The organism is Acidiluteibacter sp., from assembly GCF_055129545.1.
The window spans coordinates 1-57,671 of the sequence record NZ_JBSRUB010000018.1; the positions used below are offsets into that span (position 1 = coordinate 1).

The following is a 57,671-nucleotide window of genomic DNA, read 5'->3' on the forward strand; positions in this document are numbered from 1 at the left end:
AGTTGTTTGGATCGCCAAATGCGCCTACTTTTTGCCAAGTAGCTCCTCCATCAATGGAAGATTGAACTACCGCTCCATCCCAACTAAACTCACTGTTCCAGAAAACATCCATTGATAATACTGGCAATGCCAATGAAGTGAAGTCAAAACATGGAGAAACAACATAACTTTCCTCATTTGCATTGTAATTACCACTTAAATTAGTAGCCCAAGCTTGAGTACCTCCTGCTGCTGTATTTATCACACTACCAGTAGGAGCTCCGAGAGCCCAAGTGGAGTTTGTTCCACCTGATGTCCAACCAGCAGGACCAGATTCAAAACCTTGTATATAAGGAAATGTTGAAAGAATCGGAATGTTAATTACTGTCTTAGATAAGGTATCATTATTATTTATTTGATCTGTTGCTAAACTTGTGTAGGCTTTTATATTATAATTACCTGGCGTAGACAAATTAATCGTTCCGTTGAATGTGTAGACTAATGTATCCAAAGGCAAGAGTGTAGCTGATATGGTATCCTTAAGCACATTCCCACCGTTAACATCAATCAAAACATAGAAGTTTGAAACGGGAGCAATTCCTGCATTTACAATTGTTACAATAGGTGTCTCATTTCCTAATCCACATGCGTTGTTTGGTGCATCTATTGAATATAATTCAAGGTCTTGGGATGGGGTTTCATAAATACTAATGTTGTCAAAAGCAAAACCTTCATCCATGACAGAGCCATCAGAACCAAATGCAATTCTTAAAATCACACCACTCACTGAACCTAAACCTGTAAGAGGAGCTTTCACTTGCACCCAGCTTCCGCTTCCATTAGAAGAGCTAATTCTACCCGTCCATCCTTCTTGAGAAGGAGCTAAAGTTTGAAGTCCATTAATAGTATTATCATTATACCAATTGTTCGGGTCGCCATTGGCTCCCACTTTTTGCCAAGTAGTACCGCCATCAACTGAAGATTGAAGGATTGCTCCATCCCAACTAAATTCAGAATTCCACCAAACATCGGCAGAAAAAATAGGTGCGGTTAGTGTTGAGAAGTCAAAACAAGGAGAGACAACAAAACTTGCTTCACTAGCATTGTAGTTTCCTGTCAGATTGGTAACCCAAGCGTTAGTACCATCAGATGCTGTATCAATTACAGTAGCAGTTGGTATTCCTAATGCCCAAGTTGAGTTTGTTCCTCCTGTAGTCCATCCTGCAGGACCACTTTCAAAACTTTCTGCATAAGGGAAACCTCCGATAATTGGAATGTTTGTTATATTTTTAACTAAAGTATCATTCAAAGGAGTCGGGTCATTTAGTAAATTGACATATGACTGAATTGCAAATTGACCATTCGCTGATAAATTAGCAGTACCCGTAAATGTATAGTTAAATAAGGCATTGGGTAAAATAGAAGCAGTGACTGTTTCAGTTACAGGAGTTCCCCCATTTACTGTAAAGCTAGCGTCAAAGGTTGTAATTGTGCTTGTACCTAGATTTTGCACTTCTATTGAAACTTGTTCTGTTGCAGTTAAACCACAGCCAGAAGTTGGCGAGGTAATTTTAGTTATGCCCATTTCATTCGGAACAGGTTGAAAAATTCGAACCTCATCGATGGATATATCGCCAGTATAACTGGTTCCTCTTTTACCTATAAATTTTAAGGTTATTGTTTTTCCAACATATCCGCTTAACACTGTAGATGATACTATGAAAGGGTCTGCTCCTGAAGTTTGTTGTTGACCAATAAGAGAAACGATTGTATCACTGACATTATTGGTATCAATGACAACATACAATTCACCCATACTAGCTCCGAACATATGGTAAGAAAAGTCTAGTTTTGTTCCGGATGCTCCAACAGGAATTGAAACTGGAGGTGCTGTAAGGATATTTTGATCGTTTAATACTCCACCTGAAGTTTCTAAATAGAAATATTTTCCACCTGTTGTGGCTGGGAATGTTGCATCAAAAAATGGACCAGTTGCAGTCGAGTTTTCATTAGCACCAGAAGCATCTTCTACTTCCCATTTAGGATCTGTTGTACCTGAATTAGTCCAACCATTTGCAAAGGTAGGCCCTACGGCTCCTGTAGTAAATCCTTCAAAGTCTTCATCTAAAAAAGTTTGCGAAAATCCAGCAAAACTTAATAAAACGAGACTTACTGATAGTAGTCTTTTTTTCATAAAGTGTTTATTATTAATTAATTGTGTATTTAAAATTTAATCTAAAGTTAAAATTAAGAAAAAAACATTCGTTTTCAATGTATTAGGTATTTATTGTTGAAAACTATTTTTTTACCCTAAAGCTATAATTCATTGATTTTAAATAAATGATTGTTTGGAAAGTGATTATTGATTCAGATCAATAAAGTCAATGGGAATTAGATTCAATATTTGAGCCGTATGGAATTATTATTTGAGAGTCAGCAGTTTATTTTTAAATAATCCCATCAATAATTGTCAATTTTCGATCAGTCATATTGGCCAACTCTTCATTATGAGTGACAATTACGAAGGTAGAATCAAGTTCTTTCCTTAAGGTAAAAAACAATTGATGCAACTCTTTAGAAGACTTTGAATCTAAGTTTCCACTAGGTTCATCTGCAAAAATGATGGAAGGTTCATTAACTAGCGCTCTAGCAACTGCAATGCGCTGCTGCTCTCCACCTGATAGCTGGGACGGTTTATGACTTGCCCTATTTTTTAAATTTAAAAGCTCTAATAATTCAATTGCTTTTTTTTCGGCCGCCTTTTTTGATTGGCCCTTTATAAAAGCAGGTAAACAAATGTTTTCAATGGCGGAGAATTCTGGCAAAAGTTGATGAAATTGAAATACAAAACCTATGTTTTCGTTTCTAAATTTGGATAAATTTTTGTCGTTTAATAATGTGGTGTCCGAATCCTTGATGATTAAATGACCAGAGTCTGGAGATTCTAAAGTGCCCAATATTTGAAGCAAAGTCGTTTTTCCTGCACCGGAAGCGCCTACAATTGAAACAATCTCGCCTTTTTGGATTGAAAGATTAACTCCTTTAAGGACTTCTAAATCGCCATAAGATTTTCGAATATTTTGTGCTTCTAAGATACAATTATTCATAGCCGACCAAAATACTAATTAATATTTTCAACCTCTTTACAAATCAACCATTTTTTTATTTTCTAAAAACTAAATAAGTGCTACTTTTGGGATTCCAATATTTTAGTTGATAATAAAAATATACTTAATGAATATTCACGAATATCAAGCGAAAGAAACTTTAAAAAGCTTCGGAGTAGCAATTCAAGAAGGAATTGTAGCAGACACACCTGAAAAGGCGGTAGAGGCAGCAAAAAAATTAACAGAAACAACAGGAACTAGCTGGTGGGTGATTAAAGCTCAAATTCATGCTGGTGGTCGTGGAAAAGGTGGCGGAGTTAAGTTGGCAAAGTCGCTTGACGAGGTTAAAGAAATTGCATCTCAGATTTTGGGTATGCAGTTGATTACACCACAAACCTCTAAAGAAGGTAAAAAAGTACATCAAATATTAGTTGCACAAGATGTTTATTATCCTGGCGAAAGTAAAACGGAAGAGTTTTATGTGTCTGTTTTATTGAACAGAGCTACTGGTAGAAATATGATCATGTATTCTACTGAAGGTGGAATGGACATTGAAGAGGTTGCTGAGAAAACTCCTCACTTAATATTTCATGAAGAAATTGACCCTTCAGTTGGATTGCAAGGTTTTCAAGCACGAAAAATTGCATTTAACTTAGGTTTGTCTGGAAAGTCATTTAAGGAAATGGTAAAATTCGTTTATGCGCTTTATGCAGCTTATGATGGAATTGATGCTTCTTTGTTTGAAATTAATCCTGTGTTGAAAACATCTGACGATAAAATTATCGCTGTAGATTCTAAAGTATCTATTGATGCAAATGCATTATATAGACAAAAGGATTTAGCTGCAATGAGAGATGTTAGAGAAGAGGATGCTACTGAAGTAGAAGCTGGTGAAGCAGGTTTGAACTTTGTTAACTTGGACGGTAATGTTGGTTGTATGGTAAACGGAGCTGGTTTAGCTATGGCAACTATGGACATTATTAAATTAAGTGGTGGAAACCCTGCAAACTTCTTAGATGTTGGTGGTACTGCCAATGCAGAAAGAGTAGAGAAAGCATTTAGAATTATCTTAAAAGATAAAAACGTTGAAGCAATTCTGGTAAATATTTTTGGTGGTATTGTAAGATGCGATCGTGTTGCACAAGGTATTGTTGATGCCTACAAAAATATTGGTGATATTCCAGTTCCAATTATTGTAAGATTGCAAGGAACAAATGCTGAAGAGGCCAAAAAGATTATTGATGAATCTGGATTGAAAGTGCATTCTGCAATTCAATTGCAAGAAGCGGCTGATAGAATTAAAGAAGTATTGGCATAGTCCAATCAAAATAAATAATTTTAAAGTCTCGTAGGAATTCTCTTACGAGACTTTTTTGTTTTTAATATGGCTTATTTCATTCCTGATTTTATTGACTTTTTTAAAGAGCTAGCTCCAAACAATCATAAAGATTGGTTTGATGAAAATCGAACTCGTTATGAAAAAGTAGTGAAAGATCCATTTAAGAAATTTGTTGGAGATCTTGCATTTCATTTATCCAAGCACAAGCCTGGCTTAGAATTGGAACCAAAAAATTTAATCTTCAGAATTAATCGAGATATTCGATTCGCAAAAGATAAACGACCATATAAAACCTTTGTGTCTGCCATTATCTCAACAGGAGGCAAGAAGGATAAAATGATACCCGGAATGTATTTTGAGCTGGGGCCGGAAGGTTTGATTGTTTATGGAGGAGCTTTTAGTCCCAATAAAGAACAGTTGGAAGATATTCGGTTTTACATCGCTAACAATATGGAGGCTTTCAATTTATTAATTGCAGATAAAAAGTTCACTTCTACATTCGGAACGATTCAAGGAGCGAAAAATGTTCGACTTCCAAAGGAGCTACAAGAAGTCGGTGAAAAACAACCTTTGATCTATAATAAACAGTTTTATTTTCAGTATTCACTCCCGCCATCTGTCATAGTTTCAGATTCAATTACTGAGGAATTAGAGAAGTACTTCTTAATAATGAAACCTTTAAATGACTTTCTGGAAGTAGCCATGGGCTATTAATATTAAAAAAGTATTGTCAGATTCAATTTTTATTGTACTTTTGGTTTACAATATAAACTAATTTACTAATTGAATAAATTTACATTTATGGAAAGTGAAAAGCAATTGCAATTAATAGAAGAAATGATTTCTACAGCGAAAGGGAATCTGAAGGAGGGAAGTATCTTTTATTTAATTTGGGGATGGTTGGTTTTAGCGGCAGCGCTATTGAACTACTTTCTATTAAATTTTACTGATTACCCCAATCATTGGGTAGGATGGCCAGTTTTAATGGGTTTGGGAGCAATTATAAGTGGTGTCGTTGGATTTAAAATGGAACGAAAAAGAACCGTTAAAACCTATGTCGATAGAGCTATAGCATATCTATGGACAGGTTTTGGCGCAACACTTTTAGTTTTAATATTCTCAATGATGTATTTAGGGGTTCTTAAAACATACCCTATTTTAATTTTACTTTACGGATTAGGAACATTTGTAAGTGGAGGGATATTAAAATTTAAGCCCCTTATAATCGGAGGAATTTTGTGTTGGATAATTGGAGCGATTGCAGTTCATGCTAACTTCTCACAACAATTACTTTTGATAGCACTTGCAGTGATAGTTTCATACATTATTCCTGGACATTTACTAGCTGCTAAAACAAAAAAATATGTTTAAAGACTTAGATCCTTTATTGCATTCTCAGTTAAGGTTATCTATCATTTCTCTTCTGATTGGATTAGAAGAGGCCGATTTTACCTTTTTGAAAGACAAAACAGGAGCTACTGCAGGGAATATTAGCGTTCAGATTGACAAACTAGAAAAGGCCAATTATATAAAAGTAAAAAAGAGCTTTAAAGGTAAACGTCCACTGACTACCTGTAAAATTACTCAAGTAGGAGTGACTGCTTTTGAAAAGTACGTAGCTAATTTAAAAACTTATATAACTAAATAACAATGGAAAAAGTGAAACAAAGAAAAAAAGGAACCCCAGGTAATGTGATTTTTGTTGGGTGCATGTTTATTGGAATCGGAATAGGAATGTATTTTCGATCTACAGGAATGGGTACCCTTATAGGTATGGGTGTGGGCTACATACTTAAGGCCATCATAGATTCTAAAACGATAACTAATTGATATGAAAAAGCAAATTTGTCTAATACTATTGAGTGCATTATTTTCTTTTAGCCAACTAAGTGCGCAGGAGGGAAATTCGAAAGAATGGAATGTCGGTTTTCAACTCAACCAATTTCAATCTGACTTTGGATTGGGAATAAATGTGGCATTCCCATCGATAATTAAGGATGCTGTAATAATTCGTCTCCGTGCTAATATGATGTATTTCGAGCATGTGAATGCAGGAAAAACTGAATGGACACCATATTCAAATGTGATGCTTGGAATTTTAACAAAAAAATACAAAGTGGCTGATTTTATGGCATTGTATGGCGAAGGTGGAGTTATAGGCATTTTGCCTTCATCTAAATTTAGTTCTTCAAATTTAGATATCGGTGGATATGGGATCTTTGGCTTTGAATTCTTTTTCGTGCCTGAATTTAATTACTTTATAGAGCTAGGAGGATTAGGCACAGGTGCTGTTGCCGATAAAATTCCTTTTGAACCCATATATTCTAACGGTTTTCTGGTAAGTGTCGGTTGGAGAATGAATTTTTAAATAGAAAAGAGGAACTCAATTGAGTTCCTCTTTTTTTATGAGGTAATACATACAAGTCGTTACAAAATTTCTAGCCCACGGTAATGCAGAAATCGGACTAAGCTGTTTAAGCGCTTTCATTTTGAATTTATACGTATAAATAGGGTTCACTAAATAAAATGTGCGTTGTTTGATGGAGTAATTGTTTTCCTTACAAATCTTCTCAAACCGTTCGATACTGATCCCGGTTTCTTTAATTTCCAATAATTCATTGATTGTTTCTTCAGGTTCATTAAAAGTTTTTAAAACACCTTTATAAATGGACGTTGGCAACAAATGAAAATAAGGAAACTTTGAAAGAAATTTACTCTTAGCTACTTGCTGATGCCCACCAAATGGCATTTGCCAAGGCGGAAATCCAAAAAAGATGTGACCTTCAGGCTTTAAAAAATCTCGTAACTGACGAATCAATTTATTTTGATCAAAAATGTGTTCGATGACATCTTTTAGAATGATTAAATCAAACTGACCTTGCATCTCTTGTTCGAAATCAACATCGTAAATGTTCTTGTTGATTAAGAATGCTCGATCTTCGCTTTCTTCTTTTGCTAGGTTCTGTTTTGCCTTAGCCAATCTTGAAGGTGAAAGTTCTACGCCATAACCAATGCATCCTTTGTCTATAAATGCTTTGATAACTCCACCTTCAGCACAACCAATTTCAAGTACTTTCATACCTTTGATTAATGGGATTTCTTGCTCAATAAATGGCAGCATATAATCTACTGCATTTGCCGTTTGCATTTTAAAATAACGCTCTTTGTCCTTGTGAAAATCGAATGCCATGAATTGAATTTGAGCGTCAAATTTAAAAAATTAAAAGTTAGTAAACGGTCTAAGTTTGTTAGGAATAAATAATCGAATTAAATGAAAAGAATTAGTGTTTTAGGTTGTGGTTGGTTGGGTATGAATGTTGCGAGTGAATTAATTAAAAGAGGAAATGTTGTCAAAGGTTCAACTACCTCTGATGAGAAAATTGACCAACTTGAAGAGGCGGGGATACAACCTTTCTTATTAAATGTAACCAAAGAAGTCGCTGAACAACCTTGGATTGATTTTTTTGAGACAGATGTATTGTTTGTGAATTTACCTCCCTCATCAGCTAGTAATTCTAAACAATCTTATGCTGACGGATTTTGGAAGTTAATCCCATTGATTGAAAACTCGAGCATTAAGCATGTTGTTTTTATTAGCGCAACATCAATCTACGCCAATAACAATGATTGGGTGACGGAAGAAAGCACACACTCTCATTCGGATAGAGCGCAGAGGCTTTTAGCCGCAGAAGAAATATTTATTCATTCAAAATCATTTACAACAACAATTATTCGATTTTCCGGGCTGGTTGGTAATGGTCGGAATCCAGTAAAATTTCTGAGTGGAAAGAAAAATTTAGAAGGAGGGATGAATCCCGTTAATTTGATTCATATCAAGGATTGCGTGAATATATCTATCCTTGCAATTGACCATTTGAAAAATGGAATATTTAATGCAGCTGCAGATGAACACCCAGATAAGGAAACATATTATAACGAAATGGCAAAAGTGTATAACATTGCTCCTCCTGAGTATACTCAGCAATCTGTTCCTAAAGATAATTCGTATAAACGAATAGGTAACGAGAAACTAAAAATGGAATTTAACTACAATTTTGTTTTTCGTAATCCATTATTTTTTGAAAAGTAGAAATCTTTTTAAATAGACAACAAAAATGTTACTTTCTTTGTCTTAGGATAAATACAACAATTATTAAATTGAGAATTATACCATTTCTATTATTTTTTAGCCTTTATTCACTCGGGTATACTCAGTCAATTGTTTATGGGGTGTCTGGTGCGTTGACTTCTTCTAATTATTCATTTAGAGAGGGAAGTAATTATTCAAAGAATTTAAAGTATCCACTAAATTATGGGGCTGCGGGTGGATTGTTTATTCGATATAGTCCTTCAAAAGAGCAAGTGTCCCGGAATAGGCCATTCCGACCTATGTTGCAGGCTGAGGCAAAAATTGCAAATCATGTGATGTTGACTAATTCTTTTCCATCAAAATCTTCTATAGAAAGTTTTACGGATCAGATATTTCGCGCTGAGGTACCATTTCTATTCGGAGTGGAGTATAAGGGAAAATACCATTTTCTTATTGGCCCCAGTTTGAATACCAATCTGGCCATTAATTCTAGAACAGATTATAAGGATGGAACTAAGAGAGTTTATTCGAATACCATCAGGTACTACAAGCGTTTTGGCGTAGGTTTGAATCTGTCTGCAAGTTATTCGTATAAATTTTTAATTTTTTCTGTTCAATACGAGAGGTCTTTATCAGCCGTGAAAGTACAAGCATTTTCAGAGTATTTTAAATTAAAAATGAATACTTTAAGAGTCGGACTGGCTATATCTTTGTTTAATAAAAACAATGAAAAAAACAAAAATAGTATATATTGGAAGTGATAATTATCAGTTTAAATAAACTATATAATCGTAATTTAGCAATTCTAAAATTTAATGAATGGAACCAGTAATAAAATACATTAACAAAGACCAAGCAAAATTCTTCTCTACTCTAAGGAAAAGAGTTGATGGTTACTTTAAAGAAAGTCAGCAATCTAAGTATGGCAGTAGCCGTTTAGTCTGGAAGTCGATTGGTGTTTTTGCACTTTATTTTGTGCCTTACGCACTTTTACTGTTAGATATTTTTCCAATTTGGGCGATGATTGCATTGTCAGCTTTTATGGGAATAGGTATGGCAGGAATAGGCATGGCCATCATGCACGATGGAAACCACGGTACTTTTTCGAGTAAAGGTTGGTTAAACAGATTAATGGGGTCATCCATTATATTAGTTGGAGGTCACAAATCAAATTGGAAAATTCAGCACAATGTGTTGCATCATACTTATACTAACGTTTTTGAAGTAGATGAAGATATTGATGCAAATGGATTAATTAGAATGTCTCCTCATGCAGAGCGTAAAAAAATGCATCGTTTTCAACATATTTATGCTTTCTTTTTATATGGTTTAATGACTATGTTTTGGTATACTTTTAAAGATATCAAACAGCTTACTGATTTTCATAAAAGAGGTTTGCAACACGGAAAGAAAATGGATATTAAAAGTGAAATTTTTAAGTTGACTCTTGGTAAAGCGATTTATACTGTTTACATGTTAGTGATTCCGATGTTGGTAATTGACAGTGTTCCATGGTGGGGAATCCTTATCGGATTTAGTATCATGCATTTTGTTTGTGGTGTGACACTAGGTGTTATTTTCCAGTTAGCTCACGTAGTTGAAAATACGGAACAACCATTGCCTGATTCAACAGGAACAATTGAAAATACATGGGCAGTTCACCAATTAATGACGACTGCTAACTTTGCAAGAAAAAACAAAGTCTTAAGTTGGTATATTGGTGGTTTGAATTATCAAGTAGAACATCATATTTTTCCTAATATTAGTCATATCCATTATCCTGAAATTTCAAAAATTGTTCAGGCTACTGCTAAAGAATTTAATGTACCTTACAATGAGTACGAATCTTTCTGGGAAGCGTTTGCATCTCATGTTAGATTGTTGAAGGAGCTTGGTGCTCCTCAACCCAAAATGGCATAAATTGAAAATATAATAAAATGAAAGCTTTCCAAACTGGGAGGCTTTTTTTATTTTAACCGTTTTGCGATGATATAAATGGGGTTGTTTTCTAAATCACTTGATGCTATAACGTACTTATCTCCGCCATCTTTAATTTTGCCTTTTGCTTTTATTATTTCAGGTGTAAACGGATGATTTCTGCTGATTATGTTTGCTTTCTTTGGCAGTCGATTTACTTTTGAGGTAATTGATTCGATTTCAAATATTCTACCTGGAAATTCTTTTAGGAGAATATCGGAAGTGTACAAATGAGAATTTGGAGCAATTTTATATAAATCGAATGCATTGCCGATCGTTTTAAATCCTCCCGCTTTTAAAATACTTGAATTGGGTTCATACAAATAGTGCATAGGAAGACTATATGTATTGCCAGTTTTCTCCTCTACAACTAGATCAAACTCGAACTTTTCCACTTCATTCTTTGTAAAATTGACAGTATGTATTTTAATGGCCTTGGATGATTCTTTCTCTAAGGTGAATAACACCTCTTTACACTCATTGTTAACAGAAATAACATCGACTCGATTAACTTCCTTCAATTGGTGAATGGCGATTTTAATGTCTATTAATGGAGAGACTTTAATGAGAATTACTCGGCCAAATTTAAACAATTGATCTTTGATTTCGATAACGTTCGGTGTGCAATCTTCTAGGGCGACCCCTTTGGAGTGTTTATCACTTCTCCGATCTGGATCAAGATAGATTAGATCAAAAAAGGCATTATTTTTTTCTAAAAATGACTCTGCTGTTTCATTAAAGTATTCAACTTTGTTGGGATGAAACAGGGATAAATTATGCGTAGTAAGCTCAAATAATTCTCGATAAGACTCTACGTACACTCCTTTTTCGGAATGATCTGCAAAATGCTTCGTATCTACTCCAAAACCTCCGCTAAGGTCAGCAAAAGTGGTGTATGAATGGATAGAGCTCTTGTATTGCGCAGTTATCTCAGAAGAACATTGCTCTAAAGCAACTTTTGTAGGGAAAAGAATATCTTCTTGAACCCAAGAAGGGAGTTTTTTTGTGGCAATTTGTAATCCTTGAATTTGTTGTAAAATTAGTTTTCGTGGGAGTTCGGACTGTTTACTTAACTTCAATGCCAATGATTGAACATTGTCATTTTTATGAGCCATTATAAATGCTTTAATCTCTTTGGTCAACTCCATGAATTACTTCCCTTTCATTTCCAAAAACACATAGGAAATAATATTCGCTCCCATTTTTAAGGATGAAATTCGTTTCTCTTCACTGTCGTTGTGTACTTCTGGGTCTTCCCAACCATCACCTAAGTCACTCTCAAAAGAATAAAAGAGCACTAATCGTCCTTCATGAACTATCCCAAACCCTTGAGGCGGATTATCGTCGTGTTCGTGAATTTTTGGTAATCCATTGTTAAAATCAAATTGCTGATGGTAAATGGGATGAGAAAATGGAATTTCGAGCAATTCATATTCAGGAAAAACCTTTTTTATTTCATTCCGAATAAACTTGTCCATTCCATAATTATCATCAATGTGTAAAAAACCTCCGGCCAATAGATAAGTTCTTAGATTTTCTGCTTCTTGAGATGAAAAAACAACATTCCCATGACCCGTCATATGTACAAATGGATAGTTGAAAAGTTCGCTACTCCCAACTTCTACAATGTCTTGTTTGGTATTAATATTAGTGCCAATATTCTTGTTGCAAAATTGGATTAGATTGGGCAAAGAGGTCTCTAAATTGGCGTACCAATCGCCACCACCATTGTATTTTAATAAAGCCACTTGAACATTTTGTCCTGTTGCAAAAAATACAAGAAAAAGTGCTGTCAAAAACGTTGGAATAGATTTAGTCATAACTCAAATTTAGTTGTGTGCATGCTACAATTGCTGCGGTTTCAGTTCTTAATCTAGCACTTCCTAAGGAGACTGATTGGAATCCTTTTTGTTTTGCCATTTCTATCTCTTTGGAACTAAAATCTCCCTCAGGACCTATCAATAAAAAGGTGTTTTTTTGGTCGTCTATTGAATCCATCAATTTGATTTTATCGAGGTCATCTGCACAGTGCGCAATTAGTCGATTGGCATCAGGATGCATTTGAAGCACGTCTTTAAATGAATGGACTTCTTTTAATTCAGGCAAATATAATTTCAGCGATTGCTTCATAGCGGCCACTAAAATTTTCTCCATTCGATCATGTTTAATGACTTTCCGCTCTGAATTGTCAGTAACAATTGGAGTGATACTACCTATACCTATTTCGGTTGCTTTTTCAAGAAACCATTCATAGCGGTTGTTATTTTTAGTTGGAGCGACTGCTATATGGAGTTGTTGATAAGGGTTACTCACTTTTTTCTGTTCTACAATCGTCAGCGTGCATTTTTTAGGATGTGCGTCTAAAATAGAGCAGTGGTATAAGGAACCATTGCCATCAATAACATCAATTGAATCATTTTCCTTTAAGCGCATAACACGAATTGCGTGCTTCGAATCATTCTCATCTAGAGTGATTATTTCGGATTGGATAGATGTGGAATAAAATAATTGCATCGAATACAAAGGTAATATTGTTGAAAGATATTCATTCAAATTTTTTGAAAAGGCTTTAATTCATAATTTAGCGGAAATATTTTTTTGATGAAGAAGATTTTAATAGCCAACAGAGGAGAAATTGCATTACGAATTATGCGAACTTGTAAAGAAATGGGAATTGCTACGGTAGCTGTTTATTCAGAAGCCGATCGAAAGGCCCCGTTTGTTCATTACGCCGACGAAGCAGTGTTGTTAGGACCATCTCCTTCCTCAGAATCTTATTTGTTGGGTGATAAAATAATTGCTGTTGCTAAAGAATTGAACGTTGATGGAATTCATCCTGGTTATGGCTTTCTATCAGAGAATGCAGACTTTACTCAAAAAGTGACGGACGCAGGAATCATTTTTATAGGTCCTTCTCCCGAAGCAATGCGTGTGATGGGGAGTAAATTGGCGGCAAAAGCAGCGGTGAAAGAGTACAATATTCCTTTGGTGCCAGGAACTGATGAAGCCATTACAGATATTAATGAGGCCAAACAGCGTGCGATAGAAGTTGGATTCCCAATTTTGGTAAAAGCTTCTGCCGGTGGTGGTGGCAAAGGAATGCGAATTGTAGAACGCGTGGAAGATTTTGAAGAACAAATGGATCGCGCAGTTTCTGAGGCCATTTCTTCTTTTGGAGACGGTGCTGTTTTTATTGAACGGTATGTGGGCTCTCCGCGTCACATTGAAATCCAAATACTGGCCGATCAGCATCAAAATATTTTGTATTTGCAAGAAAGAGAGTGTTCTATTCAACGAAGACACCAAAAGGTAATAGAGGAAGCTCCATCAATGGTGCTAACACCTGAGATTAGAAAAGCAATGGGAGAAGCCGCAGTTAACGTAGCTCGCTCTTGTGATTACGTTGGTGCAGGTACTGTTGAGTTTTTATTGGATGAAAATAAAAACTTCTTTTTCTTAGAGATGAATACTCGTCTTCAAGTAGAGCATCCCGTGACTGAGCAAATTACAGGTCTAGATCTAGTTCGAGAGCAAATTAATATTGCTAGGGGAGAGAAATTGGCTTTTACCCAAGAAGAAATACCAATGAATGGGCATTCATTTGAGGTAAGGGTCTATGCAGAAGATCCAATGAATAACTTCTTACCAGATATTGGTACTTTGAATACCTACAAACGACCACAAGGATTGGGTGTTCGGGTAGATGATGGGTTTGAAGAAGGGATGGAAATTCCTATTTATTACGATCCAATGATTTCTAAATTAATCACTTTTGGTAAAGATCGAGAAGAGGCTCGATTGAGAATGCTAAGAGCCATAGAAGATTACGAGATTAGCGGTGTAGAGACCACATTGGCTTTTTGTAAGTTCGCGATGAGTCATGAGGCTTTTATCAGCGGAAACTTCGATACTAATTTTGTGAAATTGTATTTTACACCTGAAAAATTGGAGGTTGAAACTTCTATCGAGGAAGAGATTGCAAGCTTGATGGCTGTAAAATTGTTTGAAACAGATAAAAAATCTGAGATTCAAGTAGATGATAGCGGATTGTCTTCTAAATCGAATTGGAGAGCAAACCGATTGAAATAGTTAATTAACAATTACCTTCTCAATATTAGTGTGAGTGGAGCTTATTATTTTGAAAACATAAATGCCTTTTGGAAAAGTGCTCACGTTTATTGAATAATAATCTTGATTCGGCTTTTCAATTAGTTGTTGTCTTCCATTGAGATTATAGATTTCTATTCTTACAATTGTTTCATTAGATTCAATATTTACAAATTCGCTAGAAGGGTTTGGATAAACGATTATTCTACTACTTTTAGGATGTTCTTGAATAGTTTGAATTTCAGAATAACTGTAATCCCCGTTGTAGTCGGTTTGTTTTAGTCTATAATAGTTAGTTACTGAAAGTTCTGTATTTTCAATAAATTGATAGTTAATAACTTGATTGCTATTCCCGGCTCCGCTAATTTTTGAAAGGGTTGACCATCGCAATGCATCAGTAGATTTTTCAATTGTGAAATAATCATTGTTTATTTCAGAGGCAGTTTGCCACTCCATGAGCACATTATTTAATTGTTTTTTTACTTTGAAGTAGTTTAATGTGATTGGTAATGGTGTTGTGGAAATCGAGCCAACTAGGAAGTTGTCAAAGAACGCCTTATTTGCGCCACTTCCATCACCTAAAGCTCCAATGATAACATTGTCGGAAGGTGTCCAATACATATCTCTATTGTCCGGTCCATTATTCGTCCATTGCTCCACATTGTCTACCAGAAAACGTCCTATACCTGTGCTTGGGATGTAATAGAAACGGTAGGTTCTGAATACATCATCATTTGGAATGGAGTAAATATTTCCTGAACTAACAGTAGTATAACTACCAGCACCATCTTTCACTCTATAACTTACTGAAAGATTTCCCCCTAAAACTCCTATTAATAAACTAGCTCCTCTTTTAACTAGTTCTATTTGGGTTTCTTCTCGTTGATAGTCGATGGATAAATCAATTCCTTGTACATCAAATGTTGGAGAGCCCGGTATAGTGAAGTTAATATCCATTTTTGGTGTGCCTGCATTCAATCCATTTGTGCCGCCTTTTCCGCCAGTAGAAATATATGCCGAACTACTCACGGAAATAGCATTCGGACCTAAAGTTGCTGTAGTTGGTGATCCAGAATTCCAATTAAATTGGCTGATTATTTGTGCATTTAGGCTGAAAGACAGTATTATACTGAATAGAAAAATTGAACGTTTCATTTTTGATTTTTAATTTCCTGGTGCAAAATTACTAATGAAGCAACACTTATTTCAATTGTATTCGATATGAAGCGCGCATAATAAGTTGAGAAGCGATTTCTTTCGGTAAATGAAATAGCAATTAACTTATCAGAACAAGCTTGTTGAGACTTGTCTTTGTTTTGAAGTTTCCAAAAGCCACTATCGCTTCGTTCCCATTTAATTCTAATACCTTTCCGCCTTGTTTTCCATCGATCAATTTTACAGTAGAACCGACGATAATTGGTTTTGAATCCTTCTTTTTAACAGTTTTTTTGCGTTTCGATTTTGCTTGAACTATTGCTGCTTCTTTAAGTGCAGCTGCTTTTTCAATTTCATCCTTTTTACTTTTTTCGATCGCTAGGTATTTTTTGACTTCTGCTAGCACTGCTTTATTCCCTTTTTTATTTTCAAAAGCGTCAATAAATTGCATCATTTTTTTACCACTTGTCAAGAATTTATTGTTCTTCTCTATTGTGTCTTGTTGCTTTTCTAGTCTCTCTTCGTATTGCCTCTGTTTGATTTCGTATGCTTTACGTTCGTCTTCTGCAATAATTTTAGCCAATCTAGTTTGTGCATTGATGTGCTCGAATTCAGCTTTTTCTTTTTGAAGTTCAGCAATCAAGTGATCCATTTCTACCTTTTTGATGTCAACCTTATCCTTCGCTAATTCAATGATTTCTTTATCGATTCCATTGATTTCTGCGACCTCAAATGTAAATGAAGAACCAGGCTGTCCAACAGATAATTTAAACATCGGTTGTAAGGTCTGTACATCAAAAAGCATGTTGGCATTGAGTGTGTTTGCTAATTGGGCAGCCTTCAGTTTGATATTTCCGTAATGAGTCGTGATGACTCCAAAACTCTTTTTACTGTATAATTTCTCAAAGAAAACTTCTGCCAATGCGCCGCCTAAGTCAGGATCAGAACCTGTACCAAACTCATCTAAAAGCAGCAAGGTTCTCTTATTTGCAATGCCTAGAAAATAGTTCATTCGCTTTAAGCGATAGCTGTAGGTGCTCAGTTCGTTTTCTATACTTTGGTTGTCGCCGATATCAGAAAGGATGTGGTGAAACCAGCCCATTTTACTTTTAGGATCAACGGGAATCAATAAACCACATTGCATCATTAATTGCAATAGTCCAACCGTTTTTAAGGTGATGGATTTTCCTCCTGCATTTGGACCAGAGATAACCAACATTCTGCTGAACTTATCCATTTTTACACTTTGTGGAAGGGTTGGTTTTTTTAGCTCTTGATTTTTGAGCCACAACAATGGATGATAAGCGTCAATAATGTCGATATAACTTTCGTCAACTAACTTTGGTTTTATTCCATTGACTAATTGTGCTAATTTTACTTTGGCCTGCACGAAGTCTAATTCAGTCAACAGTAGCTGATATTCGTTCAACAAAGGAAGATGACCCCTAATTTGCTTCGTTAACTCTCTAAATATTTTTTTGATTTCTTTGCGCTCATCATCTAAAAGTTGCTCCAATTCAAAATTTAAGCTTTCGGTTTCTTCCGGTTCAATATAGGTAAGAAATCCCGTATTGGAAGAACCTAGAATTTTGCCTTTCACTTGACGTTTATAAGAGGACACGATGGAAAGTACACGGCGATCATTCACCAAACTTTCGTTGCTTTCCGCTAAATATCCTTTTGACCTCATTCGTTTCAGAGCGATGTCAAAGTTCTTTGTAATCTGCTTTCGAGTGGCAAATATGCTCATTCTAATTTGATACAATTCTGGAGTCGCATTGTCTTTTACACGAAGTTTGTTGTCCAATATTTGTTCAATTGATTCTACAATTTCTGTCGTGTATTCCGCTTGTTGAATCAAGTTTGAAAGCAAAGGATACTCACTTTTGTTTTTAAAACTAAATTGGAGTAACTCATTCACCAATCTACTCGCGTCCAATATTCGAATAATGTGCTCTAATTCTAGAATGGTACTTTGAATGCCGAGTAGTTTTATTTCAAAAAGCAATTCTTTAAATTCTAATCTTGGAAAACGAACCCCATTTTCTCGAATGGTTAAAAGCTCTGTAGCCAATGATAAGTGGTGATCAGTAGCGTTCAAATTTTTTAATGGAGCTAAAGAATCAAACCGTTCTTTAGCTGTTTCTCCATAGCAAAAGTGAATTAATCGATCCGTTATGTCTTTGAAATTTAAATCTTCAGCAGTTTGTTCGTCGAAAAGTATCAATCTAAAATTTGGCTTTATTCAATGATATTAAAAGGGAGAGCGAATCATACTAACAAGAAAGCTTGAAAAAAGATTCCGGTTAGTAATAAGAAACCAAAGTTAATTGCTTTTATAGTCAAGATTATTGAAAAGGGAATAAAACTGGAAAGTGCATAAAAAAAGAGCAGCGACCCCTCGCTGCTCTAAAAACTAAACCTACTACTTAAATCAAATGAGCTACTCTTAAACTCATTGACGCTTCAAATATAAGATGTTTTTTCCATAATGCAAATGAATTAATAGATGAATGGTCGAAATTCTTAGTTAAGCTGCACTTTTTAAGATTTTTTTAGTTTTTAGAACTGAATCATAAAGCATAATTAACTTCGCACATAAAAAAATGGATCGAAAAAAACATGTAAATCGTTTTCGGAAAATTGGAATTGCTGAAGGAATTTCATTCATCGTCTTATTATTTATAGCAATGCCATTAAAATACATGGCAGGAATACCTGAATTAGTAAAATATGTAGGATGGGCGCATGGAGTTTTGTTTGTAGCTTACGTTTTTCAATTAATAATCGCGGCATATTTAATGAAGTGGTCGATAGAAAAGGGAATTCTTTATTTCGCACTTTCGTTGATTCCATTCGGCACTTTTTATCTTGATAAAAAATTAAAGGTACAGCTAACAGCGCTTTAACATTTATTATTAGGGTTGATAAATCCGAACTCTGTACTTCCCTCGTAGTTGTTGTATAAATTAAAAACAAACAAATTTTATTTAATACAAACAATTATGAAAACGAAGAAAATTTTAAAAGTAACAGCAGCAGTAGTATTATTATTAATCGGTGGAACATCAATGGCGCAGAAAACCAAAATGGTGGGCGGAGCTGAAATGTTTCCAACGAAGAACATTGTAGAGAATGCTGTAAATTCAGAAGATCATACCACATTAGTTGCTGCAGTTAAAGCAGCTGGTTTAGTTGAAACACTTCAATCAGAAGGACCATTCACAGTGTTTGCACCTACCAATGCAGCCTTTGAAAAGTTGCCAAAAGGCACAGTAGAAACATTGGTGAAGCCAGAAAATAAAGCAAAGTTGACGGCTATTTTAACGTATCATGTAGTTGCAGGGAAAGTGGATTCTAAGTCATTGGCCAAAATGATTAAGGATGGAAAAGGAAAAGCGACTTTAACTACCGTTCAAGGTGGAAAGTTGATTGCTAAGATGCAAGGTGATAAAGTAATTATTGTTGATGAAAACGGGAATGCATCTACTGTGACAATAGCAGATGTTTACCAAAGCAATGGAGTGATTCACGTGGTAGATACAGTAGTATTGCCAAAATCATAGTCTACATTTTTATATAGTTTTAGGTTTGGAGAGGAGCGGTAATTCATTATCGCTCCTCTTTTTGTTTTGAGCTCAGTGTGTTGTGATCTATTATAGATCTAAAGCTCACTAAATTATTATTTATTAGAATGGCAATTGATTTGCTTAATTTTGCAAGTCTAAATCAAAATCCAAACCACCGTGTCTTTAGATTCATTAAAAATCAACAAACAATTAAAACTGGCATTGAATGCTATTGGAGCTCATTATCCAACAGAAATTCAAGAAAATACAATTAATCGTATTGTAGGCGGTCATGATGTTGTAGCGATTGGTCCTGAAGGTACTGGCAAAACAACCGCAGTGGTTATGGGAGTTATTGCTCGACTGATTTATGCAAAAGGCGATGCACCAAGGGCCTTAGTTTTAGTTCCTACTCAAGAAAAGGTGGAGGAGATGGTGTTGTTGTTTGAGCAGCTAGGAGTCAATACAGATTTACGAGTAGAAATAATTCGAAAAGGAAGCAATTTTGACTTTCAACGTGATTTGTTAGCTGAAGGTGTTGATGTTGTCATAGGAATACCTGAACGTGTTCAACCTTTTTATTATAAAACAGGAATTAACATTACCCAACTTAAAATGTTTGTTGTGGATGGAGCGGATCAAATCACTCGATTGGGAACGCATACTTCAACGAAGCAATTGGGAGAAAATATGCCGGCCAAGTGTCAGCACATCGTTTTTACTGAAGTGATTCACCCCAAGGTGGAAAATATGATTGAGGACTTTTTAAACTTCCCCACTTTTATCGAAGTAAAAGCACAAAAAGAAGCGGATATCAATATTATTGATCCTGTATTATATGAAGTTCGAAACTTCAAAACCAAATTGAACTTGCTGAATGTATTGGTTGGAGACGCCCCTTCCTATCCAAAGATGGTCGTGTTTGTCAATAATAAATTGAATGCTAGTAAAGTCTACAAGAGTTTAGACAAACGAAATGATGGTCAGATTGTGTTGTTGAATGCACCATTTTTTGACCAAAGAAGTGTCTCTTCAGTAGAAGATTTTAAAGAGGTAGAATTTTATAGAGTCCTTATTATAGCGACTGAAGATTTAGAGCAGACGTTAGATTTATCTGCGATTCCTTGTCTGGTGCATTTTGACTTAAAAGATGATAAAGACAGCATTATTAACCGAATAGTCCGTCAGGAAAATACTCCTGAAGATGCTCAGGCATTATTCTTTGCGACAGAAAACGAGATAAGTACACTACGAAAGATAGAGCAGACAGTGGATATAGCGATGCCCATTGAAGATTTACCAATTGGAACAGTTATAGAGGGTGACGCTGAACGAATCGAAGTTGAAGAGGTTTCTAAAATCAGTGATGATCCAAACAAAGGAGCTTTTCACAAGAAGAAGGAAAAGAACTCTAAAGACTACAACTACGGAATTCGAGATAAAGTTGAAAAGTTCGGTAAATACAAAAAGAAGAAAGGTAAGCGTAAGAATAAATAGGAGTAGAGTTACTCCAATATTTCTGTCACGTTTCCTTTTATGTTGAGGTAAATGTCATTGATAGGTAAATCATTGGCGTCATCTCCAAATGGATCTTCAATTTCTTCTGCAATCAATTCTATACTGCTGAATATGTAAAATATCAGTGCGACAATCGGCATGGCCCAATAATCAAATGTTTGGACGAACCCAATTGGCATCGTAAAAACGTACAAGAATATTACTTTCTTAATAAAAATGTTATATGAGAAGGGGATGGGCGTTTTTTTGATTCGCTCGCAAGCACCTATATTATCTGTGAATGACTTTAATTCTAGATTAAGATAAAGTAATTGCTCATCGCTTAAAATACCTGTAGTTCTCAATTCTTGTACTTCTCGATACATCGCTTTTGCAATTGCATTGGGGAGGTGTTTGAAATCCGAATAATACGCTAGCGGATATTTCTCAGTTACTCGCAATACTTTATAATCTGCCTTGTCTCGCAAATGATCTTTCGCAGCTAAAATGTAATTGCTGATCAATACACTAAAGGTATTTTTTACCTTTTGATCAGCAATCATTGCATCAATTTTAAGTGCTAAGTTTCTTGAATTGTTGACAAAACTGCCCCAAATCTTTCGGCCTTCCCACCATCGCTCGTAAGCTGAGTTCGTCCGGAATACTAACAATAACGAAAGAACAAACCCCACTAGTGAGTGAATATTTAGTGTATTGGTAAATTCGACAGCTAGAATTTCCTTTTCCAGATAATTGATTAGGCCAGTATAGATGGCCACTCCAATTATACCTGGAAAGGTTCTTCTAAAAGTATCACTTTTGTGAAACGTAAAAATTAACCGCCACCAATCTTTGGGATTGTATAAGACCATTATCTAAGAATAGATTTTAGGAAACTGTTGAGGTTTTGCTTCATGCATTAGATTGTAAATCGTGTCAAAAATATCCTCAATGCTCGGTTTAGAGAAATAATCTCCATCAGTACCATATGCAGGTCGGTGATTCTTTGATGCCAAAGTAACTGGCTCAGAATCCAAATTGAAGTAGGCTTTCTGACCTTCTAACACCTGTTGCATCATGTAAGCAGAAGCACCACCTTGAACATCTTCATCTAAAAATACCACTCGGTTGGTTTTCTTGATCGATTCTCCAATCATTCCATTTTTATCAAAAGGCATCAACGTTCTAATGTCGATTAATTCTACAGAAATACCTTCGGCTGCTAGTTGAGCAACCGCTTCTTCTGCTAAGTTGCAAGTTGAGCCATAAGTCACTAGAGTAACATCCCTACCTTCAGAAACAATTTCAGGAACACCCAGTTCTACTTGGAATTCACCCAAGTTAGTCGGCATTTTTTCTTTGCTTCTATAGGCATTTAATGGTTCTATAATCAAACCTGGATCATCACCTTTTAGCAAGGTATTGTATAATCCTGCCGCTGTTGTCAAGTTTCTTGGTACACAAATGTGAATGCCTTTCAAGCTATTGATGATGGTTCCCATTGGAGAACCTGAATGCCAAATTCCTTCTAAACGGTGTCCTCGAGTACGAACGATTAAAGGTGCTTTTTGACCCCCTTTTGTTCTGTATTGTAAGGTTGCTAAATCGTCGCTCATAATTTGAAGCGCATACAACAAATAGTCTAAGTATTGCACTTCAGCGATCGGGCGAAGGCCTCTCATCGCCATTCCAATTCCTTGACCAACGATGGTTGCTTCTCGAATTCCGACATCACTTACTCTCAATTCGCCAAACTTCTCCTGCATGCCTTCCAAGCCTTGGTTTACATCACCAATCTTACCGGCATCTTCTCCAAAAATTAACGTGTTTGGGTATTTATTGAATAGTACTTCGAAGTTATCTCTCAATACCACTCGTCCGTCTACCTGCTCTGCATTTTCATCATAAGTCGGTTTTACTTCTGTTTGAAGCAACGGACTGTCTGCTGAAGCAGAATAAAGGTGAGAACTGTATCTGTCTGCATTTACTTCAGCCGATTCATTTACCCAATTTAACAGAGCTGCTCTGTAGGACAATTGCTCGCTCTTTGTTATTCTTAGTGCTTTTTTTGCAGCGCTAATGACTTCTTTTCGATTTGGTTCAGAGCTTGCTTTCAATTCTGCAATAAGCGCATTAATTGCCTCTCCTTTTTGGCTTTCTCCTGCAAGATTAGTCAATAGTTCAACTACTGTATCACGATCGGCCTTAATGGGTTGGATAAAATCTTCCCAAGCTAATTTCTTCTGATCTCTTACTTCTTTTTTTGCTGTTTCTTTTATTTCGTTCAATTGTTCCTCAGAAGAAATCCCTTTAGATACAATCCATTTTCCAAACTGATTGATGCAATCGTATTCCGTTTCCCACTCTAATCGTTCTTTGGATTTGTAGCGCTCATGTGAACCAGACGTAGAGTGGCCTTGTGGCTGAGTTACTTCTTCCACGTGAATTAAAACTGGAATGTGTTCCTCACGGGCAATTTTTGTTGCCTTCTCGTAAGTGGACATTAAGTGAGCGTAATCCCAACCTTTTGTTTTTAGTATCTCAAAGCCATTGCTTCCTTTGCCATCGCGCTGAAACCCTTTCAATACTTCTGAAATGCTTTCTTTAGTGGTTTGATATTTTTTAGGAACTGAGATTCCGTGACCATCATCCCAAACTGACATTACCATGGGCACTTGCAATACGCCAGCAGCATTAATTGCTTCCCAAAAAAGTCCTTCTGATGTTGAAGCATCACCGATGGTTCCAAATGCGATTTCGTTTCCTTGGTTTGAGAAATTATTTTCTCCTACCAACTCAGCTACATTTCTATAAATTTTAGAAGCTTGGGCCAATCCCAACAATCGTGGCATTTGACCTGCCGTAGGGGATATGTCAGCAGAAGAGTTTTTCTGTTGTGTTAAGTTTTTCCAGCTACCATCTTCGTTTAAACTTCTAGTTGCAAAGTGACCATTCATAGATCTTCCACCTGAAGCAGGTTCTAACTCTATACTAGGATTGGCATATAACTGCGCAAAGAATGAACGAATCGTCAGTTGATCGATTGCCATCATGAAGGTTTGATCTCTGTAGTACCCCGAACGGAAGTCACCATTTTTGAAAAACTTGGCCATTGCCAATTGAGGAACTTCTTTTCCATCACCGAAAATTCCAAACTTCGCTTTTCCTGTAAGCACTTCACGTCTACCAAGAAGAGAGGTTTCTCTACTTAAAACAGCTAAGGAATAATCAGCTAGGATATCTTTCTTGAATTCTTCTTGAGTCATCTTTTTTTGCTCTGGGGTATCTAATGTCGCCTCTTTGCTCATGGTGGTATCTTTAAAAAATTGCTTTGCGAAATTACCAAAAAAACCGCTTTTTATAAAGGCTAAATCGAATGGGTTTAAAAAGAAAACAGGAGGGGATTACCCTCCTGTTTAATGTGCCTCTGATAAGATAAGGTTGACTAAATTGTTTAACTGTAGTTTTTTTAATCAGCTGAAAGGCACATGGGAAATTAAGGATTTTATTTGAATAAATTACTCCTTAATGGCTTTAATTTTTTTATTGGTTATTGAAAATTGCTAATCGTAAATAAATCAATGAAAAAGATATATTTCGGTTGATTTGTTGATTCCGTTTGCCTACCCTCTTCAACTGGTGATGAGATTTGAGCAGTCAAATTATTTTGAACAATCATAAAACAACTTATAATTATTGACCAAAATAGGATCGTGATTGTCTTGGTAATTCGCTTCTTTTTCATGGGGTTTAGTTTTTTAATTATGGCAAACGATTAGTAACTGAATCCTTAGGGAGGTTAGCGCTATTGACACCATCTATAAATTTGCAATCCAGGCAAGTCAACCCTTCGTTCAACATCACCCAAGTTTCACCGATCATGTCTAAATCATATTCATTTCCAACGTTTTTAATGTCGTAGATGATGTATTCTGAACCTTCTTTTAAAGCGATTTTAGCGCCTACTGGTAACATGATGTGCACCTTTACTTCCTGAGCTCGGAATTTATCTTCCAAATCAAAATGGATGAAAGGGCTAAACTTCAGGATTGAATCTTCAATATGATAAACAAGTTCTATTTTTTCTGCCCGCTCTTTTGCATCTTTTCGGTTAGAACCTTTCGATATTTTTTCGACCATAATTTTTATTTTATCGCCTCGTGTTGGCAACACATCTACTTCTAAGTTGTCGAAATATACTTTTCCGTTTTCTATCCACAAATCTTCTTCAACCATTGGGATGTCAAAGTCATTAAATTGATTATCAGATTCATTTAAATCGCTTAAATAGATAATATTAGAAGTGCTCGTCCATTCTATGTTAGAAAGTGATTTCTGACTAGATTTTAACTCTTTTAATGAAATTATGGTCACATAGGAGGCTAGAATGATACCGACAATCCAAAGTACACCCATTGAAATTCCAATCACCGAGTTGTTGGTTTTTAATTTGAAAATCATTTTTATTCCGCTGTAAATCAAACCAATCATCGGAATTCCGACGATTAGAATCAGAGCGATTAAAGCTAACGTAGAGTTGACCCCTGTTCCGATTAACGCCTCTAAAATATCATGTGAAGGAATGGTGAAAATTTCATTATGGCTAATTACAGTGACAACATCTGAATTAAATAGTGTAGCAGTTAGTGCTATAAGAATAGAAATTCCGATGATGATAAATATGAGCCCAAAGAACTTCATCGCAAACTTTAAAATGAATAGAATCACCATGCCAATAAAAGCGAATAATTTAGAGAGTGCACCGCTTAGCGAATTGGCAGCATCTTTGGCACCCTCACCGTTAAAAGAGTCTTTCAGGTCGTTAAATTTATCTTCGACAGTTTTTTTAATGTTATCCACATTAACTGCTTCCCCTTTCATTTCTAGTTTTTCTGCTGTAGTTTTTGCTTTTGGGATGACGATCCAAAGAATCAAATAGGGGATAAAACCAACGCCCCAAACGAAAAATGCAAAAAGAAATACGATTCTAATCCAGATGCGGTCGATACCGAAGTAGTGGCCTACACCCGAGCAAACACCACCAACTATTTTGTCGTCTTCATCTCTAAAAATCCGTTTTGATTTTTGTTTGGCGGAGCCAGTGCTTTTATTTTCTGTCCAATCACTTTCCTCTTCTGTTCCATCAAAGTATTGTTCAGGCTCTCCCATTACTGAGATAATGTGATCCACATCACTTAGAATAACTACAGAGCGCTCATTATTGAATCGTTCTTTGAATAACTCTGCTACACGTGATTCTATATCAGCCATGACTTCATCACGACTGTCTGTATTGCCCAAGTATTTCTTTATAGTGGCGAGGTAATTATTTAGCTTGTCATATGCATCAAGCTCTATGTTGAATACAATTCCACTGATATTGGCGGTTACTGTTTTGTTCATTTTCTTGCGGTTTATGTTGGTCGGGTTATGCGTTCTGTTTTCTGGTTAATTCTACTGCTTTCATCAAGTCACTCCATGTGACGTCTAGGTCCTTCAAAAAGTTACTGCCCTTTTCTGTCAGTTGGTAATATTTTCTCGGTGGACCCGATTTTGATTCCTCCCATCGGTAGGAAAGGAGTTCAGCATTCTTGAGTCGAGTAAGTAGGGGATATAAAGTCCCTTCTACTACTATCAGTTTACCTTCTTTCAGTTGATTTATTATCTCTGAAGGATAGGCCTCGCCTGACGAGAGGATGGATAGAATGCAATATTCTAGGACACCTTTTCGCATTTGAGCTTGTGTATTTTCAATTTTCATAATTTAAAATGAGCTTAAATTTATTTTTTTTCAACTTTCATCTTTCCAAAAATGGAAAGCAATACGGTGCTGTCTTCACTAGTGACAATGAAATGGGCTTCGCTGATGTTTTTTCCAACACGGCTCACCAATAAGTAGATTTCGTTGTTGCTTTCTACTTTGGCGTCCTCCATGTCGATGAGTTCGTACCCTTCTTTTTGGAACATTTTTTTTACATTACTTCCATTTATGTAATCGTCAATGACCAATAATCGACCTTCTTTAAAGTCGCCTGTTACCCACTTTTCTTTTCCATTTAGGTCTAAATCGATGTCAAAAGCATCTATGATCTCTTTCGAAAGACTCATGCTGAAACAGTCATTTTCTGACTTCAGGCTTTCAAATATCTTATTTGATTTGCTTCCTTCTGAGGCCATTAGCTGAACACTTGCAAAGGCAGTGATTAGTATAAGTGCTATTTTTTTCATTTCGATTGGTTTATAAATGTTTTACAAAGATATATCTAAAGGAAGGTATTATGCAAGACATAGTACCATATTTTTTTAATTTATTCCGTTAAGTGGTTATCGAGAATGATGAATGGAAAAAGAAATCCGATGAATGGAGACGAATAATCACTTCACTTTTATAATTTTGGTAACAAATTGAATTGAACCATGGAGATATTTTTACAGCCGGAGATTTGGATTAGTTTATTGACATTAACCTTTCTAGAGATCGTATTAGGGATTGATAATATTATTTTTATCTCCATCGTAGCCGACAAATTGCCGAAAGAACAGCAGGGAAGAGCTAGAAACATTGGTTTAATCTTGGCCATCGTTATCCGCATCTTTTTGTTGATGGGAATCTCTTATATCGTGCAATTGACGAACCCATTGTTTACCATATTTGAATTGGACATCAGCGTAAGAGATCTAATTTTGATAGCTGGAGGACTGTTTTTACTGACAAAAAGTACCACAGAAATTCACCATAAAGTAAATGGCGATGAAGCAGAATTAGGAGTTAAGGAAGGGAAGAGAATGACGGTGAAGGCAGCCATTGTTCAGATTGTTATTTTGGATATGGTTTTTTCTTTTGATTCTATTTTAACGGCCGTGGGCTTGTCTGATCACTTACCAGTAATGATAGCAGCGGTTATCCTTTCGCTAGGAGTGATGCTGGCTTTTGCGAGTAAAATAGCGAAGTTTATTAATGAGCAACCAACCATTCAGATGTTGGCATTGTCCTTCTTAATCATGATTGGGACTTTGTTGATTTTAGATGGGTTTCACGTTCATGTGCCCAAAGGATACATCTATTTCTCTTTGGTATTTAGTTTGTTGGTGGAATTTTTAAACCAGCGATTGAGAAATAAAAAAGGGTAAAAAGCATTTGAAAACATCGGTTATAGCGGTTGTTGCTTTCATCTCTTCAAGATTTATGAAAAATGACCAGAGAGACTTATCCAAAACCCATTGTGTTTGTCCGATGACTGTTTGTATTCAATAGTGGCATCCAGTTGATCTGCCAATAAATGAATGAGAGTAACCCCAATAGAATCTTCCTTTTCTAACATCATATCGATGTCATGAACACCAACTCCATTATCCGAGTATATAAAACATTCATGATCTTTTTCGTGTTTGAACTGAATCATAACTTTCAAAATGTCAGCGTATTTGGAGTGTTTTAATGAATTGGTGAGTAGTTCGTTAAAAATCAATCCTAGCGGTATAGCTGTTTCAATTGAAATCGGGAGAGCGTCAGCTTTTATTTCAACTGAGACTTTATTAATGTGGCTTGCAATAATGTCATCAGAAAGAGCTTCCAGGTATGCCTTGAATTCAAGTTTTTCAAAGTTGTTGGATTGATAGAGCTTTTTGTGAACCAGTGAAATGGAGTGAATTCGGTTTCTGGCATCTTGAAATACTTCGGCTGTCTTCACGTCTAAATTTTTTGCGTTTAGTTGTAAACTAAATAGACTACTTATTATCTGCAGGTTATTTTTTACTCGATGGTGAAGCTCTTTTAAAAGCAATTCATTTTTATTGTAAGATTCTGAAATAATGAGGTGTGAATTCTCCAATGCTGAATTGTTTTTTTTCAATTGGATATTTTTCAATTCCATTTTTTTGCGATTCTTATTTCGAAGTGTAATGAGAAAGATTAGTAGCACAACGATCACGACTAAAAAGAAGGTGGTAAATAATAGCTCCCTATTTTTGGATTCCAATTGTTCGTTTGTTTTTCGTGCCCTTTCAGCATCAGCTAAAATTTCTAAAAAACGAGAAACTTGAACCTCGTCTTTACTTGCTTTCATACTCACCTCATTCTTTAAGCTGTCGTTATAGAGGTAGTATTTATCCAGTGTATTTTTTATCAAACTATTGTTTGATCTAGAACTGTAAATTCTCAATAAACCTTCAAGTCCTTCAACAACTTCTTTGAAATTGCTTTGTTTTTCGGCAAATAAAATTGAATTATTAAAGTAGTGTAGCGCTGAATCTGCGTTGCCAATTGCTTCATACGCTTTGGCCAAACTCTGATTAATTTTCACAAAACCATTCTCTATATGGTACATTTTGAGCAATTCTATCTCTTTATAAAAATAATAGATGGAAGAATCGTATTGCATTTCATCATGAAGAATAGCTCCATAATTTCCAAAAGAATAGGCATAGAGCGTTAAGTTTAAATCTTTGAAATTCGAAATTTGATTGGCTCGATATAGTTTTTTTGCTTCTTCATAATTCTTTAGCAAATAATAAACATAACCCAAGTTATTTCTGCCGCTGTATATTTTTTCTTGATCACCCAATTTCTCATAGCGTTCAAGATTTTCGGCATAGAGGCGACTCGCTTTTTCTAAACTGTCTTGTCGAATCATAAACATGGCATAATAGCCAATGAGGTGACCTTTAATAAATTCGCTATCAATGTAGGATAACAGCTTTGGAAATGCCTCATTGATGTAATTGTTCGCAACGATGGGAGCTCCGATCCAGTTTAAACTAGAAGCGAGCAAATACTTCAGGTATAATTTTTCGCCTTCATTTCGGTAGCATTCAAAATCCAACAGTGTTTTTAAGTACTTTATGGCAACAAGTTGACTGTCATTGTGCTGAATTCTTCGGGTGATAAAAAATGCTTTCTCAAGTTCAGTCGCGTTAGGGGGGATGGTAATATTCCCTACCTTGTTTATGCTCAATTCGGTCTGTTCAAGAATTTCAGTGATACTTAAGTTTTTAATATTTTTTGACTCAAGGATCTTATTAATGTTCAGCTTGACAGCATCATTGATGTGGCTACCACCTTGGGAAAAACCACAAAGGGAATATAGCAAAGTAAAAAGAAGAATGAACTTTTTCAATTGATCTTATTAAAGATTGTAAAGCGACCAAAGATAGAAAATTAACTTATATAGAAAAGCAGTTAATTGTTAGATCGAATATTGAAAATCGGAATTTATTATGAATAGCTCCGGAGGACTGTTGGAGTCCTCCGGAGCTGTTGTTTTATAGAGACTTACCATATTTGTATCGTTGTTGAATTGAATGAAACAACTTATTAAGCTTTTGTCAAATTGACAATAGAAAAGCCATAGAAAGGGAATAAGTAAAGTCAAAGAAACAACTAATTCTAATGAATAGCTATTCAACTCAGAAAAGGGAAGTAAAATAATTCTTTGGAGAATAGACTATTCATCAGCTTCCCAGCTTGTGCGGCCGCACATTTTTTAATCAATTTTTTTACCTGATCTGGCTTTCTAGCCCTATAGGAGAGTAATGCTCTCTTGGAAATAGAAGCAGGTCCCAATACTAAATATTATGAAAAATGTTAGAATAAAAGTGATTATGCTTGTTGGAGTTATGTTTGCATTAACAAGCTGTGAGAAAGAGACAGTAGAACATCCAACTCAAATTGATGCAACTAGTAAAGAGTTCGTTAGTAGTATTAATAAAGACGGAGGTGGGGGAGATGATGATGAATTTATTATCATTTATGGATTGACGGAAGATGACAACAATGATCCGATTACAGATGTAAGAGTAATTGTATTCGACTCAGAATTTTCCAATCCTTTGGACACAGTGTATAGCGATAGTTATGGAGAATTTACTTTTAGTCTCAATGCTGGAAATTATTATTTCAAAGCCAGTGCTATGGGGTATCAAAACCTGGAGACCTCAGCTATTAATTACACCACAAGTGATTCAATACAGTTAGAGCTTTCTGAGATTTAAATGGAGTCTAGCAATAAGGAGGAGGTTATTTTACCTCCTCCTTATTTTAAATTGGAACCTTAATGGAGTATTCGGTTCCATTAACTGAATTCACTTTAATTTTACCATCCATTTGCTTTATGAGTTGATTGATTAAGTCCAAACCAATAGATTCTTTATTGTGAAGAATCATGCCAGAACCATTATCAGCAATTACCAGCTTCAATACATTATTCGCAGCGGACATTTCAATCTTAAGAACTGGTTTCTCACTACTAGTCCCGTATTTAAAAGCATTTGTAATAATTTCGTTTGCTATTAATCCCAATGGTAGCGCCTTGTCGGTATCTAAATAAATCGATTCAAGTTCTATCTTTAGTTCTATTTGTTGCTTTCCGAACACAATGACTAAGTTTTGAATCATGCGATTCAAATACTCATTAAATAGGATGGTGGTGTCCTCAGTAATTTTTTTTGAATAGAAACTTTCATGGAGCAACGTAATTACAGCAACTCTATTTTTGCTCTCTTGTATAATTTCTCTCGCTACTTCATCGCCTAATTTTCGCTGCTGAAAGCTCAACAGTCCAGCAAGTATTTGTAGGTGGTTTTTTATACGGTGATGCTGTTCAATAGTTAACTGTTTTTCTTTTGCACTAAGTAACTTCTCTTTGTTGTAAAGCTTGTAGTATTGAACAACTAATAGGAATATGAGTAGTGCGATTACTCCGACTATAACTGCACTTCTCTGCCAGATTGAGGTCTTTTCTTTTTGTTGGCTAATTTTTAATAAATTAATTTCAGCTTCTTTTGATAGTAAGAGGTTCGCTTTCTGCTTTTTATCAACTTCGTATTTGATCTCCAATTCATTAATTGTTTTTTGTTTTTCATGATCTAAAAGAGAGTCTCTTAAGGATGCAAAGTGTTTATAATAAAATAAGGCTTTTTTTAAGTCTCCTTGTTGTTCGTATAACTCTTGTTGAAATTTATAGTTGGTCTTTCGAAGTTCATCTATTTTCAAAAAGGAAGCAAGTTTTAAGGCTTTGTCTAGGTATATAACTCCTTTATCCCATTGTTTATTTATGGCATAAATACTCCCAAGGTAATTGTAGCAATAAGCTACTCCTTTTTTGTCACTTAGGCGATCTCTAATTGCTAGGGATTTGTTAAAGTAATAAATGGATGAATCGAGGTTAGATCTAAGAAATTCTAATTCACCCAAATTGTAATATGTGTTAGCTATAGACTTTTTATCTTTGAATTGTAGCTTAATTTTTAGTGCCTGCTTGAAATCAGTTGCTGCTTCGTTAAAGTATTCCATTTCTAAAAAAGTACTACCTCTATTATTAAGCGTTTTACTTATTTGAATGGAATCGTTCAATTCTTTAGCTAATTCGAAAGCTCTATTGTGGTATTTAAGCGCTAACTCAAGATTATTTGATTCTTTGTAGATATTACCTAAAACATTGGATGCTTGAGATGACTTTTGTATCATATTTTTTTGTTCGAATATTTTTAATGAACGTATCCCTAAGGAAGTTGCTTTGTCATATTGACCAAGAATTTTAAAAATACTTGCATTGTTAATTAAGCATATTGCCAATAATGAATCATCACCATAATTTTCATAAACTTTCTGTGCCATTTCAAAGTTTTCAATTGCTCTTGCATTAAATTCTTCTTGTATGTCTATAAATCCAAGATTGTTGTAGCACATTCCCAATAGGTTCGTACTATCTGGATATTGAATAATTAGTAGTTTAAAGTTTGTACGAGCTTTGTCATAATCTTTAGCTTTTAAAGCTTTAAATGCTGTTTCTTTTAGCTCTAGAGCACTTTGAGCATAGATTCTAAATTGAGTTAGAAAAAATGTGAATAAGAGAATAAGTAGAGTTGCAGGTATTTTTTTCATTTCATACTTTATTAAAAAGCCCTAAATTGGTGGTCTAATTTACATTATTGATGTTGAGTATACAATTGTTAATTGTTGAAGATAATTTTTTAGTAGCAGAAGAAATTCAAAGTTGTGTTGAATTGTTAGGCTTTAGTGTTTCTGCAATTGTTGATAATGGGAGTGATGCTGTGGCTGAGGTTAGGAAAAATAAGCCTGATCTAGCTATAATGGATATCCACTTAAAAGGAAAAATAGATGGGATAGAAACGGCTGGTATTTTAGCAAATGAGTTTGAAGTTCCGATTATTTTTTTGACAGATCAATCTGATGAAGAGACCTACCAAAAAGCAAAATCAACTTTTCCACATGCATTTTTGTCAAAACCAGTTGATGTTGTCAGTCTAAAAAGGAGTATTGAGTTGGCTGTTTCTATGATTAAGAAAAGTGAAAAACTTCAAGAAATTGAAAGTAATGGTCGAATATTGAATAACTCCTATTTATTAAAGATTGGTTCAGACCTTAATGTAATTAAATTAGAAACTATCAAGTGTTTAATAGCGAATGGTTCTTATTGCGAAATAAAAACAGATTCAACAAAATTTCTAATCTCAAAACCGATGAAAGCTGTTTTGGAGAGTCTGTATGATTCAGAATATTCAAGGAAAAACATAATAAAAATTAGCAGGTCTTGCGCTATTAATATCAATAAAATTGAGCATATTTCTGGAAGTAAAGTAACCGTTTTAGGAGAGGAGTTCTCTATCGGTGGAAAAGAATACAGGGATAAATTACTGCAATTATTTCAAACGCTTTAATGGAAAATAATAGCGATTCAGAAAGAAAACCAGACCTTTCAGAAAGACTTTTTTTTTAATTAAATAGACATTCATTGTTTCGTTGATTATATATGAAATCAATGGAATATTCTATACTACATATTTCTTTCTTACTAGATATCTTATTAATAAAGGAAAGCCTCCCTCGTAACCGAGAAGGACTTGTCAAACTATTACAAGTTATTGAAGATGGTGTTGAAAATGAAAGTGACAGGTCTGACGGACAATACCTATACAAGCTAAACATAAGAATACAGGAGGCTATAGGCTTAAAAAAGGAAACAATTAAAATTAAAGAGAGTTGTCTAAATTGTTGTGTTAGCTACCTCAGGTATGAGTCATTTAAGGATTTAATAATTAGAATAGATCAAATTAAAGATCTAGTTGACAAAACTTTAAAAAATACAAAAAAAGTACTCTTACTTCTTCCTGATTCTGACAATGGAAGAATTAAGGAAAATATTGAAAAATCTCAAAGTAAAGATCAGAATTTTAAGTTTTTAGAGAAGAAGTATAATCCTAACAATTGGCAAAATTTATTAAAAGAGAACTCTTCTAACCGAGCCGTTCTATGGTTTGTAAGTGAAGTAATATTTAAAACCGAGATAGATTCATTAAGTCAATTTTTCAATGATACTAATGACTATATAGCAAGAGTTTTACCCTATTTTTTAATTGACAAAGAGAATGATTTAGTTATTGTTAAAGAGAAACTGAATTCAGAGAACCTGATTGGATCAGAAGATGATCTAATTATTCTCATCCAATTGTTGATTCATTTACAAACACAAAGTTCTTCTAAAACTAAAACCCTAGAGAAAGCCAATTCCAATATCTCAATAAAAGATACAAATACTGTAATTCTTGGAAATATGAAAATTAAGGGCAAGTACATTGCTGAGCGAGATATAATTTTCAATAAAGTAAAAAATAGCAAGAAATAATGGATAAGTCAGAAAATACCATTCTAGAATCTAACGTAGTTGCAGAAAATATAGCCATAGAGTCTAAATATGTTGCTTTACGTGATGTCAACTTTAACTATGGAAATAAAGGCCTATTCTTTCCCATTAACTATTCTTCTTATTCAGAAGAGATTTATCCTGTTCCAGTTTTTATCAAATTACTTATTGAAAAATTACATGCTAATCGTATACTGATCGTAAATCAGCCTTCCTCTTTCGATATAGCTTCTATGCTTAGATATGTTGGAGTAAAGCTTAGATTAGAAGAAAAGTTAGATTTATTAGAACTTGATGGCAGTAAAGAATACTTGAGTCTTATAAAGGAGTTTCCAAAACATGGGACTGATAAAATTTTTATTTTAGACCATATTCATCCGCAGGCATTAGACTTTGATTTATCTCGATTAATGCAACTGGCAACGCAACATAACTTTTACTACTTGATTTCAACAGAAGTTTCTCAATCAGTTTGGCAAATCAAGAGAAACACATTCAGTAACTGTTGGTTTGATATACCGACCAGTAATAATTACAATCAAGAAGAATTATCAAAAGACATACTTCAAAAAATTACTGTTGAAAAATCAAAAATTTCATTTCTAAATGAAGAGGAGATTACGCTTAAGACTAGGATTTCTAACAAACTAACCATTCAAGATATTGTATCTAGCTTTCAAACTCCCGAACAGATAAATCTGTTTGTTTATCAATTAATTGGAGTAAAAGAAAAGCTTGATGAAAAGAAGTTGCATAACATTCTACTAGAGGCTACTGATGAAAGTGATCCTGCAGTTGTAAAATGGTTCCACTCACTACCGCAAGCTCAAAAATTAGTTGTAATAGGGGCTTGTATTTTAGAAGGCGTTTATGATGATCAATTTTTTCAGTTAATGAGTTAAATTGTTGAAAATCATTGGAAATATAGAGATCGAGAGTTACTTTCGTTGGATTATTGCGATCTAGATTTTTTACACAATTATTTTGAATTTGATAAGGTTAATGAGGGAAAATACATTCTAAAAAGTAAATACCCAGAACAACGAGCAGCAATAATTGAGGCTGCTTGGGACAGTTACCGTCGTCATATTTTATACGCCCTACCAATTCTGGTAGATGCTGCACGAAATACTATTGTAAGCTCCGAAATAAACTGGGAAAAGTTCGGAAATCAGCAAAGACGAACGGCAATACGCCAGGCAATTGGTGGAGCCATTAGCGACATTGGTATTCATTCATTAGAAACAGTAGAACATACCTTATTAGAGTTCGCTGCAGTAAGTGAAATAACACTCCAGAGGATTACTGCAAAAGCGATGGCTCGCTGGAGAGAGTATGGTCATCATGAACTTTTATTTAACACAATAAACCGTTGGGTTATAAGTGAGGACATTCAGCAGACAGTAACGGAGTTCTTGAAAAATGAAAAGATTTCTTCTATTAATAAGTCTTCTGCTGAAAAAGCTTTGACTTACATAAAGTCAACATCAGTATTGACTTTAGGATATGCAGCTGCTTACGATCCACCAGATGAATTAGATCAACGGTTGATTGATTTACTACAATTACTTCTAGTAGATTATGAACCAAGAGTTAGAGAAAGGTTAAAAGAGGTCTTACCAAGATTAATTAAACAGCACGTTCATAAAATGTTACCTCTTATAACAGAGCACTTAGTTAAAGAGGATGACTTACAGGAATTGGTTAGTAATAGCTTAGCAGGTGTTTATCTTGAGTTTCCTGAAACGATACAAAAAATTTTAATTGGTTGGATTCAAGAATGTTTGGAGGTGAACTCTGAAGAGAATAGAAGACTAAAGTTAACGCATAGAGATAAGGTTTTAATTACTGTTTTAAAAACATACCAGAAGTTAGATCTTATAAAAAGTCAACACGTAATTTCTATCCAATCGTTGTATCAAACATTGAAATCACTAATCAAGTTAGAAAAAAGAGAGGCAGTTTTAAAAGTGGTCTGGGAAACTCTAATTTTTGTGCTACAGCTAGATTATGAAGAAGCAGAAAGACAACTTCCAGAAATATGTCCTAACGTTTTTTCTGAAGAAGCAGACTATTTGGTTTTTGCGTTTTGTAAAGTTTACTTTCAAGAAAGAATTAAACTAAATGAATTAACAGTTTATCGCTTAAAACTAGCGCTTGAAGAAGAGAAGCTACCAGTTTGGTTAAACCCAAATGAAAGACCTGTTACAAAAGTTGAAAAAGGAGTTCAGCAATTATTAGAAAGTAAGGTATTGTCTAATAGATTGCTGGGTACAAAGATTTTATGGCAATTTGGGAAAGAGGTTGATAAAGAGGAGCTTGATAATTTATTTAGAATTGAACCCATTAGACCGATTGAACGCCCTCAAAACTCTCAAAGGGAAAGAGAAACTCCAACAACTGCTTCAATTCACTTTAACAGAGCAATACCAATTCAAATTTCTATGTGGATTAGAATTTGGATTTATATTCTGTGTATTAAAGATGATAATTCTTTAAAAAGCAGAGAAACATTAAAAGCATTTTATTTAACTATTAAGAGTAAAGGTTTAAAATCTGCTTACACTAGCTTTTTACTCAAAAGGTGGAGTGGTGGACTTCCAGAATTAAAGAAAATGAGTTCTAGAATACAGTTTTTAATTAAAAGAGCATTTTAATTATGGATTGGATAAAGAAGTTAAAAGTAAGTGGCAAGTATGTTGCCATGGGAAATGTAATCATCAATAAAACAATTGGGAATATAAATAGCGCTAAAGTTATAGTTTTTGGCTTTCTATTGTTGTTGATCGTTATTTTCTTCAACTATATTATGCCATGCCCAACCAACTCTCAATATATATTTCTGCGCATTGGCTTCTCTTTTGGAATTACATCCGTTCTAATACCAATAATTGGTAGACTGAAATTTGGAAGCCATAGTTTCAGGGGTCTCTTTACTTTGCTGCTTATTTTGTTTACTTATTTGGTAAATCCTGCAGTTATTATTAAAAATGATAATTGTAATCTATATACACGTATCAATGGACAAATATACCTTGGAGAGAAACCCTTTCAAGACGCTATAATAAGCTTACCCCATCTAAACTATAGAACCTTAAGTAATACTTCTGGAGAGTTCTTGATTCAATGGAAAAACGGAGATAAAAGGATTGACAGCATATTAGTAAATGTGCAATCTGCAGGAATAGATACCTCATTCTACTGGAATCAAGAAGACACTCCTTTACAAATTGCAATAGCGGATACTTTGATTCCAATTTCTAAAAAAGTAATTCATCAACTCTTAGTGAGTCGAATTAAAGAATTTGAAGAGCTGATGAAAGGAAACTATTTAGAATGGGGAATAGGAATAGCCACCGACATTGAGGAACTATTCTCTCTTTACTCTTCATTTGAGACGTTCAAATCAAATTATAGAAATGAGTTCTTGTTTAAGGGACTAGACTGTGAAATTGCTTTCAGAAAAAACTTGCTTTCTGCCGGAATTCAAGTTGTTAATCAACTTAAACCATTCGAAAAACATTCTTTCGATAGCTGTAAAACTTACATTTTAAAATCAACAAAATTCCCGAATTATAGACTTCATTATTTATTAACGAATGAAAATCAACTACAGTTTGAAATCAGTAAGCTACAATTTATTTCTGAAGATCAATACAGGGCAAAAATTGTATTTAAAGAAAATATTAGAAGTGTTAGAGTGCTTTTAACCTGTTCAGAAAAGACAAATGGTTACAAAATTAGACAAATGGAAGTCTATGGCTTTCTTCCTCAAGAAGAGTTTGATTTAGAGTTTAGAAATGGAGAATGGACACTAATAAAAACTAAAAGTGTGTAATATGAATTTTAAAAAAATAATCTATTATTTCATTATAGTGTCTCATGTAATGCAGTTAGGTTGTTCTGTTAAGCTAAGTCCTATAGTTCAAAGAAGTGTTGAGCAGGAGAATCCTCATCTTACATATGAGAAAGATCTAATTTGGGAATATGTTATTTACAAAGGCTTCGTTGTAAATTATAATAAAGAATGGAAAGTTCCCAATTACACCATACATCGGATTTCGCCGGATCAAATAAAAGATAGTAATGGAGTAAAAGCAGTTCGAATGAACGACTTTGAAATTGATGAAAGATTGGTTGGAAATTCTGCAACAGATAATGACTATTACAAAAGTGGTTATGATAGAGGACATCATGTTCCGGCAGGAGACTTCGTTTATAGCCAATATTTGAAAGACGAAACATTCAACTATTCAAATGTTTCTCCGCAGTTGAAAGAACTGAATCGCTATGGATGGAAATATTTGGAAATGGCAATTCGAAAAAAAGTAGAAAAATGCAGTTGCTCCGCCTATGTGGTTACAGGGTTAATATTCGAAGAAACAATTAATACTGTAGGAGAGAATAAGGTAGGAGTTCCAAATGCCCTTTACAAGATTATTTTTTATCCTGAATTAGGTAAAATGTACGCAGTTAAAATGGGGAACAATTCACTAAAGTTTAGTGGTGCATTTAAAGATTATCAGTTGACTGTTGATGAAATTGAGCAGTTGACTGGCTATGATTTTTTTGAACGATTGGCAGATGAATATGAACTCAAATTAGAAAGTAAAATATACAAATTACGAAGATGAAAAGATTCAAGAAATATCAATGGTTAGTGTTGTTATTCACCTTAATGGCCTGTAGTGGAGGGAACTCCCAGCTAGCTGTTTTAGAGAATTGCGAAAATGCTGAAACAAAAGAGATTGTTGCAGAGAAATGTTGTAAAATCTGCAAAAAGGGAAAGGCTTGTGGCGATAGCTGCATTAACAAACAATTAACGTGTCATAAAAAGCCGGGTTATGCTTGTGATGGGAAATCTAATTTATAAATAATAATTATGAAAACTTTTACAAAACACTTTTCAATAGTTGATGAGGTAGAATTCTTTAATATTCCTTTAGAAAAAGATTTAGAGGTATTTATTTGTCCTTTTCTCATTCAGAATACTAAATTAGAAAGTACTATCTCGAAAGAAGTATATAATAGGCTGGTATCATTTCTTTCTAAGTTGAATAGAGATTTTATAAAACCAAACAAAAGAAATTTAGGAATAACTTTTCTTTCACATCTTCATGAACCTAATGAAATCCACTTTGGCTACTCACAAACTAACAAAGGGAAAGCAGTGGCAAAAGAAAAAGCAGCAACAATATTTGATTCTCTGAGAAATAATCGATTTGCTAAACACGAAGCAGAAATTACTAATGAGGCTCACAACGTTTTATTACTTGTTGCAGGCATTGGTCAAGACATTATGTCTGACACTATTCTCAATGTTTGTCGAGATATCTTTTCAGAATTTACTGCAAATCAGGTTAAGAAATATAAATTGAAGGGTGCGAAAGTATTTGAATGTGAGTATTATGACTGTAGTGCTGGCAAGTGGAGCATAAAAAAATATAGGCTACCAACCTATGATTCCCAAAAAGTAATCCTAGTTCCTAGAAAAATTGTAAGTGGTAATAGAGCCTATACTACGATGTATAACCGTTTTGTAGCTAGTAATTACATAGCAAAAGATATAATAAATAAAAAGTCTAAATCAAAAAAGGAGAAAGGTTTATTTGATGAAAAAACTAAGAAGTTAATAAAACAAAGAATATATAAAGCTTATAAAAAACCTAAAAAGGATTTGATTCAATTCGTTGAGCAATATAAAGGCTCTTTGGATGAATTTACTCGATATGCAAAAGAAAATTATCCCGAAATAGATATGAATAATTTGGACTATTAATGCAATAATCATGGAAATAGAAATCAAAGCTCAATTAGAGACAATTATTAAGCGAATAGAGCAGACCAAACAGCACATTTCAACAGAAGAAGCAACAAAGACTGCCTTTATTTTGCCTTTTATTCAAGCATTAGGATATGATGTTTTTAACCCTGCTGAGGTAATTCCTGAATTTACCGCGGATATAGGTTTAAAGAAAGGGGAAAAGGTAGACTTTGCAATCATGAGCGAAAACAAACCAATCATTATTTTAGAGTGTAAATCTTGGCAAGAAAACCTGAATAACCACAACTCTCAATTACATCGCTATTTCCATGTAACTCAAGCAAGGTTTGGAGTATTGACAAATGGAGTAATTTATCGGTTCTTTAGTGATTTGGAGAAACGAAACATCATGGATGAAAAGCCGTTTCTTGAAATTAATTTGGAAGATCTTCGTGAGAGTAATATCCAAGAGTTGAAGAAATTCAATAAGTCAAATTTTGATGTTGAACGTATTATTAGTTCCGCAAGTGACTTGAAATATATCAAAGCGATTAAGGACAATTTCATTCAACAAATTCAAGAACCTGATCAGGAATTTATCCGTTTTTTTTCAAATAGGGTATACAATGGTCGGTTTACAGAAAAAGTTATGGAACAATTTACAGCCATTACGAAAAAAGCAGTCAATCAAGTTGTGTCAGAGATGGTAAATGACCGATTAAAATCGGCTTTAGTTAAAGAAACAAAGGAGCAGCAAGAGGACACTTTTGAAGTAGAAGAAATTTCTAAAATAGAAACTACTGAAGAGGAAATAGAAGGTTTTCATATAGTTAAATCATTACTTCGAAAAGTAGTTGACCCCAGTAGGATTCATCACAGAGATACGCAGTCATACTTTGGGATATTATTAGATAATAATAATCGAAAACCAATATGCCGGCTTTGGTTTAACAGTGGTCAAAAATATATCGGACTAATTAACGAGTATAAACAAGAAGAGCGCCATCCTATTTCTGAATTAAATGAGATTTATGATTTTTCTGATATGATTTGTGGAAGAGTAAAAGGTTATGAAAACTAATATTTAAAATTTATTGATATGGGATTATTTAATAGCATTCTAGGCAATTCAAGTGAAGTTTCTATAGAGAAATTGAATCAAGAGTATGGGAAACTATTGTTGCAAGATGAAAAAATAGAGCTTGGGTTTAAGCTTTTTAGAGATGTATTTATGTTTACTAATAGACGTCTAGTCTTAATTGATGTTCAGGGTTTAACAGGAAGTAAAGTAGAATATAAGTCAATGCCATATAAGAATATTACTAGATATTCATTAGAAACAGCAGGGACTTTTGATTTAGATGCAGAGCTTAAAATATGGATTTCGAGTGAACATGCTCCATCAATAAGTAAAAAATTTAATAAAAACATCAATGTCTATGATGTACAGAAATTTCTAACCGAGAAAGTGACGTAACAAAATTAAAAGTCAACAACAACTCAATTTAAATAACATAATTATGAAAGCTAAATTATTAATACTGTTCTCATTTTTTTTGATCACATTGTCTGGATGTAAAAAAGATGAATGTGAAACCGCTAACTGCCAAAACGGTGGAATTTGTAATGATGGACGTTGTGACTGTCTTCAGGGATTTTATGGCTCAGATTGCGGTCAACAAATCACTCCCCAACAAATAAAAATTTCAAAAATTGAAGTACTTAAATTTCCTGCAACAGATAACGGCGGAGGTTGGGATCTTACAAGTGGACCGGAGATTTATCCTAAGATTTTAAAAGATGGAACCACGATTTGGACAAGTTCAATCTATTACGAAAATGCAGATCCTTCAGATACCTATCAATTTTCTATAACGCCTGCCTTTCAAATAACAGAACCAAAAGATAGCTATTCTATAGCGTTGTATGATTATGATGGCACAACAGCAAATGATTATATGGGTGGAGTCACTTTTACTCCATATTCTAGCAATAACAAGTTTCCTTCAACTATTCGATTGGATGCCGGAGGTGAAGTAGCTTTCAAGATTTATGTAAGCTATGTATTCTAATATAATAAACAAGAAAGCTGATGGGTATTTCAACAGCTATACTGATTGTCATAGAACTTAAAAAAATAAGAAAATGAAGAAAATTAATTTGACTATTATAGTTGTCTGTTTGACCTTAATTAGTTGCACATCATCGATAGATAAAAAATTTAATGAAGAAACAGCAAAAGAAGATATACTTAAGTTAAAAGAGGACTTAGATTCTAATGAACTGCAACTTTTAGCAATGTCAATGCTTCGTTTAAAATTTCAAAACGCTGATTTAAATGAAATGACATATTCAGAAATACTTGAAGATGGCAAAAAGTGGAAAGCAAAACAGTTAGCGATTGAAGAAGAGCAAAATCAACTAGCTTTAAAAGCTAAGGTTGAAGAAGAAAAGAGAATGGAGCTTTTAAGTCAGGCTGTTACTGTCTCTTGTTATAGTAAAGGATATGATGAGTATGATTATCAAAAGTACTTAACATACAAATTTATAATTAAGAATAAGTCTCAGAAAGAGATTCGAGCTTTGAAAGGGCAAGTCACTTTTTCGAATTTATTTGATGATGAAATTAGCTCTTTAAACTTTGTGTATGATCAACCAATATCAGCTCAAGATGAAGTAGTGTGGGAAGGAACGACTAAGTATAATAGTTTTAAATCCGGCGATAAAACTTTAAAGAATAAAGAATTGAAGGATTTGAAAGTCGTTTGGAAACCAAGTAAAATTATTTTTTCTGATGGAACAACTTTAGAATAGTATGAAAGTATTTATAATAAGTTTTTCTCTTTTAATTGCAGTTAATGTCTTCTGCCAAACCCCAATTAACCTTACGGATCAAACCATGAAGTTAGGAGGGGTGGGGCAAGAGTATTTCTATTTTGGATTTCACGAGGGAGATCTAGTTCAACTCAACTTTGAAGAACTCAGAAAGAAAGGGATCAAAGAAATAGAAATTAAAGAATTTTCATCTGGTCGTTCTATTTATTCGGATTATGAAGTAAAGAAAATTACTGGGAAGCAATTAGCCATTCCAACTACTGGGATTTATCAGTTTCGGTTTTACAATGCTTCATTGGGAAAGCGAATTGGAAAAATTGCAATTTCTAGAATCCCTTCGGAAAGTCAAGAAAGCTTTAATTCCACTGTATATTGGCGAACTGAATTTGATACTTCTTATATTCAAAATAAGGAGCAATATGTTATTAAAGAAGAATATATTCCGAAGTCAATTATTGATAATTCTCAAATTTTTATCAATAGTGGTAGTAATGCCACTTTTAAGGATGGCAAATCAAGAGTCACGTATCAAATTACTCTTCCACAAAATACAGTTGAATGGTATTATGAAGTAGTAGTTTATCGAAATAAAGATGCTTTAGATAAGACAGCTTCAGTATTTAGTCTTCTTTCGCAGTTAACTAAAGCATTTGATAATACTGGTGTTTTAAGTTATACAGCTTCTGCTCTGACGAAAGCTCCTGGTGATAACTATTGTGATATTTACCTGTTTCAAGACTATCAGAATGCTATGCTTTTCGAGCAAAAATTAGACGATCAATTCAAACATTTTTCGATTGCAAATAGGAAAAATGTAAAATCTGATATAGTTAAACTTGGAGAAGGCTATACTAATGGAACCTATTTTATAGGGATAAAAAATCCTGATTCTATGTATGGAATTAATGTGAGGTTAGAAGTTGTAGCGATAACTTATAGCAAGGAAGTAGGTTTAAGAACAGTCCTTGTTCCTAAAGTGACTAAAAATCAGATTCCATATTTGGTCAATCAGTCGGAATAATAGAATATTTAAGATTACTGAATAATTGGTTAAACTCAGTAAACGGAAACTCTCTTCAATTGCCTTGTCAGTATTGAAGGGGGTTTTTCATTTTTTAATTGTACATCAACTCCTCCATCCCCTTTTTTCTTACAAACCCTGCGGAAAATAGCAGTAGTATTTTGTCTTCGCAAAGCAAATAGTAAAATTGTTCTGAGAATTTTACTAATGACCTTTAACCAAATGATATCTTTACTAAACGCGCTAAGCACGATTATTTGAGTATTAGAGAAATACTAAAAGTTCAAAATTATATTCGTTTTAACTATTACAATACAACTACTATTATTTAATTTAAATTCACAAAGACTTGAATACTAAATAAACAATGTGTTTATTGCTTTTTAATCGCTGAGATGAATGCAAAAATCGAGAATGAAAAAGACCCCACAAGCATTATTAAAAAATACATTTGGCTACGATGAATTTCGTCCGTTGCAACAAGAAATCATTGAACGCACTTTAGCAGGGAAAGATAGTTTTGTGCTGATGCCGACAGGTGGAGGAAAGTCGATGTGTTTTCAGATTCCGGCCTTGTGTTTTGATGGAATCACCATTGTGGTTTCGCCGCTTATTTCTTTAATGAAAGATCAAGTTCAGGCGTTGCAATCAAACGGAATAAAAGCAGATTTTTTCAACAGCTCTATTTCTCCACAAGCCGAAAATGACGTGATTGACCGAGCTACGAAAGGTGAAATTCAGTTGCTTTATTTGTCGCCTGAGAAATTGATTTCTGTGAGTGATACGTGGTTGAAAAAGTTGAATATAAAATTAGTAGCCATTGACGAAGCGCATTGCGTCAGCATGTGGGGTCACGATTTTAGACCGGAGTATACACAACTCAAAGCATTTAGAAATTCCTTGCCGGAAGTTCCATTTATGGCTTTGACTGCCACTGCTGATAAGTCGGCTAGAAAAGACATTGAAGAACAATTGGGATTGAAAAACTCCAAACTATTTATCTCTTCTTTTGATCGTAAAAACCTAAGTATTGAGGTAAGAGGGCAAGTTCCTAAGAAACAGAAATTGCAAGAAATTGAGCGATTTGTAGAACAGAAGAAGAACGAAAGTGGAATCATTTATTGCTTGAGTCGGAAGAATACAGCCGAAGTCGCCTATTATTTAAAAGCCAATGGACATTCAGTCGCGTTTTATCATGCAGGGATGGATGCTGAGGATCGGGAACGAGTACAAACAGATTTTATAAATGACGACACCAAAATAATTGTAGCTACGATTGCTTTTGGGATGGGAATTGACAAATCGAATGTGCGCTGGGTGATTCATTATAACTTACCAAAAAACTTAGAGGGATATTACCAAGAAATTGGGAGAGCCGGTCGTGATGGGTTGCCCTCTGAAACAAGATTGTATTACAACATGAGGGATTTTGTTTTATACAGTCAGTTTGCGGATGGTGGGGCTAATTCAACCATGCAAAAGGATAAATTGAGCCGCATGTTGCAATTTGCTGAAGCAAAATCATGCCGTAGGAAAATACTGCTTTCTTATTTCGGAGAACACCTGACCACCGATTGCGGAAACTGTGATGTTTGTGACAATCCGCCCAAGGACTTTGACGGCACGTTGTTGGCTCAGAAAGCGCTTTCAGGAATTGCTAGAATGAAAGAGAAGGAAGGGATTACGATGTTGATTAATGTATTGAGAGGCTCCAACAATGCAGAGGTCATTGCTGGAGGTTATTTCAAACTCAAAACGTATGGAGTAGGGAAGGGTGTAAGTTATTATGATTGGAGAGATTACATCATTCAATTGGCCAATCAAGGGTTGATTGAGATCATGTACAGCGAAAGTTCGGCCTTAAAGATTTCGCCAATTGGGTGGAAAGTGCTAAAAGGAGAACAGACCGTCAAATTAACTTTGCCAGTACTAGCTGAAGAGAAAAAAAGTAGTCCCCAAAAGGTCTTGAAAATAACTGACGATGCAGATGTAAACACCGATTTATTTACAGAATTAAAGAAGTTGAGGTATTCGATTTCTCGAAAAGAGAATATGCCAGCGTACATTATTTTTAATGATAAATCATTGAAGGCGATGGCAAGTGAATTCCCAGTTACAGAAAATCAGTTCTTGGCAATTTCTGGAGTGGGGATGAATAAAATGGAAAAATACGGAGAGGAATTTATGGCAGTGATTCGAAAGTTTAAAACTGGGGTGTAATAACTGCCCTTTGCAACGAATAAAGGCTTAATCGTTGTAAATTGTGCGACGAATAATTTTAATTGCAACGAATAAGGTGTATATTCGTTGCAAAATCTGCAACGAATGAAAGCATTTATATACCAACAATACAATTGGCCGAATTTCACATGGAAGAATGATGAAATAGTTAATTTGTTAAGTGAGGCGAGAAATTTACAAGGAAGACTCATTGGTAAAATGGAATCTTTGGGATTCGACCTAAGAAATGAAGCGCTACTTGATACGTTAACACTCGATGTATTAAAGTCTTCAGAAATAGAAGGAGATTTTTTAAATCCCGATCAAGTTCGTTCTTCAATAGCACGAAGATTGGGAATGGAAATAGCCGGTTCAGTTGAGTCTGATCGGGATATTGAAGGTGTGGTTGAAATGATGCTCGATGCGACGCAAAACTGTTTTGAGCCGTTGACAACAAACAGACTTTTTGATTGGCATTCTGCTTTATTTCCAACTGGAAGAAGTGGAATGTTTAAAATAATCGTAGGAGATTGGAGAATAGATTCTACTGGACCAATGCAAGTGGTCTCAGGAGCTATGGGTAAAGAAATAGTTCATTTTCAAGCACCGGATTCTTCATTGATCAAAAAAGAAATGAATTTGTTTCTCGATTGGTTTCTTACTAATGAAAAAACAGATTTAGTATTAAAAGCTGCCATAGCTCATTTATGGTTTGTCACGATCCATCCTTTTGACGATGGGAATAGACGAATAGCAAGAGCTTTGACTGATATGCTATTGGCAAAGTCGGATAAAAGTAATCAACGGTTTTACAGCATGTCAGCTCAAATAAGAATAGAAAGAAAGGGGTATTATGAAATACTAGAAAAGACTCAAAAAGGGAATCTTGATATTACTGAATGGATTCAATGGTTTTTAAACTGTTTGATAAATTCCTTAAAATCGACAGATTCATTATTGGTTAGGATTTTATTTAAAGCAGACTTTTGGTTCAAGCATTCTAAAACTTTAATAAATGAAAGACAAAAAAAGATTTTGAACAAGTTGTTGGATGGATTTGATGGAAAATTAACTTCCTCTAAATGGGCAAAGATAGCGAAATGCTCAAAGGATACAGCAATTAGAGATATTAATGATTTGATAGATAAGAATATTCTACAAAAGGAATTAGCAGGTGGGAGAAGTACAAACTATGAGTTGAAAAATTGAATAAATACGAATAATAATCATTGAAAAGTGAATCTAAAGGTAGGTTTTACTCAAAATTAAGTTCATAAAGGTTTTCAAAATAAAGAGGTTTTAGAAAGATCCGTTTTTATCAATAGAAGCACTTCAACCAAATCAATAATTATCCTTTACTCAATACCCATTAACCATCAGAAAAGCGTTAATTTTATCCTTCAATCCAATCTGGTATGAAAAGAATAGGTGTATTTACTTCTGGAGGAGATTCTCCGGGTATGAATGCTGCAGTTAGAGCGGTGGTTCGTGCCGCCATTTACCATAATATTGAGGTGTTTGGGATTTATCGCGCTTATGATGGAATGATTTCAGGCGATATTCGTCCACTGAAATCTCAAGATGTCAGTGGGATTATTCAACGTGGAGGAACTATTCTAAAATCTGCTAGAAGCAATGCTTTTAGAACAGAAGCAGGACGAAAGAAAGCCTACGAAAATTTAAAGGCAAATGGAATTGAAGGCTTAGTGGCGATTGGTGGAGACGGGACCTTTACAGGAGCTAAGATCTTTGAAGCCGAGTATGGAATTCCGTCCATAGGTGTTCCAGGCACGATAGACAATGACTTATTTGGAACTGACAATACGATTGGTTATGACACGGCTTTGAACACGGTGGTGGAGGCTGTCGATAAAATTAGAGATACAGCCAGCTCTCACGATCGGTTATTCTTTGTGGAAGTGATGGGAAGAGATGCAGGGTTTATAGCACTTCGCAGTGGAATTGGTGTAGGAGCAGAAGCGATTTTGGTTCCTGAGACTCCGACTTACATTGATGCCTTGATTCAAAAGTTAGAGAAGGGGAGAGATCAGCATAAAAGCAGCGCAATTATAATGGTTGCGGAAGGCGATGATGCCGGAAATGCGGCAGATGTGGCCAAAAAAGTAAAAGAGAAGTTTGATTATTACGATACAAAAGTGACGGTGTTGGGTCACATTCAAAGAGGTGGAAGTCCATCTGCTGCCGATCGAGTGTTGGCGAGTCGATTGGGCGTAGCAGCCGTAGAAGCATTGTTGGCTGGAAAAACCAATCAAATGGTCGGAGTGGTAAACAACCAAATTGCCCATACGCCTTATGAAAAGGCCATCAAGCACCACAATAAATTGAATGAAAACTTGCTTCGTTTAGCAGAAATCTTATCCACCTAAATGAGTCGAGTGACCTATTTTGTTGACCTTGTTTTGCCATTGCCGATACCTAATTTGTATACGTATCGTGTGCCCGTGGAATTCAATGAAGAAATTGAGATTGGAAAACGTGTGATTGCTCAATTTGGCAAAGGCACGAAACTATACACCGGAATTATTATAAAAGTTCATGAAACGGCACCATCCTATGAAGCCAAATACATAGAGGCTGTATTGGACGATTATCCGATTGTGAATTCATTTCAATTGAAATTTTGGAAATGGTTAGAGACGTATTACATGGCCAATCCTGGAGATGTGATGAATGCTGCCATGCCTTCTTCATTAAAATTGGCGAGTGAAACAAAAATCTTATTGCACGAACACTTTCGGGAGGTTGTTGATGAGTTGTCCGACAATGAATACCTCATTGTAGAAGCATTAGAGGTTCGAAATGAATTGAATGTAGCAGAGATTGCTGAGATTTTGGGCATCAAAAATATTCACGGTTACATCAAAAAACTGATTGAGAAAAAGGCCATCGTTGTAGAAGAGGAATTGAAGCGACGTTACAAACCGAAAATGGAAAGCTATGTTCGTCTGACTGCAAAAGCCAATGATGAAGCCCAGTTAAAAATCATTTTTGATGAACTGGCGAAAAAAGATAAGCAAATTGAAGTGCTGATGGGATTTATTCAACTGAATCAGCGGTATTCCAAGCAACCAAAAGTAGTGCGTAAAGCAGATTTGCAAAAAGTAGTCAATGCTTCTCCGTCAACGATCAACACTTTAGTAAAGAAGGAAATTTTTGAGATTTACGAGGAAGAAGTCAATCGCATCAAGATGGCTGAAGCGCAGCAAGAATCCTACGATTTGAACGAGGAACAGTTGCGTGCTTTTGGTGAGATTAAATCGGCATTTAGTGAAGGAAAAGTAACCTTATTGCATGGAGTAACATCTTCGGGAAAAACGGAAGTGTATATTCAGTTGATTGAAGAAGCGTTGAAAGCCAATAAGCAAGTCTTGTATTTATTGCCAGAAATTGCGTTGACGGCACAAATTGTTGGTCGATTGCAAAAAGTATTTGGCGATAAAGTAGGAGTGTACCATTCACGATACAATGAAAATGAGCGTGCTGAGGTTTGGAATGAAGTCTTGAAGTTTGATCCTGAGAATGAAAATAGCCGCTTTCAAATAATATTGGGTGCGCGATCAGCGATGTTTTTGCCCTACAGCCATTTGGGATTAGTGATTGTGGATGAGGAACATGAAAACACATTTAAACAATACGATCCTGCTCCACGATATCAAGCCCGTGATGCGAGTATTGTTTTGGCAAATATGCACAAGGCTAATGTGCTGTTGGGTTCTGCAACACCATCAGTAGAGAGCTATCGGAATGCTAAAGATGGAAAGTACCAGCTGGTAGAAATGTTCAAGCGTTTTGGAAACGTTCAAATGCCGGAGATTTTGTGTGCAGATATCAAAGACGCTACTCGAAAGAAAAAGATGAAATCACTGTTTTCTCCATTGTTGTTTGAAGCCATGGAGGAGGCGCTAGAAAATAAGGAACAGATTATTTTGTTCCAAAACAGAAGAGGTTATTCTCCCATAATGATTTGTGAAACCTGCGGACATACTGCTGAATGTAAGAATTGTGACGTTGGGTTAACCTATCATAAATACACCAATCGGTTGAATTGCCATTACTGTGGGTATTCCATTCCGACACCGAAAGTTTGTCCGGCTTGTGGAGACACCGCCATAAAAGTAAAAGGCTTTGGAACCGAAAAGATAGAGGAGGAGATTGGAATTTACTTCCCGGATGTGAAAGTAGCTCGAATGGATTTAGACACCACTAGAGCTAAGAATGCATATCACACGATCATCAATCAATTTGAGAATCAAGAAGTGCAAATTTTAGTCGGTACACAGATGGTCACTAAAGGATTGGATTTTAGTAATGTCAGTTTGGTTGGGATCCTAAATGCAGACAATATGTTGCATTTTCCTGACTTTAGATCCTATGAGAGAAGCTATCAATTGATGTCGCAAGTATCTGGGAGAGCAGGCAGAAAAAGTAAACGAGGAAAAGTAATTATTCAATCGTACAATCCTGACCATCAAATTATTCGAAATGTGATCGACCACGATTATAACACCATGTTTAAGAATGAAGTGATTGATCGTCGAAATTTTAAATATCCGCCCTATTATCGATTGATTCGGATTACTTTAAAACACCGACAAGCCCCGGAGTTGAATATCGCTGCTGACTTTTTTGCACGCGACATGAAAGCCATTTTTGGCAATCGAGTGCTGGGCCCAGAGTATCCGGCCATAGCTAAGATTAGAAACAGCTACCACAAGCAAATTATTTTGAAAGTAGAAAAATCGGCTTCCATTCAAGCCACTAAAGATCATTTGTTGAATATTTACACCAATGCAATTAATCGAAGTGATTTTAAAGGTATTCGTGTGATTTTTGATGTTGACCCGTATTAATGATTAATTGTGAATTGTGAATGGTTAATTATTGAATTGCTCCGCAATTCTAATTTTTTGTCAGGCTAATCTATTCTAGCTTAGAACGAGCGGAGCAACATGGTTATTCATATGATTTTCTTAGAGGTTTTAATTATTGAGGTAAGTAGTTTTAGTAATTCTTCTGCATCACTTTTCAGACTTATAAAATCTTCTTTTTCTATGTAATCTGTGGCATGAAGTAGCTCTATCCAGTAAATTGACTCATTGCATTCTTTTTGGGCAATAGCTAATTTATGAATGAAGTCTTTTCTGCTTTCAGCATGTTCAGCTTCTCTGTATAAAGCCCCCACAGCTGTGCCTGATCTCGTTAGCTGCTTGCTTATTATGAACTCTCGATGCTCAGAGATTACAACTTTGCAGATATTCACAATCCTTATCGAAAAGAGAAAGCTTTTACTTTTTATGACGTTTTCTTTTATCATTTACCTAAGATCCAATATATAATTTAAAGGAGCAAAATGTAATGAACCATTAACCCGATTGCCGGTAGGCAATAGAATTAACAATTAACAATTAACAATTAACCATTCACAATTAAATTTTAAATCTCCGCAGATGCAGTCGGCATGGCACGATCCACTTTTTTGACCAATCCTTGCAACACTTTTCCCGGACCTACTTCTATAAACTCGCTTGCTCCATCAGCAATCATTTGCTGCATGATTTGAGTCCATTTTACGGCTCCAGTCAATTGGTTCACCAAATTGATTTTGATTTCGTTGGGATCTGTTATTCCTTTAGCCACTACGTTTTGATACACTGGGCAAATCGGCGTATTAATTTCAGTGGCTTTGATGGCCGCTTCTAATTCAGCTCTTGCTGGTTCCATTAATGGTGAGTGAAATGCTCCCCCAACAGGAAGAATCAATGCTCTTTTTGCTCCTGCTTCTTTCAAAGCTTCACATGCTTTTTCAACGGCTTCCACCGATCCTGAAATCACCAATTGTCCCGGGCAGTTGTAGTTCGCAGGAACCACAATGCCGTCAATTTCTCCACAAATTCGTTCCACATCAGCATCTTCCATTCCTAATACTGCTGCCATAGTTGAAGGCTCAGCTTCACATGCTTTCTGCATGGCGTTAGCTCTTGCAGCTACTAATTTCAATCCGTCTTCAAATTTCATCGCACCTGCTGCTACTAATGCAGAAAACTCACCCAATGAATGACCTGCAGTCATATCTGGTTGAAATTGATCCCCCAACACTTTTGCCAAGATCACTGAGTGCAAAAAGATGGCTGGTTGTGTTACATTGGTTTGCTTCAATTGCTCATCTGTTCCTTCGAACATGATGTCGGTGATGTTAAAACCTAAGATTTCATTCGCTTGATGAAATAATTTCTTCGCCTCTTCCGATTGCTCGTATAGGTCTTTCCCCATTCCTGAAAATTGTGCCCCTTGTCCAGGGAATACATATGCTTTCATATCCTTCATTTTAAATTCTACTGCAAAATAAAAAAAGATTGGAACAATGCTGCTCCAATCTCTTCATATAATTCGATTTATTTTTTGATTTATTTTCTATCTCCCATGAATCTCAGTAGGAATAAGAACAAGTTGATAAAATCAAGATAAAGGGTCAATGCCCCCATTATCGCCAACTTATTACTTGATTCTTGACCTTCGTATTCAATTCCTGAACCTATTCTTTTTAGCTTTTGTACATCATAAGCCGTTAATCCTGTAAAGATTAAAACACCTGCAATGCTGATGATGAATTCCATCGTTTCACTGCCCATAAACATATTCACCACAGATGCGATGATGATTCCAATTAACGCCATGTAAAGAATTCCGCCAAATTTGGTCAAATCTGTATCGGTAGTGTAACCCAAAACGGCCATAGTCGCAAAGGTTCCTGCAGTGATTCCAAATGTTGCAGCAATGGAAGAACCGGTATAGGCTAAAAATATGAAGCTCATGCTCATTCCCATTAAAACGGAAAATACCACAAAGAGCATCAGCAGAACAAAAGAAGATAATTTGTTAAAAGCCATTGACATTCCAAAAACCATCAACAATGGCGCAAACATGACCACATAACCAAAGATAGACATGCCGCCCGTCTCAGGATTAATTAAGTAACTCAATAAAGCTGGACTTGTACCAAAAGCATAGGCGATTACTCCTGTAATTGCCATTGCGCCGGCCATGTAGGTAAATACGTTGGCCATAAAAGTTTTTGCCAATGAACCAGTCGCAGAACTTGCTTGTGCACTCTGCACATTGCTATCGAAATTTCTAAAATCTTTCATAATCGTGTTTAATTTGCTGCTAAATTAATCAAAGTGCTTCTATAAATTCAAACATCACATGTCCTTAACAAAATTTAATGGATGATTTTAGCAGAAATATGGTTGTTGTTTTAAGAATCGTTGTTTTGAAGCAGCGTTTTTGTTGCTTCCATTGGTATGTCACCCTTTCAGGGTTTTGGTCTATTAATCCTAATTTATTTTCTAGAATCGTATCATCCCTTCGGGATTAGTAACCTATAAAAGAAATCAATGTGATAAACAAAAACCAAAGAATTCAGAATTAAATGAAAAGCAGTTTTTGTTAATTTTTAAGCTAATCAATCCCGAAGGGATGACATGATTATAGAAGGAAATTTTAGAAAACAATACAAACCCCGAAAGGGGTGACATAAACTCATTGTTTGTCTTTAAAATTATTCTAAAATAATGTAGCACTTTTTTTAAATGACAATTCAGTCCAAACAAAAAAAGCCGTCTCAAAAAGAAACGGCTTTCAACTATTTTTTAAATTGATTAATGCAACTTTGAACTAATCAATTGGATAAATTCTTTTCTTGTTGCGTCTTTTTCAAATTCACCTGTAAATGATGAGGTGGTTGTTACTGAATTTTGTTTTTGAATTCCCCTCATTTGCATGCACAAATGCTTGGCTTCGATTACTACTGCTACACCTAAAGGATTTAAAGTATCTTGAATACACGATTTAATTTGATCTGTCAAACGCTCTTGTACTTGTAATCTTCTTGAGAAAGCATCGGCGACTCTTGGTATTTTACTCAATCCAACAATCCATCCATTTGGAATATAGGCAATGTGTGCTTTTCCAAAGAAAGGCAACATGTGGTGCTCGCACATGGAATAAATCTCAATGTCTTTTACAATTACCATGTGGTTGTGATCTTCTTGAAACATAGCAGACTTTAATATCTCTGCTGGGTCAAGGTCATAGCCGTGCGTTAAATAAGACATGGCTTTTGCCACACGTTCAGGAGTTTTTAAAATTCCCTCTCGATTTACATCTTCTCCGAGTTCAGTAATTATTTCAGAATAATGTGATGCAATTCTATTAATTTTCTCTTCGTTGTAATTTTCCACTTTTCTGTAAGCTTCAGTTTGATTTTCAAATGATGTATCCATTCTAAAGTATAAAGGTTAACTATTTTGGTTACTTGCCAAAATATTCTACATAGTTATTTTCTGTTTCTTGTATTTTGACACACTGCAATCTTGCGCCTGATTCGCTGATTGGTTGCTCCAGTTGCTCCCAAAACTTAATCGCAATATTTTCAGCAGAGGTCATTACTCCTTTAAAAAAAGGAACATCTAGGTTCAGGTTTTTGTGATCTACATATTTGATGACTCTTTCCTTCACTATTTTGCCCAACTCCGATAAATCGATTACATAGCCTGTCAATTCATCCACTTCACCTTCCACAGTAACGTGAAGAATATAATTGTGCCCATGCCAGTTAGGGTTTGCGCATTTTCCAAAAACTTCATAGTTCTTTTCCAAGCTCCACTCGTCTTTCGCCAATCTGTGGGCTGCACTAAATCGTTCTCTTCTGGTAATTCGTATCATTTTATTTTTCTATAAAATTGGTTTGCAAATATACAATTCAAGCCGCTAAAGCCGTTGGTTTATTTGCCATGATGTCAACTACTCATCAATCCATTCTGGAATGGACTAAAATTTGTAAAGGGCTCATCGTTTATTATTAAATTTGCACCCTATTATGAAACATTTTATAACAACAATTCTACTTCTGTTTTTGTTTTCTGCTTCTGGGATTTCTCAGGAAGGAACTCCGATTAATCGAAAAGACGCTCAAGGAAATAAAACTGGGCTTTGGAAAGATTATTACAAAACTGGAAAGTTGAGGTATGTGGGGCATTTTAAGAATGATATTCCTGTTGACACCTTTTACTACTATTATCCTGACGGTAAATTACAAACGTTAATGGTTCATTTAAAAAAGGATTACGCCTATGCAAAAATGTATTACTCTACGGGTGATATCATGGCAGAAGGGAGATACCACAAGCAACAGAAAGATAGTGTTTGGAATACATACGGAGCTGAAGGAATATTGGTCACTAAAGGAGGTTATGTAAATGGTGCGAAGACTGGAAATTGGGAAACTTATTTTCCGAACGGAAAGGTGGCAGAGAAAGTTCAATATAGAAACGATATTGAGGTAGATGACTATCGGTCTTATTACGAAAACGGAAACATTAAAGAAGAAACTCAATTTGAAAATGGGTTTAAAGAAGGGTTGACTACTTTTTATGATGAAAACGGCAACAAACAATTAAAAGGGTTTTATAAAAAATCCATGCGCAATGGGAAATGGATTTATTACAATCCAAATGGAACCGTTGATAAAATGGTGGACTATAAAGATGGGAAAGCGTTGAATAATCCATCAAAAGATTTAGAAATTCCTGAAGTAGTAAAGAGCCAAAGAAAAGAAACATTAGAATTAGAAGATCTGAAAGGACGAATAAAGTACGATTAGAAGAAATGAGCAAGAAAGGAAAAGTGTTGGTAGCAATGAGTGGTGGAATTGATAGTTCTGTAACTGCTTTATTATTGCATGAAGAAGGATATGAAGTGATTGGTGTCACCATGAAAACATGGGATTATGCAAGTTCTGGTGGGAGCAGCAAAACTACAGGTTGCTGCAGTTTGGATGATATCAATGATGCTAGAATACTCGCAGTGGAATACGGTTTTCACCACATGATTATAGATATTCGAGAGGAATTCGGTGATTATATCATTGATAATTTTGTTGGAGAATACATGGCAGGAAGAACGCCAAATCCGTGTGTTTTATGTAATACGCACATCAAGTGGGACGCGCTGCTAAGAAGAGCAGATCAGTTGGGTTGTGATTTTATTGCAACCGGGCATTATGCCAATGTGCGTCAAGAAAATGGAAGATATGTCGTTTCAAAAGGGTTGGATGAAACCAAAGACCAGTCTTATGTGCTTTGGGGATTGACTCAAAAAGCTTTGGCTCGAACCATTTTTCCGTTAGGTAAATTCACAAAGAAAGCCATTCGTCAAATGGCATTGGATAGAGGTCATGAAGAATTGGCCAAAAAATCGGAGAGTTACGAGATTTGTTTTGTACCCGACAACGACTACCGTGGATTCATCAAAAGAAAAGTGGATGGATTAGAGGAAAAAGTGAAAGGCGGCGACTTTATTGACATGCAAGGGAATATTTTGGGACAGCACGAAGGCTATCCATTTTACACCATTGGTCAACGAAAAGGATTGGGGATTGCTGTTGGAGATCCACTATATGTTATCCGAATTAATGCATCTGATAACTCAGTGGTATTAGGAAGTAAAGATGATTTGAATCGAAGAACCATGAAGGTTAAAAATCCAAACTTGGGTAAATACGATCGATTGCCTGAAGGAACAGAGATTCTAACTAAAATTAGGTACAAAGATGCCGGCGCAATGGCAGAAGTAAAGTATACTGCAGACAATGAATTAGAGGTTGATTTCTTTGCAGAAGTGCAAGGAATAGCACCTGGACAATCTGCTGTATTCTATGAAGGGAGTGATTTACTAGGCGGAGGTTTTATCAGCGAATAAATGAAAAAAACAGGATTCTATTCTATACTAATATTGGTGCTTTTCTTTTTTGGTTGCAAAAAGGAAGAGAATAATACAGAATTGGATTTTGGTTACAATTATGCTCCACTGAATGTTGGTGATTATTTCATTTACCAGATTGACTCCATTTATTACGATGATTTTGCCAATCGAGTGGATACTTTTCATTTTCAATTGAAGGAATTGGTTGATTCTTCTTACGAATTGTTGGGCGGAGAAACTGGTTATCGAATTGAACGTTTTCAGCGAAACAATTCCAATCAAAATTGGAAGATTAAGAACGTATGGGTAGCTTATAAAACAGTCAACCAATTTATTCGAGTGGAAGAAAATCAAACCATTGTGCAATTGATATTTCCAGTAGAAGAAGAGTTGAAATGGGACATCAATTATAAAAACACACTTGACCCAGTGGTTGCAGAAATCACCAAAGTGCAATCTAATTTCAATAATGGAGCGTTGAGTTTTGACTCAACGATTACTGTGGTGACTCAAGATGAAGAAAACTTAATTGAGAAACGATACAACGCCGAAAATTACAGCAGGAATT

Annotated in this window: 54 protein-coding genes and 1 pseudogene (1 of these 55 running past the window's edge); 35 read left to right on the forward strand and 20 right to left on the reverse strand. The window is 35.2% G+C overall.

Annotated elements, in window-relative coordinates:
• Both ACTB0X_RS10055 and ACTB0X_RS10060 read right to left on the reverse strand, forming a co-directional pair.
• Window positions 1–2,173: pseudogene (locus ACTB0X_RS10055) on the reverse strand (hypothetical protein); the annotation flags it as partial.
• A gap of 253 nt (window positions 2,174–2,426) precedes the next feature.
• A complete protein-coding gene (locus ACTB0X_RS10060; RefSeq protein WP_463024945.1) occupies window positions 2,427–3,074 on the reverse strand; it encodes an ABC transporter ATP-binding protein in 648 nt (215 codons plus the stop codon).
• A 139-nt stretch (window positions 3,075–3,213) separates the two neighbouring features.
• Between ACTB0X_RS10060 and sucC the strand changes: the two genes are divergently transcribed.
• From sucC to ACTB0X_RS10090, 6 genes are all read left to right on the forward strand, one after another.
• Window positions 3,214–4,404: an ADP-forming succinate--CoA ligase subunit beta gene (gene sucC, locus ACTB0X_RS10065; RefSeq protein ID WP_463024886.1), complete on the forward strand. Its 1,191-nt coding sequence runs from the start codon at window positions 3,214–3,216 to the stop codon at window positions 4,402–4,404.
• A 66-nt stretch (window positions 4,405–4,470) separates the two neighbouring features.
• The gene (locus tag ACTB0X_RS10070) at window positions 4,471–5,139 is read left to right on the forward strand and encodes a DUF2461 domain-containing protein (RefSeq protein WP_463024887.1); all 669 of its coding nucleotides are present in this window, start codon (window positions 4,471–4,473) and stop codon (window positions 5,137–5,139) included.
• 87 nt (window positions 5,140–5,226) lie between these two features.
• A complete protein-coding gene (locus ACTB0X_RS10075) occupies window positions 5,227–5,796 on the forward strand; it encodes a hypothetical protein (RefSeq protein WP_463024888.1) in 570 nt (189 codons plus the stop codon).
• A complete protein-coding gene (locus ACTB0X_RS10080; RefSeq protein ID WP_463024889.1) occupies window positions 5,789–6,073 on the forward strand; it encodes a winged helix-turn-helix domain-containing protein in 285 nt (94 codons plus the stop codon). Before ACTB0X_RS10075 ends, ACTB0X_RS10080 begins: the two co-directional genes overlap by 8 nt.
• A gap of 2 nt (window positions 6,074–6,075) precedes the next feature.
• Window positions 6,076–6,255 (forward strand): hypothetical protein, encoded by a 180-nt coding sequence (locus tag ACTB0X_RS10085; RefSeq protein ID WP_463024890.1) that lies wholly within the window; start codon window positions 6,076–6,078, stop codon window positions 6,253–6,255.
• A 1-nt stretch (window position 6,256) separates the two neighbouring features.
• On the forward strand, window positions 6,257–6,793 hold the full coding sequence (locus ACTB0X_RS10090; protein ID WP_463024891.1) for a hypothetical protein: 537 nt from the start codon (window positions 6,257–6,259) through the stop codon (window positions 6,791–6,793).
• A gap of 15 nt (window positions 6,794–6,808) precedes the next feature.
• Here ACTB0X_RS10090 and ACTB0X_RS10095 read toward each other — a convergent pair whose 3' ends face one another.
• Entirely contained in the window at window positions 6,809–7,615 is an 807-nt protein-coding gene (locus tag ACTB0X_RS10095; protein ID WP_463024892.1) for a class I SAM-dependent methyltransferase, read from the reverse strand.
• Window positions 7,616–7,696: 81 nt separating this feature from the next.
• Between ACTB0X_RS10095 and ACTB0X_RS10100 the strand changes: the two genes are divergently transcribed.
• The 3 genes from ACTB0X_RS10100 to ACTB0X_RS10110 all read left to right on the forward strand — a co-directional run bounded on the left by ACTB0X_RS10100 (window position 7,697) and on the right by ACTB0X_RS10110 (window position 10,435).
• Window positions 7,697–8,515: an NAD(P)H-binding protein gene (locus tag ACTB0X_RS10100; RefSeq protein WP_463024893.1), complete on the forward strand. Its 819-nt coding sequence runs from the start codon at window positions 7,697–7,699 to the stop codon at window positions 8,513–8,515.
• Between the two features lie 68 nt (window positions 8,516–8,583).
• On the forward strand, window positions 8,584–9,276 hold the full coding sequence (locus tag ACTB0X_RS10105; protein WP_463024894.1) for a porin family protein: 693 nt from the start codon (window positions 8,584–8,586) through the stop codon (window positions 9,274–9,276).
• A gap of 58 nt (window positions 9,277–9,334) precedes the next feature.
• A complete protein-coding gene (locus ACTB0X_RS10110) occupies window positions 9,335–10,435 on the forward strand; it encodes a fatty acid desaturase family protein (protein WP_463024895.1) in 1,101 nt (366 codons plus the stop codon).
• Between the two features lie 47 nt (window positions 10,436–10,482).
• Here ACTB0X_RS10110 and ACTB0X_RS10115 read toward each other — a convergent pair whose 3' ends face one another.
• Genes ACTB0X_RS10115 through ACTB0X_RS10125 form a run of 3 tightly spaced genes read right to left on the reverse strand, consistent with a single transcriptional unit; the run spans window position 10,483 to window position 13,006 of the window.
• Window positions 10,483–11,640: a THUMP-like domain-containing protein gene (locus ACTB0X_RS10115; protein ID WP_463024896.1), complete on the reverse strand. Its 1,158-nt coding sequence runs from the start codon at window positions 11,638–11,640 to the stop codon at window positions 10,483–10,485.
• 3 nt (window positions 11,641–11,643) lie between these two features.
• Window positions 11,644–12,312, reverse strand: a complete 669-nt coding sequence (locus ACTB0X_RS10120; RefSeq protein ID WP_463024897.1) for a DUF4159 domain-containing protein — start codon at window positions 12,310–12,312, stop codon at window positions 11,644–11,646.
• Complete coding sequence (locus ACTB0X_RS10125) at window positions 12,305–13,006, reverse strand: 16S rRNA (uracil(1498)-N(3))-methyltransferase (protein ID WP_463024898.1); 702 nt, start codon at window positions 13,004–13,006, stop codon at window positions 12,305–12,307. The genes ACTB0X_RS10120 and ACTB0X_RS10125 overlap by 8 nt, the downstream gene beginning before the upstream one ends.
• A gap of 87 nt (window positions 13,007–13,093) precedes the next feature.
• On the opposite strand from ACTB0X_RS10125, the gene ACTB0X_RS10130 reads away from it, so the two are divergent.
• A complete protein-coding gene (locus ACTB0X_RS10130; RefSeq protein WP_463024899.1) occupies window positions 13,094–14,581 on the forward strand; it encodes an acetyl-CoA carboxylase biotin carboxylase subunit in 1,488 nt (495 codons plus the stop codon).
• Here the strand turns inward: ACTB0X_RS10130 and ACTB0X_RS10135 are convergent, their stop codons facing one another.
• Together ACTB0X_RS10135 and ACTB0X_RS10140 are read right to left on the reverse strand one after the other, a co-directional pair.
• Entirely contained in the window at window positions 14,582–15,754 is a 1,173-nt protein-coding gene (locus ACTB0X_RS10135; protein ID WP_463024900.1) for a T9SS type A sorting domain-containing protein, read from the reverse strand.
• A gap of 121 nt (window positions 15,755–15,875) precedes the next feature.
• A complete protein-coding gene (locus ACTB0X_RS10140) occupies window positions 15,876–17,981 on the reverse strand; it encodes an endonuclease MutS2 (protein WP_463024901.1) in 2,106 nt (701 codons plus the stop codon).
• Window positions 17,982–18,360: 379 nt separating this feature from the next.
• Between ACTB0X_RS10140 and ACTB0X_RS10145 the strand changes: the two genes are divergently transcribed.
• The 3 genes from ACTB0X_RS10145 (at window position 18,361) to ACTB0X_RS10155 (ending at window position 20,820) form a co-directional block, all read left to right on the forward strand.
• A complete protein-coding gene (locus ACTB0X_RS10145; protein WP_463024902.1) occupies window positions 18,361–18,663 on the forward strand; it encodes a DUF3817 domain-containing protein in 303 nt (100 codons plus the stop codon).
• A gap of 96 nt (window positions 18,664–18,759) precedes the next feature.
• Window positions 18,760–19,320, forward strand: a complete 561-nt coding sequence (locus tag ACTB0X_RS10150) for a fasciclin domain-containing protein (protein WP_463024903.1) — start codon at window positions 18,760–18,762, stop codon at window positions 19,318–19,320.
• A 180-nt stretch (window positions 19,321–19,500) separates the two neighbouring features.
• A complete protein-coding gene (locus ACTB0X_RS10155; protein ID WP_463024904.1) occupies window positions 19,501–20,820 on the forward strand; it encodes a DEAD/DEAH box helicase in 1,320 nt (439 codons plus the stop codon).
• An 8-nt stretch (window positions 20,821–20,828) separates the two neighbouring features.
• On the opposite strand, the gene ACTB0X_RS10160 is transcribed toward ACTB0X_RS10155, so the two are convergent.
• From ACTB0X_RS10160 to ACTB0X_RS10180, 5 genes are all read right to left on the reverse strand, one after another.
• Entirely contained in the window at window positions 20,829–21,692 is an 864-nt protein-coding gene (locus ACTB0X_RS10160; RefSeq protein ID WP_463024905.1) for a bestrophin family protein, read from the reverse strand.
• 3 nt (window positions 21,693–21,695) lie between these two features.
• Window positions 21,696–24,128, reverse strand: coding sequence for an alpha-ketoacid dehydrogenase subunit alpha/beta (locus tag ACTB0X_RS10165; protein ID WP_463024906.1), 2,433 nt, complete (start codon window positions 24,126–24,128; stop codon window positions 21,696–21,698).
• A gap of 454 nt (window positions 24,129–24,582) precedes the next feature.
• The gene (locus tag ACTB0X_RS10170; RefSeq protein WP_463024907.1) at window positions 24,583–26,223 is read right to left on the reverse strand and encodes a PspC domain-containing protein; all 1,641 of its coding nucleotides are present in this window, start codon (window positions 26,221–26,223) and stop codon (window positions 24,583–24,585) included.
• Window positions 26,224–26,248: 25 nt separating this feature from the next.
• On the reverse strand, window positions 26,249–26,581 hold the full coding sequence (locus ACTB0X_RS10175; RefSeq protein ID WP_463024908.1) for a PadR family transcriptional regulator: 333 nt from the start codon (window positions 26,579–26,581) through the stop codon (window positions 26,249–26,251).
• Between the two features lie 20 nt (window positions 26,582–26,601).
• Window positions 26,602–27,048, reverse strand: coding sequence for a hypothetical protein (locus tag ACTB0X_RS10180; protein WP_463024909.1), 447 nt, complete (start codon window positions 27,046–27,048; stop codon window positions 26,602–26,604).
• Window positions 27,049–27,237: 189 nt separating this feature from the next.
• On the opposite strand from ACTB0X_RS10180, the gene ACTB0X_RS10185 reads away from it, so the two are divergent.
• Entirely contained in the window at window positions 27,238–27,951 is a 714-nt protein-coding gene (locus ACTB0X_RS10185) for a TerC family protein (RefSeq protein WP_463024910.1), read from the forward strand.
• 53 nt (window positions 27,952–28,004) lie between these two features.
• Here ACTB0X_RS10185 and ACTB0X_RS10190 read toward each other — a convergent pair whose 3' ends face one another.
• Window positions 28,005–29,936 carry a sensor histidine kinase gene (locus ACTB0X_RS10190; protein ID WP_463024911.1) on the reverse strand — a complete coding sequence of 644 codons (1,932 nt, stop codon included), beginning with the start codon at window positions 29,934–29,936 and terminating at the stop codon, window positions 28,005–28,007.
• A 457-nt stretch (window positions 29,937–30,393) separates the two neighbouring features.
• Here ACTB0X_RS10190 and ACTB0X_RS10195 point away from each other — a divergent pair, with 457 nt between their 5' ends.
• Window positions 30,394–30,810 carry a carboxypeptidase-like regulatory domain-containing protein gene (locus tag ACTB0X_RS10195; RefSeq protein WP_463024912.1) on the forward strand — a complete coding sequence of 139 codons (417 nt, stop codon included), beginning with the start codon at window positions 30,394–30,396 and terminating at the stop codon, window positions 30,808–30,810.
• Window positions 30,811–30,856: 46 nt separating this feature from the next.
• On the opposite strand, the gene ACTB0X_RS10200 is transcribed toward ACTB0X_RS10195, so the two are convergent.
• Entirely contained in the window at window positions 30,857–32,701 is a 1,845-nt protein-coding gene (locus ACTB0X_RS10200) for a tetratricopeptide repeat protein (RefSeq protein WP_463024913.1), read from the reverse strand.
• A gap of 50 nt (window positions 32,702–32,751) precedes the next feature.
• Here ACTB0X_RS10200 and ACTB0X_RS10205 point away from each other — a divergent pair, with 50 nt between their 5' ends.
• The 17 genes from ACTB0X_RS10205 to priA all read left to right on the forward strand — a co-directional run bounded on the left by ACTB0X_RS10205 (window position 32,752) and on the right by priA (window position 51,192).
• The gene (locus ACTB0X_RS10205) at window positions 32,752–33,498 is read left to right on the forward strand and encodes a response regulator (RefSeq protein WP_463024914.1); all 747 of its coding nucleotides are present in this window, start codon (window positions 32,752–32,754) and stop codon (window positions 33,496–33,498) included.
• Between the two features lie 101 nt (window positions 33,499–33,599).
• Window positions 33,600–34,463, forward strand: a complete 864-nt coding sequence (locus ACTB0X_RS10210) for a hypothetical protein (protein WP_463024915.1) — start codon at window positions 33,600–33,602, stop codon at window positions 34,461–34,463.
• Window positions 34,463–35,383, forward strand: coding sequence for a hypothetical protein (locus ACTB0X_RS10215; RefSeq protein ID WP_463024916.1), 921 nt, complete (start codon window positions 34,463–34,465; stop codon window positions 35,381–35,383). The genes ACTB0X_RS10210 and ACTB0X_RS10215 overlap by 1 nt, the downstream gene beginning before the upstream one ends.
• Before the next feature lie 45 nt (window positions 35,384–35,428).
• Window positions 35,429–37,138 (forward strand): hypothetical protein, encoded by a 1,710-nt coding sequence (locus tag ACTB0X_RS10220; protein ID WP_463024917.1) that lies wholly within the window; start codon window positions 35,429–35,431, stop codon window positions 37,136–37,138.
• A gap of 2 nt (window positions 37,139–37,140) precedes the next feature.
• Window positions 37,141–38,319 (forward strand): hypothetical protein, encoded by a 1,179-nt coding sequence (locus tag ACTB0X_RS10225; protein WP_463024918.1) that lies wholly within the window; start codon window positions 37,141–37,143, stop codon window positions 38,317–38,319.
• 1 nt (window position 38,320) lies between these two features.
• On the forward strand, window positions 38,321–39,115 hold the full coding sequence (locus tag ACTB0X_RS10230) for a DNA/RNA non-specific endonuclease (RefSeq protein WP_463024919.1): 795 nt from the start codon (window positions 38,321–38,323) through the stop codon (window positions 39,113–39,115).
• On the forward strand, window positions 39,112–39,354 hold the full coding sequence (locus ACTB0X_RS10235) for a hypothetical protein (protein WP_463024920.1): 243 nt from the start codon (window positions 39,112–39,114) through the stop codon (window positions 39,352–39,354). The genes ACTB0X_RS10230 and ACTB0X_RS10235 overlap by 4 nt, the downstream gene beginning before the upstream one ends.
• 9 nt (window positions 39,355–39,363) lie before the next feature.
• Window positions 39,364–40,260 (forward strand): hypothetical protein, encoded by an 897-nt coding sequence (locus ACTB0X_RS10240; protein WP_463024921.1) that lies wholly within the window; start codon window positions 39,364–39,366, stop codon window positions 40,258–40,260.
• Window positions 40,261–40,270: 10 nt separating this feature from the next.
• Window positions 40,271–41,326: a type I restriction endonuclease gene (locus ACTB0X_RS10245; protein WP_463024922.1), complete on the forward strand. Its 1,056-nt coding sequence runs from the start codon at window positions 40,271–40,273 to the stop codon at window positions 41,324–41,326.
• Window positions 41,327–41,344: 18 nt separating this feature from the next.
• Complete coding sequence (locus tag ACTB0X_RS10250; RefSeq protein ID WP_463024923.1) at window positions 41,345–41,722, forward strand: PH domain-containing protein; 378 nt, start codon at window positions 41,345–41,347, stop codon at window positions 41,720–41,722.
• 43 nt (window positions 41,723–41,765) lie between these two features.
• On the forward strand, window positions 41,766–42,317 hold the full coding sequence (locus ACTB0X_RS10255) for a hypothetical protein (RefSeq protein WP_463024924.1): 552 nt from the start codon (window positions 41,766–41,768) through the stop codon (window positions 42,315–42,317).
• Between the two features lie 73 nt (window positions 42,318–42,390).
• Complete coding sequence (locus ACTB0X_RS10260; protein ID WP_463024925.1) at window positions 42,391–43,059, forward strand: hypothetical protein; 669 nt, start codon at window positions 42,391–42,393, stop codon at window positions 43,057–43,059.
• A 1-nt stretch (window position 43,060) separates the two neighbouring features.
• On the forward strand, window positions 43,061–44,101 hold the full coding sequence (locus tag ACTB0X_RS10265; RefSeq protein ID WP_463024926.1) for a hypothetical protein: 1,041 nt from the start codon (window positions 43,061–43,063) through the stop codon (window positions 44,099–44,101).
• A gap of 414 nt (window positions 44,102–44,515) precedes the next feature.
• Window positions 44,516–46,321: a DNA helicase RecQ gene (gene recQ, locus ACTB0X_RS10270; RefSeq protein WP_463024927.1), complete on the forward strand. Its 1,806-nt coding sequence runs from the start codon at window positions 44,516–44,518 to the stop codon at window positions 46,319–46,321.
• 105 nt (window positions 46,322–46,426) lie between these two features.
• The gene (locus ACTB0X_RS10275; protein ID WP_463024928.1) at window positions 46,427–47,530 is read left to right on the forward strand and encodes a Fic family protein; all 1,104 of its coding nucleotides are present in this window, start codon (window positions 46,427–46,429) and stop codon (window positions 47,528–47,530) included.
• A gap of 206 nt (window positions 47,531–47,736) precedes the next feature.
• On the forward strand, window positions 47,737–48,708 hold the full coding sequence (gene pfkA, locus ACTB0X_RS10280) for a 6-phosphofructokinase (RefSeq protein ID WP_463024929.1): 972 nt from the start codon (window positions 47,737–47,739) through the stop codon (window positions 48,706–48,708).
• Entirely contained in the window at window positions 48,709–51,192 is a 2,484-nt protein-coding gene (priA, locus tag ACTB0X_RS10285) for a replication restart helicase PriA (protein ID WP_463024930.1), read from the forward strand.
• Between the two features lie 107 nt (window positions 51,193–51,299).
• Here priA and ACTB0X_RS10290 read toward each other — a convergent pair whose 3' ends face one another.
• From ACTB0X_RS10290 to ACTB0X_RS10310, 5 genes are all read right to left on the reverse strand, one after another.
• A complete protein-coding gene (locus tag ACTB0X_RS10290) occupies window positions 51,300–51,656 on the reverse strand; it encodes a four helix bundle protein (RefSeq protein WP_463024931.1) in 357 nt (118 codons plus the stop codon).
• A gap of 119 nt (window positions 51,657–51,775) precedes the next feature.
• Window positions 51,776–52,657: an ACP S-malonyltransferase gene (fabD, locus tag ACTB0X_RS10295; RefSeq protein ID WP_463024932.1), complete on the reverse strand. Its 882-nt coding sequence runs from the start codon at window positions 52,655–52,657 to the stop codon at window positions 51,776–51,778.
• Between the two features lie 89 nt (window positions 52,658–52,746).
• Complete coding sequence (locus ACTB0X_RS10300) at window positions 52,747–53,487, reverse strand: Bax inhibitor-1/YccA family protein (protein WP_463024933.1); 741 nt, start codon at window positions 53,485–53,487, stop codon at window positions 52,747–52,749.
• A gap of 513 nt (window positions 53,488–54,000) precedes the next feature.
• Window positions 54,001–54,624 (reverse strand): GTP cyclohydrolase I FolE, encoded by a 624-nt coding sequence (gene folE / locus ACTB0X_RS10305; protein WP_463024934.1) that lies wholly within the window; start codon window positions 54,622–54,624, stop codon window positions 54,001–54,003.
• Between the two features lie 28 nt (window positions 54,625–54,652).
• Window positions 54,653–55,066 carry a 6-pyruvoyl trahydropterin synthase family protein gene (locus tag ACTB0X_RS10310; RefSeq protein WP_463024935.1) on the reverse strand — a complete coding sequence of 138 codons (414 nt, stop codon included), beginning with the start codon at window positions 55,064–55,066 and terminating at the stop codon, window positions 54,653–54,655.
• Between the two features lie 154 nt (window positions 55,067–55,220).
• Here ACTB0X_RS10310 and ACTB0X_RS10315 point away from each other — a divergent pair, with 154 nt between their 5' ends.
• The 3 genes in view from ACTB0X_RS10315 to ACTB0X_RS10325 are tightly spaced (at most 5 nt apart) and all read left to right on the forward strand, a layout consistent with a single transcriptional unit that may run on beyond the window.
• Window positions 55,221–56,003 (forward strand): toxin-antitoxin system YwqK family antitoxin, encoded by a 783-nt coding sequence (locus ACTB0X_RS10315; RefSeq protein WP_463024936.1) that lies wholly within the window; start codon window positions 55,221–55,223, stop codon window positions 56,001–56,003.
• A 5-nt stretch (window positions 56,004–56,008) separates the two neighbouring features.
• A complete protein-coding gene (gene mnmA / locus ACTB0X_RS10320) occupies window positions 56,009–57,100 on the forward strand; it encodes a tRNA 2-thiouridine(34) synthase MnmA (protein WP_463024937.1) in 1,092 nt (363 codons plus the stop codon).
• On the forward strand, window positions 57,101–57,671 hold the 5' portion of the coding sequence (locus tag ACTB0X_RS10325; protein WP_463024938.1) for a hypothetical protein. The gene runs 107 nt beyond the window's last position; only the first 571 of its 678 coding nucleotides appear in the window; the start codon lies at window positions 57,101–57,103; its stop codon lies beyond the right edge, outside the window. It abuts the gene before it with no gap.

Coding starts and splice junctions, on each gene's coding strand:
- sucC (WP_463024886.1), top strand. CDS start 3,214: ATGAATATTCACGAATATCAAGCGAAAGAAACTTTAAAAAGCTTCGGA.
- ACTB0X_RS10070 (WP_463024887.1), top strand. CDS start 4,471: ATGGCTTATTTCATTCCTGATTTTATTGACTTTTTTAAAGAGCTAGCT.
- ACTB0X_RS10075 (WP_463024888.1), top strand. CDS start 5,227: ATGGAAAGTGAAAAGCAATTGCAATTAATAGAAGAAATGATTTCTACA.
- ACTB0X_RS10080 (WP_463024889.1), top strand. CDS start 5,789: ATGTTTAAAGACTTAGATCCTTTATTGCATTCTCAGTTAAGGTTATCT.
- ACTB0X_RS10085 (WP_463024890.1), top strand. CDS start 6,076: ATGGAAAAAGTGAAACAAAGAAAAAAAGGAACCCCAGGTAATGTGATT.
- ACTB0X_RS10090 (WP_463024891.1), top strand. CDS start 6,257: ATGAAAAAGCAAATTTGTCTAATACTATTGAGTGCATTATTTTCTTTT.
- ACTB0X_RS10095 (WP_463024892.1), bottom strand. CDS start 7,615: ATGGCATTCGATTTTCACAAGGACAAAGAGCGTTATTTTAAAATGCAA.
- ACTB0X_RS10100 (WP_463024893.1), top strand. CDS start 7,697: ATGAAAAGAATTAGTGTTTTAGGTTGTGGTTGGTTGGGTATGAATGTT.
- ACTB0X_RS10110 (WP_463024895.1), top strand. CDS start 9,335: ATGGAACCAGTAATAAAATACATTAACAAAGACCAAGCAAAATTCTTC.
- ACTB0X_RS10115 (WP_463024896.1), bottom strand. CDS start 11,640: ATGGAGTTGACCAAAGAGATTAAAGCATTTATAATGGCTCATAAAAAT.
- ACTB0X_RS10120 (WP_463024897.1), bottom strand. CDS start 12,312: ATGACTAAATCTATTCCAACGTTTTTGACAGCACTTTTTCTTGTATTT.
- ACTB0X_RS10125 (WP_463024898.1), bottom strand. CDS start 13,006: ATGCAATTATTTTATTCCACATCTATCCAATCCGAAATAATCACTCTA.
- ACTB0X_RS10130 (WP_463024899.1), top strand. CDS start 13,094: ATGAAGAAGATTTTAATAGCCAACAGAGGAGAAATTGCATTACGAATT.
- ACTB0X_RS10135 (WP_463024900.1), bottom strand. CDS start 15,754: ATGAAACGTTCAATTTTTCTATTCAGTATAATACTGTCTTTCAGCCTA.
- ACTB0X_RS10145 (WP_463024902.1), top strand. CDS start 18,361: ATGGATCGAAAAAAACATGTAAATCGTTTTCGGAAAATTGGAATTGCT.
- ACTB0X_RS10150 (WP_463024903.1), top strand. CDS start 18,760: ATGAAAACGAAGAAAATTTTAAAAGTAACAGCAGCAGTAGTATTATTA.
- ACTB0X_RS10160 (WP_463024905.1), bottom strand. CDS start 21,692: ATGGTCTTATACAATCCCAAAGATTGGTGGCGGTTAATTTTTACGTTT.
- ACTB0X_RS10165 (WP_463024906.1), bottom strand. CDS start 24,128: ATGAGCAAAGAGGCGACATTAGATACCCCAGAGCAAAAAAAGATGACT.
- ACTB0X_RS10170 (WP_463024907.1), bottom strand. CDS start 26,223: ATGAACAAAACAGTAACCGCCAATATCAGTGGAATTGTATTCAACATA.
- ACTB0X_RS10175 (WP_463024908.1), bottom strand. CDS start 26,581: ATGAAAATTGAAAATACACAAGCTCAAATGCGAAAAGGTGTCCTAGAA.
- ACTB0X_RS10180 (WP_463024909.1), bottom strand. CDS start 27,048: ATGAAAAAAATAGCACTTATACTAATCACTGCCTTTGCAAGTGTTCAG.
- ACTB0X_RS10185 (WP_463024910.1), top strand. CDS start 27,238: ATGGAGATATTTTTACAGCCGGAGATTTGGATTAGTTTATTGACATTA.
- ACTB0X_RS10195 (WP_463024912.1), top strand. CDS start 30,394: ATGAAAAATGTTAGAATAAAAGTGATTATGCTTGTTGGAGTTATGTTT.
- ACTB0X_RS10200 (WP_463024913.1), bottom strand. CDS start 32,701: ATGAAAAAAATACCTGCAACTCTACTTATTCTCTTATTCACATTTTTT.
- ACTB0X_RS10205 (WP_463024914.1), top strand. CDS start 32,752: ATGTTGAGTATACAATTGTTAATTGTTGAAGATAATTTTTTAGTAGCA.
- ACTB0X_RS10210 (WP_463024915.1), top strand. CDS start 33,600: ATGGAATATTCTATACTACATATTTCTTTCTTACTAGATATCTTATTA.
- ACTB0X_RS10215 (WP_463024916.1), top strand. CDS start 34,463: ATGGATAAGTCAGAAAATACCATTCTAGAATCTAACGTAGTTGCAGAA.
- ACTB0X_RS10225 (WP_463024918.1), top strand. CDS start 37,141: ATGGATTGGATAAAGAAGTTAAAAGTAAGTGGCAAGTATGTTGCCATG.
- ACTB0X_RS10230 (WP_463024919.1), top strand. CDS start 38,321: ATGAATTTTAAAAAAATAATCTATTATTTCATTATAGTGTCTCATGTA.
- ACTB0X_RS10235 (WP_463024920.1), top strand. CDS start 39,112: ATGAAAAGATTCAAGAAATATCAATGGTTAGTGTTGTTATTCACCTTA.
- ACTB0X_RS10240 (WP_463024921.1), top strand. CDS start 39,364: ATGAAAACTTTTACAAAACACTTTTCAATAGTTGATGAGGTAGAATTC.
- ACTB0X_RS10245 (WP_463024922.1), top strand. CDS start 40,271: ATGGAAATAGAAATCAAAGCTCAATTAGAGACAATTATTAAGCGAATA.
- ACTB0X_RS10250 (WP_463024923.1), top strand. CDS start 41,345: ATGGGATTATTTAATAGCATTCTAGGCAATTCAAGTGAAGTTTCTATA.
- ACTB0X_RS10255 (WP_463024924.1), top strand. CDS start 41,766: ATGAAAGCTAAATTATTAATACTGTTCTCATTTTTTTTGATCACATTG.
- ACTB0X_RS10260 (WP_463024925.1), top strand. CDS start 42,391: ATGAAGAAAATTAATTTGACTATTATAGTTGTCTGTTTGACCTTAATT.
- ACTB0X_RS10265 (WP_463024926.1), top strand. CDS start 43,061: ATGAAAGTATTTATAATAAGTTTTTCTCTTTTAATTGCAGTTAATGTC.
- recQ (WP_463024927.1), top strand. CDS start 44,516: ATGAAAAAGACCCCACAAGCATTATTAAAAAATACATTTGGCTACGAT.
- ACTB0X_RS10275 (WP_463024928.1), top strand. CDS start 46,427: ATGAAAGCATTTATATACCAACAATACAATTGGCCGAATTTCACATGG.
- pfkA (WP_463024929.1), top strand. CDS start 47,737: ATGAAAAGAATAGGTGTATTTACTTCTGGAGGAGATTCTCCGGGTATG.
- priA (WP_463024930.1), top strand. CDS start 48,709: ATGAGTCGAGTGACCTATTTTGTTGACCTTGTTTTGCCATTGCCGATA.
- ACTB0X_RS10290 (WP_463024931.1), bottom strand. CDS start 51,656: ATGATAAAAGAAAACGTCATAAAAAGTAAAAGCTTTCTCTTTTCGATA.
- fabD (WP_463024932.1), bottom strand. CDS start 52,657: ATGAAAGCATATGTATTCCCTGGACAAGGGGCACAATTTTCAGGAATG.
- ACTB0X_RS10300 (WP_463024933.1), bottom strand. CDS start 53,487: ATGAAAGATTTTAGAAATTTCGATAGCAATGTGCAGAGTGCACAAGCA.
- folE (WP_463024934.1), bottom strand. CDS start 54,624: ATGGATACATCATTTGAAAATCAAACTGAAGCTTACAGAAAAGTGGAA.
- ACTB0X_RS10310 (WP_463024935.1), bottom strand. CDS start 55,066: ATGATACGAATTACCAGAAGAGAACGATTTAGTGCAGCCCACAGATTG.
- ACTB0X_RS10315 (WP_463024936.1), top strand. CDS start 55,221: ATGAAACATTTTATAACAACAATTCTACTTCTGTTTTTGTTTTCTGCT.
- mnmA (WP_463024937.1), top strand. CDS start 56,009: ATGAGCAAGAAAGGAAAAGTGTTGGTAGCAATGAGTGGTGGAATTGAT.